Genomic DNA, 49,739 nt, shown 5'->3' on the forward strand with positions numbered 1-49,739 from the left:
CCTCCTACGCGCCCGCGGTGGCCGCCCGCCCGGAGCCGGCCGTCGCCGTGCCGTGGGGGCTGCGGGTGGCCGCGGAGGCGGGCTGGCGCTTCCTGGTCCTCGCGGGCACCGTCTGGGTCCTCATGAAGGTCATCAGCTCGGTGCAGCTGGTGGTGTTCGCGTTCATCGCCGCCCTGCTGATCACGGCGCTGCTCCAGCCGACCGTGGCGCGGCTCAAGCGCCGCGGTGTGCCCAGGGGCCCGGCCACGGCGCTGACCGCGATCCTCGGCTTCGTCATCATGGGCCTGGTCGGCTGGTTCGTGGCCTGGCAGGTCCAGACGAACATCGACGACCTGTCCAACCAGGTCCAGGACGGCATCGACGAACTGCGCAAGTGGCTGCTGCACAGCCCCTTCCACGTCACCGACAAGCAGATCAACAACATCGCCAAGCAGTTGCGCGACGCGATCGGCACCAACACGGACGCCATCACCTCGGCGGGCCTGGAAGGTGTCACCGTCATCGTCGAGGCGATGACCGGCATCCTGCTGGCGATGTTCTCGACGCTGTTCCTGCTCTACGACGGCCGGCGCATCTGGGAGTGGACCCTCAAGCTCGTCCCCGCGCAGGCCCGGCCCGGCATCGCGGGGGCGGGACCGCGCGCGTGGCGCACCCTCACGGCGTACGTGCGCGGCACGGTGATAGTCGCCCTGATCGACGCCATCTTCATCGGCCTCGGCATCTTCTTCCTCGGCGTCCCGATGGCGGTGCCGCTGGCCGTCTTCATCTTCCTGTTCGCGTTCATCCCGCTGGTGGGCGCGGTCGTCTCCGGTGCGCTCGCGGTGGTCGTCGCGCTCGTGACGCAGGGCGTGTTCACGGCCGTGATGGTGCTCGTGGTGGTGCTGGCGGTGCAGCAGATCGAGGGCCACATCCTGCAGCCGTTCATCCTCGGGCGCGCGGTGCGGGTGCACCCGCTGGCCGTGGTGCTGTCCGTCGCGGCGGGCGGGATGGTCTCCGGGATCGGGGGAGCGGTGGTGGCGGTGCCGCTGGTCGCGGTGACCAACACGGTCGTCGGCTACTTGAGGGCGTGGTCGCGCGAGGCGGCGCTTCGGCAGGCGCCCCTGCCGCGCGGCGCGACCGCCGTGGGGCTCGCACCGGTCGAACCCAGGACGAGCCCCTCCGGCGACTGAGGAACTGAAAAACCGAGGAACTGAGGAACTGAGGAGCGGGGGCCGGAAGTGTCCGGCCCCCGCCACGCGAGGAAGGGCTACGCCAGAACGTCTTCCGCGTCCAGCGTCACCGCGACGGCCTGGAGGACCGACGCGATCTTGAACGCCTCCTGCACGGTCTCGCGGTCGACGCCCGCCTTGCGGAGCACCTGCTCGTGCGAGTCGAGGCACATGCCGCAGCCGTTGATCGCGGAGACCGCGAACGACCACAGCTCGAAGTCGACCTTGTCGACGCCCGGGTTGCCGATGACGTTCATCCGCAGGCCCGCGCGCAGGTTCCCGTACTCGTCGTCCGAGAGCAGGTGGCGGGTGCGGTAGAAGACGTTGTTCATCGACATGACGGCGGCGGCCGACTTGGCGGCCTTGTACGCCTCGGGCGACAGGTTCGCCTCGGCCTCGGGCGCCAGCTCGCGCAGCACGCGCGGCGAGCGGGAGGCGATGGCGCACGCCAGGACCGTGCCCCACAGCTGCTGCCGCGTGAGCAGGCCCGCGCTCTCGGCGTTTCCGATGACCGAGCCCAGGTTGAGCTTCAGGTCCTTGGCGTAGTCCGGTATGGCGGACTTCAGCTCATCGAGGGCCATGGTCACTCACCGGCCAGCAGCGCGACCGGGTCCAGGGTGTCCTCGCCCTTGCTCCAGTTGCACGGGCACAGCTCGTCCGTCTGGAGGGCGTCGAGGACCCGCAGGACCTCCTTGGGGTTACGGCCGACGGAACCGGCGGTCACCATCGTGAACTGGATCTCGTTGTTCTGGTCGACGATGAAGACGGCGCGCTGCGCGAAGCCGTCCTCGCCCTCGATGCCGAGGTCGCGCATGAGCTCGTGCTTGGAGTCGGCGAGCATCGGGAAGGGCAGGTCGGTCAGGTCCGGGTGGTCCTTGCGCCAGGCGTGGTGCACGAACTCGGAGTCGCCGGAGAAGCCGAGGACCTGGGCGTCACGGTCGGCGAACTCCTCGTTCAGCTTGCCGAAGGCCGCGATCTCGGTGGGGCACACGAAGGTGAAGTCCTTGGGCCACGCGAAGACGATCTTCCACTTGCCCTCGTAGGTCTTGTGGTTGATCTGCTCGAACTCCTTGCCCTTCTCCAGCGAGACACAGGCAGTCAGGTCGAACTCGGGGAACTTGTCACCGACAGTGAGCACACGCTCTCCTTGCAGCGAGAAAGGTCCCTTTTGGGGTCCTTTCCATGGGTTGGACTACGCATGATCGTGGCACGGCGTGCATTGATTGTGGAAATAGCTAGACTCGGTCATGTTGATCGGAGGTGGCTATCAGTGGCCGTACAGAACGGAAGGCGCAGACAGCCCAGTCTCGCCCAGCTCAGAGCGTTCGCCGCGGTCGCCGAGCATCTGCACTTCCGTGACGCCGCGGCCGCGATCGGCATGAGCCAGCCCGCCCTGTCCGGGGCCGTGTCCGCCCTGGAGGAGGCGCTCGGCCTGACGCTCGTCGAACGCACGACGCGGAAGGTACTGCTCTCGCCGGCCGGTGAGCGGATCGCCGTACGGGCCCGGGGCGTGCTCGACGAGGTGGGCGCGCTCATGGCGGAGGCCGAGGCGGTGCGGGCGCCGTTCACCGGCGTCCTGCGGCTCGGCGTGATCCCGACGGTCGCCCCGTACGTCCTGCCCGCCGTGCTCCGCCTCGTCCACGATCGCTACCCCGACCTCGACCTCCAGGTGCACGAGGAGCAGACCTCCTCGCTGCTCGACGGGCTCGGTGCCGGGCGGCTCGATCTGCTGCTGCTCGCCGTGCCCCTCGGCGTGCCCGGCGTCACCGAACTGCCGCTGTTCGACGAGGACTTCGTCCTCGTCACCCCCCTCGACCACCGGCTCGGGGGACGCGAGGGCATCCCGCGTGAGGCGCTGCGCGACCTGAACCTGCTGCTCCTCGACGAGGGGCACTGCCTGCGGGACCAGGCGCTCGACGTGTGCCGGGAGGCGGGGCGCGGGGACGCACCGGTCACCACGACCGCCGCCGGGCTCTCCACGCTCGTACAACTCGTCGCCGGCGGGCTCGGAGTGACGCTGTTGCCGCGTACCGCGCTCGCCGTGGAGGCGAGCCGCAGCGCGCAGCTGCTCACCGGGTACTTCGAGGAGCCCGCGCCCAGCCGCACGGTCGCCCTGGCCATGCGCACCGGCGCGGCTCGCGCCGCGGAGTACCGGGAGTTGGCCTCGGCCCTGCGGACCGCTCTGCGGAGCCTGCCTGTCCGGGTCGCAACCGGTGGACTTGATGGGCTCGGTGGCTCCGATGGGCCCGACGGACCCGATGGGCTCGGTGGATCCGATGGGCCCGACGGATCCCATGGGCTCGACGGGTCCGACGGATCCGACGGACCCGATGAGCCCGAGTGGTCGAAGTGATCCGAGTGACCCCGTCACTCCGTCCGCAGGCCGTCCGGGCGCATCCAGCGGTACAGCGGAGGCAGGCTCAGCAGCGTCACCGTCGCCACGGACGCCAGGCCCACGCCCGCCAGCGGTAGCCACAGGCCCCAGTCGGTGACCGGCTTGTGGGCCATGCCCAGCATCAGCCGGCCCAGGCCCAGGCCGCCCGCCACCGCGAGGGCCAGCGCCAGGACCACCGGGAGCGCCGTCTGCCACAGGACCGACCAGGCCAGTGTGGAGCGGCGGGTGCCGTAGGCGACGAGAACCGACAACAGCCGCCTGCGCTCGCGCAGTTGCTCGATCTGGGAGACCAGCATCGCCGCCGCGATCAGCGTCAGCGTGAGGGCCGAGGCCGTGAACACGCCCGAGCGGATGCTCGTGTACTGCTGGTCGCGCTGTACGTCGCGGAAGTTCCATGTCCGCATGCCGGGCTCGATCCTGAAGGCGGTGTTACGTACCAGGTCGTAGACGTCCGGCACGCTCTCGTCGACCTGGATCTCGGCGGACGTCGTGGCGTTGTGCAGCCTCGACGGGTCGATGGCGCCCGGTGTGGCGAGGATGCCGCCGAAGTACGTGCCGTCGGGTGCGCGGCGCGAGGCGACCGTGGGCACGTCCTTCGGGAGCGTCCACAGGACCGGCTTCGCCGTGCCGCCGTACAGGTCGCGCCCGTCGTCCACGGCGAGCCGGGTGCCGGGCCGGGCGAGCTTCTGCAACCGGCCGTCCTGCTGTGCGTCGTGGGACTCGGTGACCCGGAACGCGTCACCGTTCTCGCAGGAGGACAGGTGTGCCAGCTCGCGCAGCGAGCCGCAGGAGCCGACGGTGAACGAGACGGTCGTGGCACCCCTGGGGTCGGCCTTCGCGCGCTGCGGGCGCGCCCAGCTCTCGACGGTGCCGATGACCTTCTTCACCCCCTTGGTCGCGCCGAAGTCGTCGACCATCCGCTGGGCGAGGGCCCCGCTGGGGTAGGAGGCGAGGGCGCCGAACTGGGCCCGCTTGGGGTCCGCCCCGGTGGTCTTGCGGAAGTCCGCGTCGATCCCGACGGTGAACATCTGGAGGGCGATGCCGCCCGCCACCGCGATACTGATCCCGGCGACCGCCCTGCTGGCGCCTCCGCTGTGCAACTGGAGCCTGCGTACCGCGAGTTGCCACGGCACCGGGCCACCGCGCAGCCTTCGCACCGCCGCCTCGACCAGCCACGGCAGGACCAGGACGAGGCCGAGCAGGCTGAGTAGGACACCGGCCGCGATGTGCACCAGGCCGAGGACGTCCACCGCGTCGACGGGCTCCGCCGTCAGCAGCAGCGCCACGCCCGCCGCCGGAACCGGCAGCCGCCACCACAGCCTGCGCGGCCGTGGCCGCGAGCTGCGGACGACGCCCAGCGGCTCGATGGTCACCGAACGCAGCGCGAACAGCGTGACGGCGACCGCCGAGAGCGGCACGGCGAGCAGGATCAGCGCGGCGAGCGCGGGCATCGGTGTGACATCGGCCGGAAAGCCCTGTAGGCCCCAGATCTGCACGTGGGCGAGGATCTGGCGGGCGCCGAGGAAGAACACGCCGCCGAGCGCCACGCCGAGCAGGGTGCCGAACAGTGCCTCCCCGGCCGCCGTGCGCCGCGTCATCCGGGCGTCCGCGCCGACCAGGCGCAGCGCGGCCAGGCGCCGGTCGCGCCGCTCACCGCCGAACCGTACGGCCGTGGCGATGAACACGGCGACCGGTACGAGCAGGACGACGCAGGCCAGGACGACCATGACGACGAGGACCGGGTTGAGCGGCTGGGGGCGCAGGTAGGCGCCGTAGCGGTCGGCGCGGTGTGCCCCGTGGGCCGTGTCGATGGTTGAGCTGCCCGCGTAGAGGTACAGGTCGAAGGGGCTGGTCAGGCCCGCGTCGTGCACGGTGCCGACGACCCGGTAGTCGTAACGCTCCTTGAGGAGCCGTCCCTCGGGGGAGGCCAGCAGTTTCCTCAGCGCGGGCGAGACGACCATCTCGCCGGGCCCCGGCACCTTGTCGACCCCGGGCGGCAGGGCGGGGTGTGCGCCGTCGGGGCGCAGCAGGTAGCCGCTGACCTGGTCGCTCCGGTACTGCGACGACACGTCGACGTAGAGGAAGCTGTGGTCGGAGCGGTGGACGTGTTCGCCGCTCGAACCCATGCCGAGCATGCGGGCGTGTTCGCGTGCGTTGCCCTTGTGCAGGAACGTCGGCACGGACGCGGCACCGAGCAGCACGAGGACGCCGATCCCCACGCCTATCGCGGTGAGCAGCGTGCGGGTCCACCCCTCGCGTCCGCCGGACACGGCGAACCGGACGCCGAGGCCGAGGTCGCGCAGGCGGCCGGAGAGCGGGCCGGGCAGGCTCATCGGGTGAACTCCATGTCGCGGGACCTGCCGTCGCGTACGACGACCTCGCGGTCGGACCAGGCGGCGACCCGCGCCTCGTGCGTGACCAGGACGACGGCGGCGCGCGCCTCGCGGGCGGCGTCGGTGAGCAGCTCCATGACGCGCTCGCCGTTGAGCGAGTCGAGCGCGCCGGTCGGCTCGTCGGCGAACAGCACACGCGGGTCGGTCACCAGGGAACGGGCCACCGCGACCCGTTGGCCCTGGCCGCCGGAGACCTCGCCGGGCCGCTTGCCCGCCACGTCGTCGACCTCCAGCTGTTCGAGCCGGGCGCGGGCGCGGCGCTCGGCGTCCTTGCGCTTGACGCCGTTCAGGCGCAGGGGAAGGGCCACGTTCTCCACGCAGGTCAGCTCAGGGACGAGCTGGCCGAACTGGAACACGAACCCGAACTCGCCGCGCCGCAGCGCGCTGCGCTCGGCATCGGTGAGGGAGGTCAGGTCGCGGCCGTCGTACGTGATCGTCCCCGCGTCCGGCGCGACGATCCCGGCCAGGCAGTGCAGCAGCGTCGACTTGCCCGAGCCCGAGGGGCCCATGACGGCGACGATCTCGCCCGGGTGCACGGAGAACGAGGCACCGTCGAGCGCGGGCGTGCTGCCGTACGACTTGCGCAGATCGGTGGCGGAGAGGAGGGACCCGGCGGGCGTCATGCGGGCCGCACCTCCCGGGCGAGGCGGTCGAGACGCGCGGCGGTCAGCTCCAGCCAGCGCAGGTCGGCCTCCAGGTGGAACAGGGCGTGGTCGCAGATCAGCTGGTCGGCGAGGTCGCCCTTGCGTTTGCGGTCGGTGAGCATCCGCATCATGCGCAGGTGCTCGGCGCGCTGCGCGTCGAGGATCTCGGCGGCGTCGCGGTGGGTGAGCAGGGCGAGGACGACCTTCGTGTACAGCGTCGACTGGAGGTACGGCTCCGGCTTCTCCGGCGTGGCCAGCCAGCGCTGGACGTCGGTGACACCGGCTTCGGTGATCGCGTACCGCTTGCGCTCGGGACCGCCCCCGCTCTCCACCCCGTCGACCTCGACGAGGCCGTTCTTGAGGAGGCGGGACATGGTCGAGTAGACCTGTCCGTAGTGCAGCGGCTTGTCGTGTCCGAAGGTCTCGTCGAAGGTGCGCTTGAGGTCGTAGCCGTGGCGGGGCCCGGCTTCGAGAAGCCCGAGGAGGGTGTGGCCGATGGACATGGGGGAACTATACATCGCATGTATACGTGCGGTGTATAGCGGTGGGGTACGGTCGGCGAGGAGCGTGGGCCTGCGTCGAGCCGTGACGACACCGCGTGCGAGCGGCCGGCCGCACCGGCGGTCGTTCGGCGGTCGTTCGGCGGTCGTTCGGCCGTCGTTCGGCGGCATCCGCCGATCGTTCGGCGGTCATTCGTCGGCCGGGGTGTCACCCCCCGGGTTCTTGGGTGGCCTGCCCCGCCGCGGCAGCGGCCCCGCCGCCCCGGGGAGGCGCCCGGCCTCCCCGAGGGCCCGCCGCAGCAGGAACTCGATCTGCGCGTTGGCGGAGCGCAGCTCCTCCCCGGCCCACCGCGCGAGCGCGTCGTACACGGCCGGGTCGAGCCGCAGCAGCACCTGCTTACGCGGTCGTGGGGTCACTGGTAGAGGGTCCCCGTGTTCAGGACGGGCTGCGCCGCGCGGTCGCCGCAGAGCACGACCAGCAGATTGCTCACCATGGCCGCCTTGCGCTCCTCGTCGAGCTCCACGAAGTCCTGCTCCTGGATGCGGGCGAGCGCGGCCTCGACCATGCCCACCGCGCCGTCGACGATCTGGCGGCGCGCCGCCACGACGGCACCGGCCTGCTGCCGCTGAAGCATCGCGGAGGCGATCTCCGGCGCGTACGCGAGGTGCGTGAAGCGCGACTCGATGATCTGCACGCCCGCGGCCTCCACGCGTGCGTGGAGCTCGACCGCCAGCTTCTCGGTGATCTCCTCGGCGTTGCCGCGCAGCGAGAGCGAGTCCTCGTCGTGCGCGTCGTACGGGTACTCGATGGCGATGTGCCGCACCGCCGCCTCGGTCTGCGTCGAGACGAACTCCAGGAAGTCGTCGACCTCGAACGTGGCCTGCGCCGTGTCCTCGACCTTCCAGACGAGGACCGCGGCGAGCTCGATCGGGTTGCCGTACGCGTCGTTGACCTTGAGCACGGCGGTCTCGTGGTTGCGTACGCGCGTGGAGATCTTCGTACGGGAGGTCAGCGGGTTGACCCAGCGCAGCCCGTCCGTACGGATGGTGCCCCGGTAGCGGCCGAAGAGCTGGACCACGCGGGCCTCGCCGGGCGCGACCATGTTCAGGCCGCTCATCGCGAAGATCGAACCGATCGCGACGAGGATGCCGAACACGATCAGCAGGGCCTTGCCGCCGGTCGACGAGACCGCGGTCGCGGTGGCGATGAGGCCGACGCCCACGACCAGCCCGACCAGGCCGAGCAGCAGGGCGAGTCCACCGCCGATGCTGTGCGCCGTGACCTCGCGTACGCGCGCCTTGGGCATCTGCGGAACGTCCGGCGCTGCGGTCCCGGACGTGGTGGTGGCGTCCGATGTGGTGTCCGTCTCTGACATGACAGTCCCCGTTTCTCTGAGCTGCTGGTTCGCCGCCGTCTCCGGCGGCGCTGGTCTAGCAAAGTGATATCACTTTACTCCTCGCGGCAACCTTCTGCACCCCTCGTTCGTCGGTTCCCATGGATGCAGGTGCTGATTGTCACGTCCGGAAATGCCCGGTACGGCCGGGTTTTGACTTAAGTGGCGGTGTTAGCTTCATGAGCTGATTCAGCACGGAAGACATACGTACGACGTACTCGGAGAGAAGCGGAGCGACACAGCCATGGGCCGAGCGGAAGCGAGGAAGGCGCGCAAGCGCGCGGCGCGGCCGTCGGGTATACGCCGCTTCTTCACCTGGAAGAAGCTCCTGGGCGCGTTCTTCGGATTCGTCCTGCTGTGCATGGGCGCGTTCATCGTGCTGTACATGACGATCGACGTGCCCCAGGGCAACAACGACGCCAAGCGGCAGGCCAACATCTTCAAGTACAGCGACGGTACGACCCTGGCCCGCTCCGGCAAGGTCAACCGCGAGATCGTCGGCCTGTCGGAGATCCCCAAGGGCGTGCAGCACACGTTCGTCGCCGCCGAGAACAAGACCTTCTACACCGACAAGGGCGTCGACCTGAAGGGTATCGCCCGCGGCGCCTTCAACACGCTCACCGGCAAGGGCATGCAGGGTGGTTCGACCATCACCCAGCAGTACGTGAAGAACTACTACCTCACGCAGGAACAGACCGCCTCGCGCAAGCTGAAGGAACTGGTCATCTCGCTGAAGGTGGACCAGCGGATGTCCAAGGACGACATCCTCGCCGGATACATCAACACCAGCTACTACGGCCGCGGCGCCTGGGGCATCCAGGCCGCCGCCCAGGCCTACTACGGCGTCGACGCGTCGCAGCTGACCGTGCAGCAGGGCGCCTACCTCGCGGCGCTGCTCCAGGCCCCCAACGAGTACGACTGGGCCATCGCCTCCGACACGGGCAAGAAGCTGGCCAAGGCGCGCTGGAACTACGTGCTCGACAACATGGTCAAGATGCACTGGCTCGACCCGAGTGAGCGGCAGGGCATGAAGTTCCCGACGCCGCACGCGCCGAAGGGCACCTCGGGCATCAGCGGCAAGGGCCAGGACGGCTACCTGTACTACGCGGCGAAGGCCGAGGTCGAGAAGGAACTCCACCTCACCGACGACCAGTTCGAGGCGGGCGGCTACACGGTCACCCTGAGCATCGACCGCAAGAAGCAGAAGCAGCTGGAGAGGGCGGTCAAGGACCAGCTCAACGACAAGCTGGACCCCAAGAAGCGCAAGGTGGACGCCGACGTACAGGCGGGCGCCGTCTCCGTCGACCCGAAGACGGGCCAGATCGTCGCCCTGTACGGCGGCCAGGGCCTGTCCAAGCACTACCGCAACAACGCGACGCGCACCGACTACCAGCCCGCCTCCACCTTCAAGCCGGTCATCCTCACCGCGGCCCTGGAGAACGGCGCCCAGACCCAGGACGGCAAGCCGATCACCGCGGACACGATCTACTCCGGCAAGAGCAAGCGCCCGGTCGTCTCCAACGGCCAGAAGGTCGGTTTCGCCCCGCCGAACGAGGACAACTTCAGCTACGGCCCGATCACCGTGCAGAAGGCCATGGACGACTCCGTGAACTCCGTCTTCGCGCAGATGGGCGCGGACGTCGGCATGGACCAGGTCATGGCGATGGCCAAGAAGCTCGGCATGACCGGGCCGCTCAAGCCCTACTTCGCCCAGACGCTCGGCTCGATGGGCGCGAGCCCCATGGAGATGGCCGGTGTCTACGCGACCCTCGACAACCACGGCAAGCTGGTCACCCCGCACATCGTGAAGTCGGTGACCAAGCAGGGCCAGAAGCTCGACCTGCCGTCCGCGATCGGCGGCCAGGTCATCAAGGCCGGCACCGCCGACGCCGTCACCTCGGTCCTGACCGGTGTGGTCGACGACGGTACGGCGCGCAGGTCGGTCAGCGCCAACCCCGACCGCGACGGCCGGAAGGTGGCCGGTAAGACGGGTACGTCGGACTGCAACCGGTCGGCCTGGTTCACCGGCTACACCCCGGACCTCGTCACGTCGGTCGGCCTGTTCGGCGAGGCCGCCGGGCCCCGGACACTGCACTGCTCCGGCAAGGACATCTCGATCGCCAGGGGCGGCCAGGTCTCCATGGCGGGCACGGCCGGCGGCGGCCGGGTCAACGGTGGCGCGTTCCCGGCCAGGATCTGGGCGCAGTACACCTTCAACTCGTCCAGCCCCACGGCCAAGTTCGAGCTGAACACGGACATGGGCAAGGCCGTCGCCCCGACGACCACCGCCCCGGCCACGCCGTCCCAGACGCCGTCGCAGACGCCCACGACTCCGTCGGCGCCGCCGACCAGCGAGACGCCGTCGCAGACGCCCACGACTCCGTCGGCGCCACCGAGCAGCGAGACGCCGTCGCAGACGGCGACCGGGCCGTCGACGCCGACGAGCGGGACCGCGTCGCCGCCGACGTTCCCCACGGATCCGCTGAAGCCGGGGAACGGCAAAGGGAACGGTTAACTGAGTCGGGCGGGGGCGGGACGTCGTCGCCGTAGTGGGTACGGCGGGAAATTTTCCCGCCGTACCCACATCAGGATGTCGCCCCGCACGTCACGCCGAGGCCGGGGCCCCCACCCAGGCCATCGCCGCGGCCACAAGCGCCCGTACGCCCACCGCGATGGTCGGGTCCTGGAGCGGGGCGTACTTCGGGGAGTGGTTCGTGGGGATCTCCGGCGGCAGGCCGCGCGTGGCGAGCTCCTCGGGCGTCATGTCCGCGAAGAGGGCCGGGTCGGCGCCGCCGAAGTGCCAGAAGACCGACGGGACGCCCAGGGCCGTGCCGAACAGGCCGAAGTCCTCGCTGCCGTTGATCGGCTGGGGCAGGGTGAACACGCCCTGCTCGCCCAGCGCGCCGCGCAGCGCGTCCACGACGGTCGACGTGGCGTCGGCCGTGTTCTCGGTGACCGGGAACTCGCCCAGCGACGTGAACTCCGGCTCCTTCGGCGCGCCCGACGCCGCCGCCTCGGCCCGGACGATCCGGTGCACCGCGTCGATCACCCGCTGCCGTACGACCGGGTCGACCGAGCGGATGTTGATCTTCAGCTCGGCCTCGTCGGGGATGATGTTCTCCTTCGTGCCGGCGTGGATCGAGCCCACGGTCACCACGGCCCGCTGCCCCGCGCCCACCTCGCGCGAGACGACCGTCTGGAGTCGCATCACCACGGCCGCCGCCATCACCACCGGGTCGACCGCCGACTCGGGCGACGAACCGTGCCCGCCCCGGCCGAAGAGGCGTACGCGGAAGCTGTCCGAAGCCGACATCACCGCGCCGGGGCGGGTCACCGCGACGCCCGCGGGGAACGGGCCCACGTGCTGGCCCAGGCAGACGTCGGGGCGCGGGAAGCGGTCGGCGAAGCCGTCCGCCAGCATGCCGCTCGCGCCCTCGCCGGTCTCCTCGGCGGGCTGGAACACGGCGACGACCGTGCCGCGCCACGACTGACGGTGCGTGGCCAGCAGTTCGGCCGCGCCCAGCAGGCACGTGACGTGCATGTCGTGGCCGCAGGCGTGCATGACCGCCGTGTCGTTGCCGTCGCGGTCGGTGGTGCGGACCCTGGAGGCGTACGGGAGGCCCGTCGCCTCCAGGACCGGCAGGCCGTCCATGTCGGCGCGCAGCAGCACGGTCGGCCCGTCACCCGCGCCGCCGCGCAGCACGCCCACGACCCCGGTGCCGCCGACGCCCTCGGTGACCTCGCAGCCGGGCAGCGCGCGCAGCCGGTCCGCCACCACACCGGCGGTACGCGTCTCCCGCATCGACAGCTCGGGGTGGGCGTGCAGGTCCTCGTACAAGGGGCGCAGGACGGGCAGGAGCGCGTCGATGCCGTCGAGCAGCGGGCGGAGGGCGGGGCTGCTGGTGTCGGGCGTTGTCATGCGGACTCGCTTTCTACGGGAGGCTCCGGGGAAGCCGGGGTTGTCGGGGCTGCCAAGTCTTCTACGGATTCGGGTGACGGGCCCGGCAGACGCAGCGCTTTGCGGAACGACGCCGTGTCCTGCGGGGTGCGGAGGGCGAGCGCGGCGGCCAGGACCGCGCCGACGATCAGGAAGGCGAAGGCCGCCGCGAATCCGGCCGTGTCGGCCAGCATGCCCATCACCGTCGGCGCCACCACGCCGCCGAGCTGACCGCCGAGCGTGATCAGCCCGACTGCCGCACCCGTCAGCTCGGTCGGCAGGCTGCGCAGCGGGACCGCGAAGATCGGCATGTAGGAGAGGGAGGCGACGCTGATGGCCACGGTCATCCAGCCGATGAACGCGGTCGTCGTGGTCGCGGTCGCCATCAGGGCGAGGGCGACGGAGGCGACGGCCATCGCGGGCAGGATGATCCGCCGGTGGTTGCCGTTCAGTCGGTCCGAGAGGCGGCCGCCGACGATGATGGCCACCGTCGCCGCACCCGCGGGGATCACGGCGACCGCTCCGGCCGAGGTCAGCGAGATGCCGCGCTGCTCGTTGAGGTACGACGGCACCCAGGTGTTGAGGCCCCACACGATGATGTCGTAGCCGAGGAACATGGCCGCGAACGCCCACATGGTGGGGGAGCGCAGGACCGTGCGCGCGCTCCACGCCGTCCCGGCCGGACCGCCGGACGGTCCGGGCTCGGGGGTGTCGGCGGCCCGCCGCTGCGGCAGCCACAGGCTCACCGCCGCCCACACGAAGACGCCGACGCCCGCCACGCTGAAGAACGCCGAGCGCCACCCGAAGTGCGCGATGAGCGGGGCGGCGGCGAGGGGCGCGACGACCGCGGCGACGGCGTTCGAGGACTGCACCATGCCGTTGGCGGCCATCCGCTGCCCCGGGGTGGTCCGTTCGCTGACGGCCTTCATCGAGGCGCCGGGGAAGACGCCCTCGGCCACCCCGAACAGGAACCGCACCACGAGCAGGATCGCGAACGATCCGGCGAGCCCGGTCAGCGCCGTGAAGGCGGACCACACCAGCAGCGCCAGGCAGGTGACCCGCTTGGCGCCGAACCGGTCCGCGAGCATGCCGCCGGGCACCTGGCAGGCCGCGTACGCGAGGAAGAACGCCGAGACGGCCAGGCCCTGCTGGGTCTTGCTGAGGTCGAACTCGTCGCCGATGGACGGCAGCGCGAGGTTGATGACGAGCCGGTCGATGTAGTCGATGAGCCAGGCGGCGAAGAGCAGCACGACGGTGACGCGTGCGCCCTTGTCCAGTCGTTCCCTGGCGGCCGGGGCCGAGAGCGGTGGGGCCACGGGCACTCCTTCTCGTGGGGTGCGGACGGGGGGTGGCTCTGAAGTGGGGACAGAATCCGGCCGTCGTACGAGAAGGAGTCCCAATTGCAGGAAAGCGGCGTCCGGCCAGGTCTCATGCAGGAATCCGCCACCGAGCGTGCTTGCGGTGCGGCGGGCTGGGGTGGGGGGCGGTGCGGTGCGGCGGGGTGGGCTGCGGCGGGGTGCGGTGAGGTGAGGCGAAGTGGGGCGGGAGCGAGAGGGGAGCGGGGCGGGAGCGGGGTGCCCGTCGCGGGTCGTCCGGTCACAGGGCGGCGGGCTCGCGTGTCGCATGCCCGCATGCCCGCATGCCCGCATGCCCGCATGCCCGCATGCCCGCGAGCCCGCATGCCCGCGGGCCGCATGCCCGCGAGCCCGCCGGTTCAGCGGGTCATCGGCCCGTCAGCCGTCAGCCGTCAGCCGTCAGCCGTCAGCCGAGCGTGAACCCCAGCTCTCGGCCTCTCAGCCCGCCCCCGGCCGGGCCAGCTCGAACCACACCACCTTTCCGGCGCTCAGCCGGGTGGCGCCCCAGCGTCGGGTCAGGCGGTTGACCAGGTAGAGACCGCGGCCGCCCTCGTCCGTGGCGCGGGCCTGCCGCAGGCGCGGGAGCTGGGGTACGTCGTCGCCCACCTCGCAGCGCAGCACGTCCGTGCGCAGCAGGCGCAGCGTCACCGGGCGCGAGGCGTAACGGACGGCGTTGGTGACCACCTCGCTCACGAGCAGTTCCACCGAGTCCGTCAGGTCCTCCAGGTCCCAGCGGGCCAGCGCGCTGCGGGCCAGGCGGCGGGCGCGGCTCGGTGCGGCGTCCTCCGGGTCCAGGAACCAGTACGCGACATCGCTCGGCGCGATCCCGTCGAAGCGGGCCGCGAGCAGCGCGATGTCGTCGTCCCGGTCCCCCGGACCGAGCATGTCCAGGATGTCGTCGCAGAGCGCTTCGAGCGGCGGGGGGTGATCCGGGCCCGTCAACTGGGCCGTCGCCGCAAGCCGTTCGCGCAGCTGCTCTATGCCGGTCCACACGTCGCGCAGGCGCGATTCCACCAGGCCGTCCGTGTAGAGGAGCAGGGTGGCCCCGGCCGGCGCGTCGAGCTCCACCGCCTCGAAGTCGACCCCGCCGACGCCGATCGGCGCGCCCGGCGGCACCCGTAGCACCTCGGCCCGGCCGCCGAGGTGGAGCAGGACCGGCGGCGGGTGTCCCGCGTTGGCGATGGTGATGCGGTGCGAGACCGGGTCGTAGACCGCGTAGAGGCAGGTGGCCATGCGGTCGGTGCCCAGGCGTTGGGCCTGTTCGTCGAGGTGGTGCAGGACTTCCTGCGGCGGCAGGTCGAGCCCGGCGAGCGTCTGCGCGGTCGTGCGCAGCTGGCCCATGATCGCGGCCGACGTCATGGAGTGGCCCATCACGTCCCCGACGACCAGCGCCACCCGGCTGCCCGGCAGCGGGATCGCGTCGTACCAGTCGCCGCCGACCCGCGCCGTCTCCGCCGCCGGGAGGTAGCGGGAGGCCAGGCGGACCCCGGTCGGGTTCGGCAGCGTCTCGGGCAGCATCGTGCGCTGCAACTCGTCCGCGATGTACGCCTCACGCCCGTACAGGACCGCCTTGTCGATGCCGAGCGCGCTGTGCGTGGCCAGCTGCCCGGCGACCAGCAGGTCGTCCGACTCGAACGCGGGCCGGTCCGGGCGGCGCAGGAACACCGCCGCGCCGATCACCCGGCGTCGGCCCCGCAACGGCGCCAGGATGGTGTGGCGTTGCTCCCCGGACACGGGAAGCGCGGTGCCGAGCAGTTCCGGCAGGGCGGCCAGCGCGGCGGGCGACTCCGCGAAGACGGGCCGTACGCCGCGCAGCACCTCCGCGAGCGCGCCGCCCGGCCGCACCTCGCACAACTCGGCGCTGCCCTGCGTGAGTTCCAGCTGCGGCACGCTCACCGCGGGCAGCGTGCCGACCTCGGAGTCCGGCTCCTCGGGGATGCGGTCGGTGCGGCGCAGGCGCAGCATCATCGGCCCGGTGGGCCGTTCGTCGCCGACCGGCAGAGGCTCGCGCAGATACACCAGGATCGCGTCGGCGAACGTCGGCACGGTCGCCCGGCACAGGCCCATCACGATCTCGTCGAGGTCGAGCCCGCGCGCGATCCGCCGGGTCGCCGCACCGACGAACCGCAGCCGGTCGCCGTCGCGCCGCATCGCCACCGGCTGGCCCGGCGGATGCGGCTGCCCGATGCGCCGGTCGGCGCCGTCCGGGGGGCCGACCGGGCCGACGGGGCCCGCGGGACGCACCGGCTCGGGTGACGGCGAGCGTGGCTGGGAGTGTTCGGTGTCCGCCGGGCCGGGCGGCGCCGTGGCGGAGGGGGAGGGAGCGGGCGGCTTGGCGGAGCCGCGCCGCGGCTGTTGCGGTAACCCGCCGTCGGCCATGGACCCGGACGCCTCCTGGGCGCGCCGCAGCGCCCCGCGAGGGTCGGCGGGGTGGGCCGCCGTGCCGTGGTGGCGTCCTTGGCGGCCTTCATGGGAGGTGGGGTACTCCGTCACGCGTGTCGAATCCGTCCGTACGGGGCTGCGAGCTCGGGGGTCACCGGCCGGTGCGCCGGCAGATCAGGAACAGCTGGTGCTCTGGTGGGACGTCGGTGTCGGCCGGAGCGTACGCGTACGTCTCCTCCCCGGTGATCTCGAAGCCCGCGTCGCGCACGACCTGGCGCAATTCGTCCCGCAGGAATCCCGATACCCGGATCGTGTGCCCCAGGAACGGAATCTCGGCGTCGTCCAGGTCGGCCTCGACCATGGACAGCGCCAACAAGCCATCGGGGCGAAGCAGCGAGCGCAGCAGTCGCAGTGCGGCGGGGATCGCGGCGCGCTCCAGCATCAACAGGGTGAAGAAGCAGGTGACGGCGTCGAATTGGCCGATGCCGTCCCGGCCCTGCGAGCCCTGGGCGGACAGTGTCATCAGGTCGGCCTGTCTGAACTCGGCCTCGGGCACGGACGAGCGTGCCAGCTCCAGCATGCCGCCGGACAGGTCGACACCGACGACCTGATGCCCCGCGTCGACGAGTTGACGGGCCGTCGGAACTCCGGTGCCGCAGCCCGCGTCGAGCACCCGCGACTTCGGCGGAAGCTCGGCCAGGAGCCGCTCCACGGCGGCCAGTTGACCGTCCTTGTGCGGGAACGCCTGGTCGTAGCGCCCGCCGATCGCGTCGAACGCGGCGGCCTGAGCCGATCGGTCGGCCCGGTCGGCCCCTCCCGCCCCGTACGTCCCACTGCTGCGACCCACGACTCCCGCCGCCCCTCGATGACTTCGTCGACATCGTGTCAGACCCGCCGCGCGCGCGAAGAGTTGCTGCCCGGATCGCTCTTCGCGCGACCTCTCGTGCCGCATTCCGCACTTGCGGAGGACGATCCTACGTTTCCCCCACGGGGGCGCATCAAGGGGCTCATGAGGACACGTGCGCGGGCGTACGGTCCCAGTTCTCCGGGAGGCCGGGCACCGGCCACGCCGGATCGGGCCGCCAGCGCTGCCAGCCGTCCGCGTACGGACGGCCCCAGCGCTCGATCACCTCGACCGCCCGTCGCCCCGCGGCCCGTACGGCCTCGGCCCGCTCGGCGCTCATCAGGCCCACGGCCTGGGCCTGCGCGAACTCGTCCTCGTCGTGCCAGCGCCAACTGCCGTCCGGGTGGACCGACAGATCCAGGAAGTGGTCCTCGGAGTCCACACCACCGGACCACCGTACGCGCGGCTGCTCCAGATTCACGTACCAGTTGCGGAACTTCCAGCCGGGCTCCCAGAACAGCCACACCGACCAGGGCTCGCCCGGCCGCGCCAGCTTCAGCACGCCGGTGCCCGACCACCGGTCGTGGCTCAGCGCCCGCGGCTTGGTGTACCGGGTGGCGAGCGGCTCACGGTGGACGGGGGTACCGTCGGCGAGCACCGGCCTGACACACTCGGTGCCCGGCGCCATCCACGCGGCCAGCAGCTCCGGGGTGTCCTGGACCACGGTGACCGGACGGCAGATGTGGAAGCCGTCGCCGCCGTTGGCGCGGTAGCGCCACAGGATCTGCTGACCGGGCGTCCAGCGACCGTCGAAGGTCTCCGCGGGCACCGCCGCGACTCCGTCGTCTGTCATGAGCAGATATTAGGTGCCGAAGGCATACGTCGCTGTGTGTCGGGTGTCACGAGTGTCACGGGCGTCATGGCTGTCACGGGTGCCATAGGTGTCACCACTGTCACGGGTGACATGGATGTCATGGGCGTCACGGATGCGTCATGCGCAGGACGTCCAGGGCCTCGTCCAGTTGCTCCATGGTGAGGTCGCCGCGCTCGACGTATCCGCCGTCGAGCACGACCTGACGGATCGTCCTGCGTTCCGCGAGCGACTTCTTGGCGATCTTCGCCGCCTCCTCGTACCCGATGTACTTGTTGAGCGGTGTGACCACCGACGGCGACGACTCGGCGTACTCGCGCGCGCGTTCGCGGTGAGCGGTGATGCCGTCCACGGTGCGGTCGGCGAGGAGCCGGGAGACGTTGGCGAGCAGCCTGATCGACTCGAGCACGTTCTTGGCGATGACCGGAAGCATCACGTTCAGCTCGAAGTTGCCCGCCGCACCCGCCGTGGCGACGGTCGCGTCGTTGCCGGTCACCTGCGCGGCGACCATCAGCACCGCCTCGGGAATGACCGGATTCACCTTCCCCGGCATGATCGACGAGCCGGGCTGCAGGTCGGGCAGGCTGATCTCGGCGAGGCCGGTACGGGGCCCGGAGGCGGCCCACCGCAGGTCGTTGGCGATCTTCGTGAGGCCGACCGCGATGGTGCGCAGCTGCCCGCTGGTCTCCACGATCCCGTCGCGCGCGCCCTGCGCCTCGAAGTGGTCGCGGGCCTCGGTCAGCGGCAGCCCGGTGGACCGTGCCACCTCGGCGATGACGGCTGCCGAGAAGCCGGGCGGCGTGTTGATGCCGGTGCCGACGGCGGTGCCGCCGAGCGGGAGTTCGGCGAGCCGGGGCAGCGAGGCGGTCAGCCGCTCGACGCCGTAGCGGACCTGCGCCGCGTAGCCGCCGAACTCCTGGCCGAGGGTGACGGGGGTGGCGTCCATCAGGTGCGTACGCCCCGACTTCACGACATCGGCGAACTCGGCGGACTTGCGTTCCAGGGACGTGGCGAGGTGCTCCAGGGCGGGGATCAGGTCGCGGGTGACCGCGGCGGTGGCGGCGATGTGGATGGAGGACGGGAAGACGTCGTTGGACGACTGCGAGGCGTTGACGTGGTCGTTCGGATGGACGTCGCGGCCAAGACGTTCACTCGCGAGAGTGGCGAGCACCTCGTTGGTGTTCATGTTGGAGGACGTGCCGGAGCCCGTCTGGAAGACGTCGACCGGGAACTGGTCGTCCCAGCGGCCCTCGGCCACCTCGCCTGCGGCCTGGACGATGGCGTCGGCGATGTCCTTGTCGAGCACCCCGAGTTCGGCGTTGACCTTGGCCGCGGCCGCCTTGACGCGGGCGAGCGCCTCGATGTGGGCGCGCTCAAGGCGGTTGCCGGAGACGGGGAAGTTCTCCACCGCCCGCTGCGTCTGCGCGCGCCACTTCGCGTCGGCGGGCACCCGGACCTCGCCCATGGAGTCGTGCTCGACGCGGTACGCCGGGTCGCTGCTGCCGTCGGGGCCCGCGTTCTTCTCGCTGCCGTCGTTCTTACGGTCGGTCACGTGGTCGCTCATACACATGTCAGTGCCCGGGAACGGGGTTCTGTTCCCGGGCACTGACCCGATTCGGCGACGACGTCGTGCGTCATGCGTCGCGCGTCATACGACGTACGTCATACGTCGCACCTCACACGTCGCGCGTCATGTGACTCGGCGCGGTGGCCCACGGCCGTCACCACGCGCGGGCGCGGCGGGCCGCGTCGCGCGAGTCGTCGAGCCCCGCCCACCGCAGCGGGTGGGTCGTGTGGCCGACCGCCTCGTCGATCTCCCCGTGCGCCTTGTCCATCAACTGTCCGGCGATGTCCATCAGGGCCCGTGCGCCCGCGATCTCCTCGCCGACCCGCAGCTGTTCCGGGTCGGAGGGGTAACGGTCCGCACGGCCGTGTCCACGGCACTCCGTGCCGTCACTGAGGCGCAGCAGGGCTGCGGCCCTGGTGTGCTTGCCGTCCTCTTCGAACTCACACTCGATGTGCCATCCGACAAGCGTCTTGGTCGTCATGGCGGCTCACCTCCAGCGGTCCCGTCCAGCGGTCCCACTCCCCAGAGTGCGCCGTCCGGCCGCCGAAGACCAACGCGCGGCGGCCGGCCCAGGGCCTACGCCCCGTGGCGCACCGGGATGCTCGTGAAGGTCGGTGCGGGCGCGGGGTCCTGGAAGAAGTCGTTGCCCTTGTCGTCGACGACGATGAACGCCGGGAAGTCCTCGACCTCGATCTTCCAGACCGCCTCCATGCCGAGCTCCTCGTACTCCAAGACCTCGACCTTCTTGATGCAGTCCTGCGCCAGGCGGGCGGCCGGGCCGCCGATGGAGCCGAGGTAGAAGCCGCCGTACTCGTCGCAGGCCCGCGTGACCTGCTGGGAGCGGTTGCCCTTGGCGAGCATGACCTTGGAGCCGCCCGCGGCCTGGAACTGCGCCACGTACGAGTCCATGCGCCCGGCGGTGGTCGGGCCGAACGAACCGGAGGCGTAACCCTCGGGGGTCTTGGCCGGACCGGCGTAGTACACCGGGTGGTCCTTCAGGTACTGCGGCATCTCCTCGCCCGCGTCGAGCCGCTCCTTGATCTTGGCGTGCGCGATGTCGCGGGCCACGACGAGCGTGCCGGTGAGCGAGAGGCGGGTCTTGACCGGGTGCTTGGTCAGCTCGGCGAGGATCTCGTCCATCGGCCGGGACAGGTCGATCCTGACCGCGTCGAGGTCGGGGCCCGCGCCCTGGGTGAGCTCCTCCTCGGTCGTCTCCGGCAGGAACCGCGCCGGGTCCCGCTCCAGCTGTTCGAGGAAGACGCCCTCGGCGGTGATCTTCGCGACGGCCTGGCGGTCGGCCGAGCAGGACACGGCGATGGCGACCGGGCAGGAGGCGCCGTGCCGCGGCAGCCGCACCACGCGCACGTCGTGGCAGAAGTACTTGCCGCCGAACTGGGCGCCGATCCCGATCTTCTGCGTCAGCTCGAAGACCTTCTGCTCAAGCTCCTTGTCGCGGAAGCCGTGGCCGAGTTCGGAACCCTCGGCCGGAATCTCGTCCAGGTAGTGCGCGGAGGCGTACTTGGCGGTCTTCAGCGCGTACTCGGCGGACGTGCCGCCCACGACGATGGCGAGGTGGTACGGCGGGCAGGCGGCGGTGCCCAGGGAGCGGATCTTCTCCTCCAGGAACTTCATCATGGAGCCCTCGTTGAGGACCGCCTTGGTCTCCTGGTAGAGGAACGACTTGTTGGCGCTGCCGCCGCCCTTGGCCATGAACAGGAACTTGTAGGCGCCGCCGTCGGTCGCGTACAGCTCGATCTGCGCCGGCAGGTTCGACCCGGTGTTCCTCTCCTCCCACATGGTGAGCGGAGCCATCTGCGAGTACCGCAGGTTGAGGTTCTGGTAGGCGTCGTAGATGCCCTTGCTGAGCGCCTTCTCGTCCTCACCTTCGGTGAGGACGTTCTGGCCGCGCTTGCCCATGACGATGGCGGTGCCGGTGTCCTGGCACATGGGCAGCACGCCGGCCGCGGCGATGTTGGCGTTCTTCAGCAGGTCGAGCGCGACGAACTTGTCGTTGCCGGAAGCCTCGGGGTCGTCGACGATGCGGCGCAGCTGTGCGAGGTGGGCCGGGCGCAGGTAGTGCTGGATGTCGTGGATGGCCTCCTCGGCGAGCTTGCGCAGCGCCTCCGGCTCGACCTTCAGGAACGTACGGCCGTCCGGCCCCTCGACGGTGGAGACACCCTCCGAGGTCACCAGGCGGTACGGGGTGGTGTCCTCGCCCTGGGGGAGCAGATCGGTGTACGCAAACGCAGGGTTGGGTGGGGGGGAACTACTCGGCATCTCGCCCATTCCTCACTCGACAGACAGCAGCTGGCATCCGTTGGCAGCGTCGACCAGCCTAGAACCTGAGGGTGGGGCGCCCCGTGTGAGGTAGGGCTCAGTCGGCCCGGCCGCCGTCGCAGACTGTCCCGGCTTCCCCCTAGTCGCGATCTATCGCGTTTGGGTACGCTGCTGCCGTGGACCTTCACAAGCGCCCCGAGCCGAGCACCGCCCCGACCGACCTGCGCGCGTCGGACGCCGACCGTGACCGCACCGCGGACATCCTGCGCGAGGCGCTGGCCGAGGGCCGCCTCGACGCGGAGGAGCACGCCGAGCGGATCGAGCGGGCCTACCGCGCCAAGACCGTGGGCGAGCTCGAACCGCTGGTGCGTGACCTGCCGGGCGCGCGCGAGGCGGGGCCGGCGGCCGCGCCGGGACCGGCGCGGGACCGGGCGGCGTCCGACGCCGTCGCGGCGGCGGAGGAGAACCTGGTGGCGGTCTTCAGCTCCACGTCGCGCAGGGGCCGCTGGCGGATCGGCCGCCGCACGCACGCGTACGCGGTCTTCGGCAACGTGGAGATCGACCTCAGCGAGGCGCTCTTCGAATACCCGCAGGTCCACATCAAGGCGGTCTCGGTCTTCGGCAACGTGGAGATCCACGTCCCGGAGAACATCTCGCTGCGCGGCACCGGCACGGGTGTGCTCGGCAACTTCGAGGTGGAGGCGCTGGAGGCGGACGAGTCCGAGGCGCCGGTCGTGTACGTCGAGGGCTACGCGGTCCTCGGCAACATCGAGGCGAAGCCGAAGAAGGGCCGCGTCATCCGCAGCCTGGAGCGGCAGCTGCGCAGGCACTTCGGCTGACGGCTCCCCGGCGGCCCCGGGCGCCCGCCGAACTCCTGTGTGCGGTGGGGAACTTGCGCGCTTCGGAACTCAGTGCATAGGCGCCGATACAGCGGGTAGAGCTTCGTGCATCGTCTACCGATCGTCTCCCGCTCGCGAAGCCGTCGTAAGCCGTCGTCAGGAGTAGACCGTGCTGCACCCGCCGCATCAGTCCCTGAAGGTCACCGCCGTACCGCAGCAGCGCGAGCCAGTCAGGGACAGGGATCAGGACGCCCCGTGGCACACGGAGGCGGTGTGCAGGCGCGACGAGGCCGGTCTCTTCTTCGCGCCCTCCAAGGAGCCCACGGCGGCCCGCCTGGCCCGGGAGGAGGCGGCGAAGCGGGTCTGTGCCCGCTGCCCCGTGATGGTCGAGTGCCGCGAACACGCCCTGCTGCAACCGGAACCGTACGGCGTCTGGGGCGGCCTGACGGCAGCCGAGCGCCGAGTGGTGCTGGCCCGCCGCAGGCGCCGCGAGATGGAACTGAGCCAGGCCGCGCGATCCACGGTGGCGGCTGCGGCCGGCTGACCCGTCAGGGGCGCGCGGCGCTCACCGCGGAACTGACGCACCGCGGCGCCCCGCACAGAAAAAGCAGGGCGCCGCGCCAGCACGTCCGCCGGACTACTTGGCCCGGTCGAAGTCGATCGCGCTGTAGGCCCGGAGCTTGCTCAGCCGGTGCGTCGAGTCGATCTGCCGGATCGTCCCGGACTTCGACCGCATCACGAGCGACGACGTGTGCGCCCGCTCGGAGCTGTAGCGCACGCCCGGCAGCAGCTCACCGTCGGTGATGCCGGTGGCGACGAAGAACACGTTCTCACCGGAGACCAGGTCGTCCGTGGTGAGGACACGGTCCAGATCGTGGCCGGCGTCGAGCGCCCGCTGCCGCTCGGCCTCGTCCTTGGGCCACAGCTTGCCCTGGATCGTGCCGCCCAGGCACTTGATCGCGCAGGCGCTGATGATGCCCTCGGGCGTGCCGCCGATGCCGAGCAGCAGGTCGACGCCCTTCTCCTCCTGCACGGCCAGGATGGAACCGGCGACGTCACCGTCCGAGATCAGCTTGATCCGGGCGCCCGCCTCGCGGACCTCCTTGATCAGGTTCTCGTGGCGCGGCCGGTCCAGGATGACCACGGTGACGTCCTCGGGCGAGCCGCCCTTCGCCTTGGCGACCCGCCGGATGTTGACCGCGGTCGGCGCGTTGATGTCCACGTAGTCCGCGGCCTCGGGCCCGGCGGCCAGCTTGTCCATGTAGAACACGGCGGACGGGTCGAACATGGTCCCGCGGTCCGCGGCGGCGAGCACGGCGACCGCGTTCGGCATGCCCTTGGCGGTCAGCGTCGTGCCGTCGATCGGGTCGACGGCGATGTCGCACTCGGGTCCGGTCCCGTCACCGATCCGCTCCCCGTTGAAGAGCATCGGCGCCTCGTCCTTCTCGCCCTCGCCGATGACGACGACACCGTTCATGGAGACGGTGGAGACGAGGGTGCGCATCGCGCGCACGGCGGCGCCGTCGGCACCGTTCTTGTCACCGCGGCCGACCCAGCGGCCCGCGGCCATCGCCGCGGCTTCGGTGACCCGGACGAGCTCCAGGGCGAGGTTGCGGTCGGGGGCCTCCGAAGGGACCTCGAGTTCGGACGGCAGCTGGTGATGCTCGGTCATCGAGACGCACCTTTCTGTTCCGGCAGGGCACCGGGATACGACGACGGCCGGATGAGGGTTGACGGAGCCGACTCTATCGCCCGTACGACAATCTGAGCAGACCGCCCCACGGATGAGCGCACCCATCCGGTCGTCACGCGTCTTCGTGGCCCTCCCGGCGGTGATCGTCGGCGGGCCTGCGACGATGGGGTGCGTGGCAGCAAGAAATGGCAAGAAGACAGTCGGCAGCATGGTGCTCTCGCTCGGCGTCTGCGTCCTCGCGGCCGGGGTGATCTACCTGTTCGTGCCGCACGACGACTCCAAGGGCGCCCCGGTGGCCCGCAAGGACTACAGGGTCGCGCTGCTGACGGCGCGCCGTACCGCCTCGTACCCGGTCGCCGCGCCCGAGGGGCTTCCGCGCACGTGGAAGGCGACCTCCGTGGACTACCAGGAGAAGGATCACCAGTCCTGGCACCTGGGCTTCCTCGACCCGCGGGGGCAGTACGTGGCCGTCGAGCAGTCGGCCGACAACTCCGCGGCCTTCATCTCGCAGGCCAGCCAGGGCGCCGAGGAGACCAGTCGCACGCAGCGGATCGGCGGCGAGGAGTGGCGCCGCTACAAGGGTGACAAGTACGACGCCCTGGTGCTGCGCCAGAAGGGCTCCGCCACGGTCGTGACCGGCACCGCGGACTTCGGCCAGTTGACGAAGATGGCCGAGGCGCTGCGCATGAAGCGGGGCAGCTGACGGACGAACGGCGGCGGCCGGCAGGCAAAGGGCGACCCGCGGGCGGTGAACGCCAGGCGTGGGAACGCGAGAGAGGGGCTCCCGGCGCGCGGCGGCGGGGAGCCCCTCTCGGGCTTGCGGCTCGGATCGGGCTTGTGGCTCAGACGGTCGTGACGACCTCGTCGTAGGCGAGCCGCGGAGAGCGCGGGAACCAGGCGTTCTCGCCCGGCTTGCCGATGTTGACCACCATGAGCGGGGTGTGGTCGTCGTCCAGGAACTCCTTGCGGATGCCCTCGAGGTCGGCGCCGGTCATCGGGCCCGCGGCGAGCCCGGCGGCGCGCACGCCGACGATGAAGTACGCGGCCTGCAGCGCGGCGTTGAGCCCGGCCTGGCGCTCGCGGGCCTCGCGGCCCATGCCGTCGAACATGCCCTTGGCGCCCTCGAAGTGCGGGAAGAGGGTGGGCAGTTCCTCGTGGAACTCGTTGTCCGCGGAGAGGATCGCGACCAGCGGGGCCTTTCCGGTCTTCTCCTTGTTTCCGTCGGACATCAGGTTCACCAGGCGCTGACGGGCCTCGGGGGAGCGGACCAGGGTGACGCGCAGGGGCGACTGGTTCATCGAGGTGGGGCCGTACTTGACCAGGTCGTAGATCGCCTCGATCTGCTCGTCGGTCACCGGCTCGTCGGTGAACGTGTTCGCGGTGCGGGCCTCGCGGAAGAGCAGATCCTGGGCGGTGGGGTCAAGGGCGAGAGACATCGTGTTCAACCTTCTCGGTACGGACGGAGCCTGATGCGTCCGACCATAGGCCAATAAGCTTAAACTTTCAACAAACCCTCGGGTGACCCGGTTCACGCCACCGCCGGTCTACTCCCCGTCCCCCTCCGCGTCCCTCTCCCCGTCCGTCTCGCCGTTCCTCTTCCCGTTCCCTGCCTCGCCCCCGTCGCCGTCGCCCTCCCCGGTCTGCTCCTCCGTGCTCTCCGCGGCGAGGGCCGCGTCGAGGCGGGCGCGGGCGCCGTCCAGCCAGCGGCGGCACACCTTGGCCAGTTCCTCGCCGCGCTCCCACAGCGCGAGCGATTCCTCCAGCGTCGTGCCTCCGGCCTCCAACTGCCGTACGACATCGATCAGTTCATCGCGTGCCTGCTCGTAGCCGAGCGCCTGGTCTGCCGTCTTCGTCGTCATGCTGATGCCCGTCCTCATGCTTCTTCCGCTGTTGCTCGTACGGTGAAGTCGCCTCCGGCGACCCTGGCGCGCAGTTCCTCGCCCGCCGTCACCTCGCCGGGGTCGCGCACCACGTGCCCGTCCGCCCGCTGCAGCACCGCGTAGCCGCGCTGGAGCGTCGCCGCGGGGGAGAGGGCGACCACGCGCGCGTGCGTGTGCGTCAGGTCCGACTCCGCGCGGTCCAGGAGGTGGCCCAGGGTGCGGCGGCCGCGCTCGGTGAGCGCCGCGACCTGCTGCTCACGTTCGTCGACCATGCGGTGCGGGTCCTCTATCGAGGGGCGGGCGAGCGCCGCCGCCAGGCCCCGCTCCTCGCGCTCGACCAGCGCCTCGACGGTGCGCCGGGCCCGGTCGCGCAGGTGGCGCACCCGCTCGTACTCCTCGCCGACGTCCGGCACCACCTTCTTGGCGGCGTCGGTCGGCGTGGAGGCGCGCAGATCCGCGACATGGTCGAGCAGCGGGTTGTCCGGCTCGTGGCCGATCGCGGAGACCACCGGCGTACGGCAGTCGGCCACCGCGCGGACCAGCTGCTCGTCCGAGAACGGCAGCAGATCCTCCACGCTGCCGCCGCCGCGCGCCACGATGATCACGTCGACGTCCTCGCGCGCGTCGAGCTCCTTGACCGCCTGGACGACCTGTGGCACGGCGTGCACGCCCTGCACCGGCACGTTGCGCACCTCGAAGCGGACAGCGGGCCAGCGGTGCCGCGCGTTCTCCAGGACGTCACGCTCGGCCGCCGACGCGCGGCCGCAGACCAGGCCGACGAGCTGCGGCAGGAACGGCAGCGGCTTCTTCCGGTCGACCGCGAAGAGACCCTCGGCGGCCAGCGCCTTCTTGAGCTGCTCCAGGCGGGCGAGCAGCTCGCCCACGCCGACCGGCCGGATCTCGGCGGCGCGCAGCGAGAGCTGGCCGCGCGGCGCGTACCACTCCGGCTTCGCGTGCACGACGACCCGGGCGCCCTCGCGGACCACGTCCGCCACCGCGTCGAACACCTTGCGGTAGCAGGTGACCGAGACCGAGATGTCGTACGACGGGTCGCGCAGGGTCAGGAACACGACGCCCGCGCCGGGTCTGCGGGACAGCTGCGTGATCTGCCCCTCGACCCACACGGCGCCCAGCCGGTCGATCCATCCCCCGATGAGCCGCGAGACCTCGCCGACGGGCAGCGGGGCGTCCGCGGACGTGTTGACAGCCATGCGGTGAGCGTATCCGGCGCCGCTGACAACGCGGCGACCTCGGGTTCCCGGGCCGCCGGGCAGCCTTTCAAGGAGCGCGGCGACCTACGCGGCCAACCAGCCCGTAGCCGTAGCCGTAGCCGTAGCCGCAGTCGTAGCCGTAGCCGCACCCGCCCCGCACTCGTACCCCCACGCGCACGCATATCCGCACTCGCACCCGCACCCGTATCCGCACCCGCACCCGCGCCTGGGCTCTGCCTGGATTCTGAAGACGCTGCCTAGTCGGCATGGCTGCCGTGCGGCGTGTACGGCGGCTCCGGGCGGCCGCGTTGCGCGACCAGGACGGCCAGCCCGATCGCCAGCCAGATCGCGCCGACGGCCTGCGCCGTGCCGGACGCCTCCACGATCACGGCCACCGTGATCGCCGCGCCGACCACCGGCACCAGCACGTGCCGCCACCAGCTCACCGGCCCGCCCCGGCGCCGTACCGCGAAATAGCCCACCACACTCGCGTGCAGCATCGTGAAGGCGGTCAGCGCGCCGATGTCGACGACCGAGACCAGCTTGTCCATCCCGTCGTCCCGGCTCGCCGCCCACACCGCCGCGACGAGCGTGATCGTCGCGGCCACGAGCAGCGCCACCCGTGGCACACCCGAGTCCGTACGCGACAGTGCCTTCGGCAGCCGCCGGTCGCGTGCCATCGCGAAGACGAGCCGTCCGGCCGCGGCCTGCCCGGCCAGCGCCGCGAACGCCGCACCGATCGCCTTGCTCACCGCCACCAGGTCGTGCAGCCACCCGCCGACCGAGGCGTCCACGGCGTCGTAGAACGCCGAGCCCTGCTTGGCCGGATCGGCGGCCAGCCGCGCGGAGGTCGTCGGTTCCAGGAGGGCCACCAGATAGGTCTGCGCGACGAACAGCACACCCGTCAGCGCCAGGCAGAACAGCACCGCGCGCGCCACCTTCGCCGAGCCCCCCGTCACCTCTTCGGCGAATGTCGCGATCGCGTCGAAGCCCAGGTACGACAGGACCGCGACCGACACCGCGCCCACCACCGCCGACAGCGCGAACGCGCCCTGCGTGCCGTCCCCGGACAGCGGCGACAGCCAGCCCCGCTCGGCGCCGTCCCTGGCGAGCACCACGATCGCCGAGACCACGAAGACGAGCAGCACCACGATCTCCATCGCCAGGACGAGGAAACCGACCCGGGCCGCGGCCCGCACACCCCACAGGTTGAGCAGTGTCGTGATCGCCACGGCCAGCGCCGTCCACACCCACCGCGACACCGACGGGACCAGCGAGTTCATGGCGATCCCGGAGAACAGGTACGCCACCGCGGGGATCAGCAGGTAGTCGAGCATCGCCATCCACCCGGCGACGAACCCGGCCTCGTTCCCGAGCCCCACGCGCGCGTACGCGAACACCGACCCCGCACGGGGCGCGACCTGCACCATCTGGGCGTAACTGAATGCGGTGAACCCCATGGCCACCGTGGCGACGACGTAGACGAGGGCGACCGCCCCGTGCGACTTGGCGTCCAGGGTGCCGAAGATGCCCACGGGGGCCATCGGGGCGATGAAGAGCAGCCCGTAGACGACGAGGTCCCGGAAGCCCAGACTGCGCCGCAGGGCGGCCCCCTCCAGGTCGCCAGGTCCGTTCGCGGTGTCGGCGGTGTCGGCGGACATCGTGCCTCCGTTTGTGACGTAGCCCGTGCCCAGACTCCCAGTACGGGCCCGGACGCCGCATCTCGGAGCGGGCCCGCCCGCCCTTACGATGGGAGACATGACTGCTGCTACGACTGGCTCCCGCCGCGTCCTGCTCGCCGCCCCCCGTGGCTACTGCGCCGGTGTGGACCGTGCCGTGATCGCCGTCGAGAAGGCCCTTGAGCAGTACGGGGCCCCGATCTATGTCCGCCACGAGATCGTCCACAACAAGTACGTCGTGCAGACCCTGGAACGGAAGGGCGCGATCTTCGTCGAGCGGACGGACGAGGTGCCCGAGGGCGCCATCGTCATGTTCTCCGCGCACGGCGTCGCGCCGACCGTGCACGAGGAGGCCGCGCGCGGCAGGCTCGCCACCATCGACGCGACCTGCCCGCTGGTCACCAAGGTCCACAAGGAAGCCGTCCGCTACGCCAAGGAGGACTTCGACATCCTCCTGATCGGACACGAGGGCCACGAAGAGGTCATCGGCACCTCCGGTGAGGCCCCCGACCACATCACGCTCGTCGACGGCCCCGAAGACGTCGCCAAGGTCGAGGTCCGCGACCCGGACAAGGTCGTCTGGCTCTCCCAGACCACGCTCTCGGTCGACGAGACGATGGAGACCGTCGACGCCCTGAAAGCCAAGTTCCCCGGGCTCGTCTCGCCGCCCAGCGACGACATCTGCTACGCCACGCAGAACCGTCAGCTCGCCGTGAAGCAGATGGGCGCCGAGTCCGACCTGGTCATCGTCGTCGGATCGCGCAACTCGTCGAACTCCAAGCGGCTCGTCGAGGTGGCGAAGCTGGCGGGCGCCGCGGACGCGCACCTCGTGGACTTCGCCGACGAGATCGACGAGGCATGGCTGGACGGCGTGACCACGGTCGGCGTCACCTCCGGCGCCTCCGTCCCCGACGTCCTCGTCGAGGAGGTCCTGGAGTGGCTGTCGCGGCGCGACTACGCGGACGTGGAGATCGTCAAGGCGGCCGAGGAGTCCATCACCTTCTCGCTGCCCAAGGAGCTCCGCCGCGACCTGCGCGCGGAGGCCGCGGCGCTCGTGCAGGATTCCGCCACCGAGAAGTGACTGTCGGTCCCGCGTCGTAACGTGGGGTCATGCAGATCTTCGGTGTGGACATCGGCGGATCCGGGATCAAGGGCGCCCCGGTCGACCTGATGCGCGGCGATCTCGCCCAGGAGCGGTTCAAGGTGCTGACCCCGCACCCGGCCACGCCCGAGGCGGTGGCCGAGGGCGTCAGAGAAGTCGTCGGTCATTTCACGGGGGACATCCCCGACCGGATCGGCATCACGTTTCCCGGCGTCGTCACCGGCGGCGCGATGATCCGTACGGCCGCCAATGTCGACAAGGGCTGGATCGACGTCGACGCCCGCGCCCTGCTCAGCGAGCGTCTCGACGGGCTGCCGGTCACGATCCTCAACGACGCGGACGCCGCGGGCGTCGCCGAGATGCACTTCGGCGCGGGCCGCGGCCGCAAGGGCACGGTGCTGCTGCTCACGTTCGGTACGGGCATCGGCAGCGCCCTGTTCACCGACGGCGAGCTCGTCCCGAACACGGAGCTCGGCCACCTGGAGCTGAACGGGCACGACGCGGAGAAGCACGCCTCCACCAAGGCCAAGGAGGACCACGACCTGAGCTGGGAGCACTGGACCAAGCGCGTCCAGAAGTACCTGGCCCACGTGGAGATGCTGTTCTCGCCCGAACTCTTCATCATCGGCGGCGGCGTCAGCCGCAAGGCCCACAAGTTCCTGCCGCTGATCAAGGGCATCGAGGCGGAGATCGTCCCGGCCGAGCTGGAGAACAACGCGGGCATCGTGGGCGCGGCGATGGCGGCATCGCGCGCGTAGAGCTGTTTGGTCCGGTGGTCCGGTGGTCCGGCGGTGCGGCGCCGGGGACCGGGTGGTCGCGCGCGGCGTTGGTCACGCGGGGCGGCGCCGAGGGCCGGGCGTGCGGGAGGAGGCCGCGCCGCGATGCGGCCTGGCCCCGCCGGCTCCCCTCGGCCCACGAGCACCGTCCCCGCCCCGTCGAGGCGCGGGCGCCTGCTGATCACCGGCCCGCCGCGCCGCCGCCCGCCGCGCCATCAACCGCACCTTGCGCACGGTCACGATCACACCGGCCACGAGTGTGCCGCAGTACAGCCACCCCGCGTTCAGGGACAGCGCCGTCACCAGCCCCATCACCTGCCCGCCGAAGCCGCCCGACCCCTTGGCGATGGCCAGCGCCCCCACGGCGAACGCGAGCGGCACGACGACCGGCGCCGCCACGAGGTCGGCCTTCCGTACCCACTTCGCCGTAACCGCGCTGACCAGTACGAACAGCACCCCGTACACGCCAGGGGAGCCGTCGAGGAGGAGCCGGTCGGCGAGCCCCACCCCGAGCATCGCGGCGACACAGAACAGCCCGCTGCCGAGCCCGGTCAGCCGGGGATCGGGAAAACGGCGCAGCACCTGCACGAGCGGCGGCATGGGCCGGTGCCGCCGGACCGACGCCCGGTGCACGGAGCCGGAGCCGCCCGCCTGATGGCCGGCGCGCGCACCACCCCGCCCGCCCTGAGCCTGCGGCGGAAGCGGGGCCGTGCGACGGGGCCGAATCTGAGGGGAACGCGTCCTGGGTTGCTCCACATGCACAACATAGGTCGGGTTATGTGCGGAATGGGCGGCAGGACACGCGTATCGACCGACCTTGACTCTCCTTGGCCGGGTGTTCGATACGTCGTCGGGGTGAGCGACGCCGAGGCCGTAGACTGGTGGATCGCCCAGTCCAAGGCCATCAGCGCCCACCACGTACGGGAAGTCGCAACGTGTCGCTCACGATCGGAATCGTCGGTCTGCCGAATGTCGGTAAGTCGACCCTGTTCAACGCCCTGACCAAGAACGACGTGCTCGCGGCCAACTACCCGTTCGCGACCATCGAGCCCAACGTCGGCGTGGTCGGCGTCCCGGACGCCCGTCTGACCAAGCTGGCGGAGATCTTCACCTCGCAGCGCGTCCTCCCGGCCACGGTCGACTTCGTCGACATCGCGGGCATCGTGCGCGGTGCGAGCGAGGGCGAGGGTCTGGGCAACAAGTTCCTGGCGAACATCCGCGAGTCCGACGCGATCTGCCAGGTCATCCGCGCCTTCAAGGACGAGAACGTCGTGCACGTCGACGGCAAGATCTCGCCCAAGAACGACATCGAGACGATCAACACCGAGCTGATCCTCGCGGACCTCCAGACCATCGAGAAGGTCCTGCCGCGCCTCCAGAAGGAGTCGCGCATCAAGAAGGACGTCGCCCCGAAGGTCAAGGCCGTCGAGGAGGCCAAGGAGATCCTGGAGCGCGGCGACACCCTCTTCTCGCAGGGCATCGTCCAGGGCAGCGAGCGCAACGAGCACCTTCACGACCTGCACCTGCTGACGACGAAGCCGTTCCTCTACGTCTTCAACGTCGACGAGGACGAGCTGACCGACGACACCTTCAAGGACGAGCAGCGCGCCCTGGTCGCCCCGGCCGAGGCGATCTTCCTCAACGCCAAGCTGGAGGCCGACCTCGCCGAACTCGACGAGGCCGACGCCATGGAACTGCTTGAGTCGGTGGGCGCCGAGGAACCGGGGCTCGCCACCCTGGCCCGCGTCGGCTTCGACACCCTCGGCCTGCAGACCTACCTCACGGCGGGCCCCAAGGAGGCCCGAGCCTGGACCATCAAGAAGGGCGCCACGGCCCCCGAGGCAGCCGGTGTCATCCACACCGACTTCCAGAAGGGCTTCATCAAGGCCGAGGTCATCTCCTTCACCGACCTGGTCGAGACGGGCTCGGTCGCGGACGCGCGGGCGGCGGGCAAGGCGCGTATGGAGGGCAAGGACTACGTGATGCAGGACGGGGATGTGGTGGAGTTCCGCTTCAACGTGTAGCGGGTGACATGCCAGCACGACGCTGATCTGTCAAATGTGCAGGTCATAAGGGGTCCATCTCTCCAGAGGTGGACCCCTAGTCTTGTCCCGTGCTGGATGGGTGCTGGGTTAGCTGATTGACCATCAGTTATTTCCCCTCTCGGGTAACGCCGAGAGTGGTACGTTATCAGGTACCACTTGATGGGAGTGTTGGGCCATGTCTATAACCGCGAGCGAAGCCCGCAAGGAACTGTTTCCGTTGATCAAGAAGGTCAACGAGAACCACGAGGCCATCGAGATCGTCTCCAAGCGCGGCAACGCCGTGCTTGTCTCGGCCGAAGACTACGCCGCGCTGCGCGAGGGCTCCTACCTGCTGCGGTCGCCGGTGAACGCCCGGCGGCTGCTCAAGGCGTACGAGAATGCCCTGTCACGTATCAACGTGTCGGAGCGTGAGCTGATCGATCCCGAGTCGGCGGACGCAGACGCAGGTGCCGCGTGAGGCTTGTCTTCGAGGACCAGGGCTGGGAGGACTACACGTCCTGGCTCAAGAACGACCGCAAGATGCTTGTCCGGATCAACAGGCTTATTGAGGATGTCAGGCGTGACCCCTTCACAGGCATCGGCAAGCCAGAGCCGCTGAAGTATCACCTGCCTGGGGCCTGGTCGCGACGGATCGACGACGAGCACCGTCTCGTCTATCTGGTGATGGACGAGGAGATCGTCGTCCTCGCCGCCCGATATCACTACTGATCGGTGAGTGTTCGGCATGCTGGGGCGCCTCTTCCGCGCTGGGAAGACTTGCTTGAAACCTGGTTCTCGAAGGTGCGATCTCTGCGTGCGACGTTCCGCTTCGCTGTAGCTGAGCCCGTTCCAACTTCCATGTGACTAAATAGGGAGTCGCTGAATGGCTGATGTCACCTTCCTGAGCCAGGCCGAACCAGTTGATGAGTACGGTCGCGCTCTCTACGCGGTATCGCGATCAATTCTTAGGGCCCATTTCGATGAATTGTCGCAAGCGGACCTCGAAGACCTCAATTGCGATCGGGTGGATGTCACGTTTCGACAGCTCGCGAAGCTCGCTCGCCTCCACCGTGACAAGGGATCGCGCGGAGATGGGTTTGAGTGGGCAGTTCACGAGGCGATTGTCGGCGGCGAACCGCGCGTTGTCGATCTGGTCAGCGAAGCGCTCAGGAAGGTGAGCCCCAGGGGATTCGCTGACTTGGACAGGCCGACGTCTCTGATGTTCGGGCACGAACGTGCACGCCATCTCGGATTCACTGAGGCTGTTGTTAATAACGCGAGTGGTGATGCAGTGTTGCTGCCTGACGGGTCAGGTCGGCCGTTCGCATTTGGATCCTGGGTGCCGATCGCTGCCCGCGGTGTCGCCGCCGAACCTCAGTTGCGGAAACGGATCAAGAAAGTGTGGAAGACCGATCTGTTTCTGAGTAGTGCGGAGAAGGTGCGGTTTGCCGCCGCGACTATCAAGAGTAATTGGCATCAGCTCGAAGACGGTAACGGGCTCCGGGTGGCGATTGTTCCGCAGGCCCTGGACCTTTCGGCGGGATATCAGAGGTGGAACAGTCTCCACCTTATTGCACTGCCAGACCCGGACGGCTTCATGGGCTTGTTCAACGATGCGTATGAGGCAGTTGCTGAAGCGATTCTGACAGTTGGCAGGCATGATCGTGCACCCTATTACTACAAGCCGAGTGCGAAGGCGCAGAAGATTCAGGCGCAACTTGAGAAGTACGGGAAGGTGAAGGTGGTCGACATACTTGATGCCCTGAATGAAGCGGCGCAGCAGAATCTAATCGCTGTTGACCGAAAGCTCATGTCGGTGGAAGCGCCTACATGGCTCAATATCAATGAAAAGCGAACGCAGGTCATCGCGCCTAGGCCGGCGTTCGAGAAGCTCGACTGATCTCGGGGCGAGAAAACACTGTCCGGGCTGATGGCCTCGAAGTTGATTCTCAACCTCCCATGGCGCGAGGGATCTCCCGCAGCTGCGTGCTGTAGCGTCTGCCTCATGATGCCCTCGATCAGGTGGCGGTGGGCAGCTCCCTCGCCGCGGTCCCGGTAGTGGGTGCTGGATGTACCATCAGGCCCAGGACCTCGCGGTTGCCGTCCTCGGTGATGCCGGTGGCGACCACGACCGCCCGCGAGACGATCTGGTGGTTCACCCGCGCCTTGCCGTACGTCGCGTCCAGATAGACGTAGGGGAAGCGGACATGATCCAGCGGGCGGGTGCGGAACGCGGTCAGCGGCTCGTCCAGTGCCTGGCAGATCCGCGAGACCTCCGACTTGGAGATGCCGCTGTCCCCCGCCGAGTGCTTTGACCAGGTCATCGACGCTGCGGGCGGACACGCCGTGCACGTACGCCTCCATGATGACGGCGTAGAGAGCCTGGTCGATGCGGCGGCGCCGCTCCAGCAGGCTGGGGAAGAAGCTGCCGGTGCGGACCTTGGGGATCTCCAGGTCCAGGTCGCCGACGAGCGTGGTGAGCACCTTCTCGCGGTGACCGTTGCGGATGTTGGTCCGCGTCGGCGTGTGCTCGTTCCACTCGGCGCCGACATGAGCCGTCGCTTCGGCCTCGATCAGCTCTTGGGATCCGCTCGGCGATGACGCGGATGAGCTCGATTGCGTCCGTCGCGCGTAGTGACTCAAGGAGCCGTATCAGTTCAGACTGGGACAGGGTCATCGCTCACTCCTCATGGTTGAACTGGGCGTTCACCAAGGAGAGTTACGCGATGGCCCGCCACTTGTTCAGGGAGCGGTATTCACCCGTGGAAGTGCGCCCCGGGATCGGCTTCGGCCTACGCCGCCGATCTCGCGGCATCGATGGGGCTCGTTTGCTATGACCCGCAGGCTCGGCTGCTGCGGCCATGACCGCCTTCGGACCGAGGGCGGGTGCAGTCCGGCACGACCTTCCTGTGCGCAGGTAGCGTGACTGGCATGTCTGAGGAGTTGCCCGGTTTTCCCTACCACCCCGACCCCTTGGCGACCGGGGCGGTCGTTGAGTCCAGCACGACGTGCCTCTGCTGCAGGAGGGCGCGGGGGTTCATCTACACGGGCCCGGTGTACGCGGTCGAGGAACTTTCCAACCTGCTGTGCCCGTGGTGCATCGCGGATGGCAGCGCCGCTTCGAAGTACGACGCGCACTTCATCGGTGACCCGGCCGGGGACGATGTCCCGCTTGAGGTCGTGATGTCCGTCGACGCGTGTACGCCGGGCTTCCCCTCCTGGCAGGACCCGCAGTGGTTCTTCCACTGCGGTGATGGTGCGGCGTTCCTGGGGGCGGTCGGGATGGCCGAGCTGGCCATGTTCCCGGATGCCCTGCAGGCGCTGCGCAGCGAGGTTGGCGCGTGGGGGTGGTCTGCTGAGGCGGTGGAGAGCTATCTGGGTGCTCTGGACAAGGACAGTCAGCCCACGGGCTACCTCTTCATGTGCCGCACATGCGGCCGATACATGGCGTACACGGACTTCACGTAGCCGCAGTCAGGCGGCTGCTACGGCCGAGTCCAGCCGTTGGCGAACTCGCACTGGAGGTCCGTCCAGCGGCGCTGCTCGGCGGGGGCGTAGCCGGGGTAGCCGAGGCGCCCCACGCCCGTGACCCACTCGTCCCAGAGGCCGTCGGGCTCCGTGAAGCGGTCGGCGTGGCGGGTACCGAGGAGGGCGTCGAGGCGGAGGAGGGCGCCCAGGGCGGCGGGCTGGTCGTAGTGGAGGTCGGTGCAGGGGAGGTAGCGGTCGAGGTAGGCGGTGAGGATCTCAGCGTCGGCGTGTGTGCCGAAGCGAGCCAAGGCGAAGCAGTAGGCGCCGCCGGAATAGCAGACCTCGCTGGCCAGGAGCAGGTCGCCGATGCGTGCTCGGAACTGTTCGCGGCGGTCGACGCCGATCAGCCAGCCGGCGGTGAGACGCGAGCGCCATTCGAACCCGAGGAGGGCTTCCAGTTCCTCGTCGTTGATCGCGGCGGCGTCAGCGATCAGATGCCGGGTAAAGCGTGTGGTGTGCCACCACCGGGGGCCCAGGAACCGCCCGCCGTTCAGTACGAGATAGCGCGGGAGGCCCCCGTACGTCCTCGTCACGTAGCTCTCGACCACATGGCCGTAGCCGACTTCCTCGGGGTGCTGGAACGGCATCGGTCACCTCTCCGGGTACAGGTCGGTACGGTCGATCCAGGTGGGGGCGACGAAGATGGTGTCGCCGACGGGGGCTTCGGAGGCTTCCAGCAGGGACCAGGAGCGGGACTCCTCGACCAGGTGCTCCCAGGGCGCAGTCCAGTCGAGTTCCCAGCCCAGGGCGGGGCCGGAGACGCCGGATGTGCCGTCGGCGTCCACGCGCCAGAACTGGGAGTAGAGGATCACCTGGGCGTGGTCGGCCAGGTCGTTGATGATCTCGGTGACGTGGGCTGAAGGCCAGCCTGGGGCGTTGTCCGCAGTGGTGGGTCGCAGGCGTGCGGTGAGCGGCGGGACGACGGGGCTGCGTGCGCCGAGTTCGGTCAGGGCCCAGCGGATGCCGACGGGCTCGGTCCAGTCCGGTGGGGTCGCCCGTTCCAGGCTGGCGCGATAGGCGCGGCGCAGAGGCTCGACCGCACCGTCGATCTCCAGGCTCGCCAGGGCCATGGCCGCCCATTCGCGGACGGTCGGGTTGTCGCTGTCCAGCAGGCCGATGAGAGCGGGGCCGCAACGGGGATCGCCCGCCTCCTCGAAGACCTCGACGGCGGTCAGCTGACCGAAGCCGCCGAGGGAACGCAGTCCGTCGATGACGGCGGGGATGGCATCGGCGCCGATCCAGATCAGCTCCGCGCGGGCGTCGTAGGACTCGTCGGCATTGCCGTCGAGTTGCTGGACGAGTGTCTCGATGTGGGAGGTCATGACGCGGAGTGGTCCCGGCGCCAAAAAGTGGGGAGCCACCAGCAGAGCACCGAGCGGTCGTCGGGCCACGGGGCGCGGTCCGCGGCCGCCCAGTCCTCGAAGGAGTCCCGTGTCTGATCGATGGGGCGCCAGGCGGGGTCGAGGGGCTCGTCGTCGGCTGGAGGGCGGACGTACCGCCGGCCAAGTTTGTCGCAGGCGCCGAAGTCCTGGTAGTTCCGCTGGGCCTCGATCAGGGGGACCTTGTTCGCACCGCCGGGCATGGTCGGCCAGCGGAACTGGACCCCGTCGTCCTCCCAGAAGCAGACGGGGCAGATCTCGTACGAGCCGGGCATCGCGCCCAGCACGCGGTGCCCGCAGCACGGGCAGGGGTAGGAGTCGCTCACCTGCGCAGTGTCCTTGCCGGCCCCGCCGGTGTGCCAGGGATTTCGCCGCCTCGGAGCCCCCGGTCAGTCCGCAGCCAGTCCGCAGGACACCCGTAAACGGCCGTCGGGAGCCAACGTATGCCAACGAGGAAATCCCTGGTCAGAGCCCTGGAGGGCACTCCACCGCAGGTCAGGATCAGGCTTCAGACATTCCGCTTCAACGTGTAATACGCCCGGCGAAAGGCCGTCTGACCTGCGACGGAGCGAGTCGGGCGGCCTTTGCGGTCCGCGCGCCCCGCCGAGGTCGTCAACCGGCGGACCCCGCTCAGCCGAACCGGCGGACGCAAGCGGCTCGCAGCCGCGCGCCGTCAGTGGGACGTCGTCGTCCATGTCCGCCTCGCGACACTCTCCGGTCTCACCGGCGACCATGAACCCGAAGAACGCTGTAGGCGCCGATGGCCCCAGTCGGATGCGGGCGGGGCATTGGGCGGGGTTCAAGGGCAAGGCTTCATGGTGGCGTCGTCGAGGTCGGGAAACTCTCGTGCGGCCTGCGCGGCGGTTCGGAGCGAATCGCTCCGGGACGGCGGTGAGGTCGCGATTGACCTGTGGAGCCAGTCAGGCTCGGGCTCATACGGGGCGGCTGCTTCCCACGGGCCGCATACACGGAAGTCGTCACCGTTCAGGCGGCCCACATGTGGTGCCGTCCCAAGGCTCGGTGTTCGGGGGTGATACCGCCGTGCGGGGCGAGGGCGTCGGGAGGTCCAGCGTCGCTCCGGCCGGGCGGGTCTCGGCGGCCCGGGGCGAGCCGGTCGAGCGTGTCCTCGACGTCGTCGGCGTCCTGCCACCGGTCGCCCGGCCCACCCGCTGTGCCGTCTGCACTCGCCTCGTCCACGGGTTGTTGTCTACGGGTGGTACTTCTCGGCGATGGTCTCGGCCTTGCCCAGCGTGGAGTCCAAAGTGACCCGGACGGTCACCGCGCTGGTCTTCGCGGCCTTCTCCAACTGGCCGACGGTGCACTTCGAGGTGCCATAGCCCTTGCTGTCCATGGTCACCTTGCCGTAGGTGTCGGAGCAGATCGCGGCCGCGCCGAGGATCCTGGTGGCGTTGGAGACCATGAACGCCTGCTTGGTGCCGCCGTTGTCGGGAGTGACGATCAGCTTGCCGGGCGCCAGATAGCTCAGCTTGCCGACGAGCGTGCGCTGGTGGCCGTCGGAGCCGCGGCTCGGGCCGGAGGTGTCGACCGGCGGGCAGGTGCCGGTCTTCTCGCCGATGCTGTTGATCTCGGCGTTGGACCGCGGGTCACCCGCGTAGTTCCTCTGGTCGGTGCACTTCACTCCGGACGTCGTGGCAGCGCCCGGACGGGAAGCATGGGAAGAACCCCGGTGGCTCGCGGCGGACTTGGTGGTGGCGGGCCGGCCGGCGGCGTGTGCGGGGCCGGCGGTGGCGGAGCCGCCGGCAGTGGCGCTGGCCGTGGCCGTGGCCGATGGACCGGTGGCGGAAGAGGCATCCGAAGACGTCGCGTCTCCGGGCCCGCAGGCGGTCAGCGCGAGCCCCGCGGCGACCAGCACGGCCGCCGACGCTCCCCAACGGGCATTCCTGATACGCATGATGTCTCTCTTCCACTCTCGACGCTGTCCCCACCGGAGCAGGTGGCGGTGCGGCCAGCCCGGCCCCTTGCGAGGCGGCCCCCCGGCTGACATGTCGACCCTCGCACGGGCCGACCGCCCACGTCGTCGGCTGTTACAGCCGCGTAGCACAACGCCATACGCGTCCCGACAATCGGCACAAGAGCATCGCCCGGATGTGGGAACGGACCCTGCGACGCGTCCGTCCAGGGCGCGTTGATGCCGGACCGACGCCTCACGTACGCGGACACACCGGGGGTCAGGACCCGCGTCCGGCTGAGTTGAGCAGGTCACGTGCGCAGGGGAGAGAGACAGAGAAGCCCGGCGGGGTTCGCCGGGGAAGACGGTCGGCGCCCCAGTGGCCCGGCTGATCACCTGGGACAGTGGGGCGGCCGACCTTCAGGTCATCCGTACCGCGCGGCGCGTCTGCGTCTGTCGACGCGGACCGGGCCACCTCGTCGGCGGGCAAGTGGCGCGGTGAGACGTGACGTACAGGGACGCGCGTGCGGGTCCACGGCGGTCTCAGACACTCACCGAGGCCGGGCTGAGCGTGGTGGTGGTGCGTCGGGTGGCGGCGGAAACGGCTGCCATCGCGGCGCAGTTGAGGATCAGAGCGATGACGCCCACGTTCAGGTCCTTGACCGCTTGGGGCAGGCCGGGCAGCAGGCTGCCCACGCTCGTGCCGGTGAGCGTCACCACGATGACCGCCGCGACTCCGACGATCATGCCGGCCGCGGCCCCCTGCTTGGTCACCAGCTGACGTGGTGCCAGGCTCGCCAGCAGGGCGGGGAAGAGCTGGGTCACGAGGGCGTACCCCATCAGGAGCAGGGAGACCAGCGAACTGCCGCCGTTGAGGGCGAAGTACAGCGAGATCAAAGCGATCACCGGCACCAGCCTCTTGGCGAGGCGGGCGGTGTCCGCGTCGCTGCTCGCGGGGCGGGCGAGCTGGTACACGTTCTTGGCCAGGCACGTGGCCGAACTCATCAGAAGCAGCGAGCCTGGTACGAGCGCCGTGAGCAGTCCGGCGCCGCCGACGACACCGACGAACCAGGGCGGGAACGACGCGGTGGTGATCCGCAGCAGCGACAGGTCGGTGTCCGAGCCCGTGAGCCCCGGCACGACGAGGATCGCGGCGAAGCCGACGAAGAAGACGAACAGCAGAACGAGCTGGTACAGCGGCATGAAGATGGCGTTGCGGCGGAACACCCGCTCGTTCTGGGCGCTGTAGGAGGCGCCGAACGTGTGCGGCCACATGTAGAAGCCGAGCGCCGACAGCAGCACGGTGGAGGCGAACCATGCCGGGCTCATCCCGCTGGAGTGCAGGGTGAGGAAGTGCGGCTGGGCCGCGTCGACCTGGTGGAACATCGCGCCGATGCCGCCGAAGTAGTGCAGCGGCAGGTATATGCCGAGGATCAGGACGACGGCCAGGATGGCGATGTCCTTCAGCAGCGCGGTCCAGGCCGATCCGTGGATGCCGGAGACGGTCACGTAGAGCGTCAGCGCGACCGTGCCGATGACGATGGCCCAGTGCGGGGAGACGTGTCCGTACGAGGAGACCGAGACGATGATGCCCAGTCCCTTCAACTGAAGGACGAGGTACGGCACCATCGCGACGACACCCACGAGCGCGACCAGTCCGCCGAGCAGCGGGCTTTGGAACTTCGAGACGAAGAAGTCGGACTGGGAGACCAGCCGGTGTTCCTTGGCGTATCGCCAGATCGGCGGCAGCAGCCAGTAGGAGATGACGTAGGCCAGTGAGGCGTAGCAGAGGATGTAGAACGCGGGCGCGCCCTTGCCGTACGCCCAGCCGGAGGCGCCGAGGAACGTGAACGTCGTGTAGATCTCGCCCGCGAGCAGCAGAAACACGAAGATCGTGCCGAAGCCCCGGCCGCCGACCGACCACTGTTCGAGGTCCATGTCCTTGCCTCGTCGGGCGCGGAGCCCCAGCCCCATCGAGGCGGCGAGGAAGACGAAGATGATGGCGAGCGCGGTCATGACGTGTGCTCCTCGGGCTGTGCGGACTCGGGGAGGGTGCTGCGATTGGCCGGGTCGAGCCGGTAGATGACGGCCATGGTCACCGAGATGAGCACGACCCAGATGACCAGCCAGAAGAGGATGAAAGGCATGCCCAGGACGTAGGGCGTCACGCGGTTGGCGAAGAAAATGCCAACCAGTATCCCGACAAACGGGGCGACACCGAGCAAGTGGACGGACTTCACGGTAGGGGAACCTCCTGCGGCGGCCCGTGTGGCCGCCAGGGAAAGGTGTTCCGCCGTCTGCGGCGAGGTGTGGTGACGGGGCCGGTCGGGCGGGAGCGGGTGGGGTGCCTCCGCCGGGGGTCGGATCAGCGACCCTCGGCGGAGCGGCAAGCGGAGCGTCCTTTGTAACTTCCGTGTAGCGAAATATTGTTTTCGCTTAGGGGAATATATAGATTCACGCCGCGGTCGAGGTCAAGAGATTCGCGCGAACCCGCATAAATTCGACATTTTGTTGAATGTCGACCGCTCCAATGCCGTCCCCGCCCGTGATGCTCCGGGCGGTCGGCCCCGACCCGGCAGGCGGTGCCAGAGCCTGCCGGTCTACGGGTATGTGTATGTCAGTCGTGGCTGAAGTGGATCCTCGGCAGTACGCGGCGCAGCCAGGCGGGGGTGTGCCAGGCGGCCCTGCCGGTGAGGCGGAGCAGTACCGGCAGCAGGACCAGCCGGACCAGCGCGGCGTCGAGCAGGACCGCGACGCCGAGCACGATGCCCATCTCCTTCGGCGGCAGCGGCCCCGACAGGGCGAAGGTGAAGAAGACGGCCACCATGACGGCCGCCGCGGCGAAGACGACGCGGCCCGAGTGGCCGAGTGCGGCGACCGCGGCGGTGCGCGGGCTGCCGGTCCGCTCGTAGTGCTCCTTGGCCGTGGAGAGCAGGAACACCGTGTAGTCCATGGCGATCGCGAAGATCATCGCGAAGAAGAAGACCGGAGCCCAGCCGTCCAGGAAGCCCTGCGGGGTGAAGCCGAGCAGTCCCGCGCCGTGGCCGTCCTGGAAGACGAGCCGGGCGGCGCCGAAGGCCGCGGCGGTGGCGAGCAGGTTGGTGACCGTACCGATGAGCGCCACCAGCGGCGCCTGCAGGGCGATCAGGAGCAGCAGGAAGCCCAGGGCGAGGACGACTCCCATGACGAGCGGCGTCTTGGCGTCCAGTGTGCTCTGCAGATCCAGGTTCTCGACGGCCGCGCCGCCCACGAGCGCGCCGTCGGGCAGGTCGTGGCGGAGCGTGTCCACGGTTCGCGCGAGCGACGGGTCCGACGGGTCCACCGCGGGCACGGCCTGAAAGAGCGTCAGGGCGCTGCCGTCCTGGGCCCGCTGCCCCGGCAGCACGCCCGCGATCGCCTTGTCGGCCTTCAGTACCTGCTCGGCCCGCGCCGCGACACCGCTCGGCGTGACGATCTGCAGCGTGCCGGGCGCGCCGTCACCGAACGCCTTCTGCACGGTCTCGTACCCGACGCGCGAGGAGTCGTGGGGCGGGACGACGGTGATCGACGGCATCGCGGTACGCAGCCCGAGCACCGGCGCGGCGAGCGCGACGAGGACGAGCAGCGCGGGCAGGCCGTGGCGGACCGGGTGCCGCCACAGCCGTTCGCCCCAGGCGGTGAAGCGCGGCGAGGGCCCTTCGCCCGTGGCGGTCGCGCGGGCGAAGGGGAGCGAGGCCGCGTTGACCCTGGCGCCCAGGCGGCCGAGGACGGCGGGCAGCAGGGTGAGCGTGGCGGCGAGGACGAAGACGACGGCCAGCATGATGCCGAGCGCCATCGAGCGGAAGGCCGGGGCCGGTACGAGCATCACCGCCGACAGGCTGACCAGGACGGTCAGTCCGGACAGCGCGACGGCCTTGCCCGCGGTGTCCATCGTCTCGGCGACGGCCCGCACGGGCGCGCCGTGCCGGGCGAGCGCGGCGCGGAACCGTACGACGAGGAAGAGCGCGTAGTCGATACCCAGGGCGAGCGCGAACATCATCGCGAAGTTCATCGCCCAGATGGATGTCGGTGTGAGGTGGTCGAGGAGCACGAGCGCGCCCGCCGACGCCGCGAGTCCCGCGATGGTCAGCAGCAGCGGAAGCCCGGCGGCCACCAGGGAGCCGAAGGCCAGGACGAGGATGGCCATGGTCACCGGCCACGACACCATCTCCGACTTCATCATCGAGTCGTGGTTGGCGGTGTTGAAGTCGCTCCACATCACCGACGAACCGGTCGCCGTGACCTGGATGCCGTGGCCCGACAGGTCCGCCAGGGGCTTCTTCAGGTCGTCGGCCGCCCTGACCATGTCGTTCGTGTCGGCGGCCGCCCCCGCCAGGAGGACGGCGGTCTTCCCGTCGCGGCTGATGGTCGCGCCCGGTTGTGGCGGGACGACCTGGGAGACGCGGGGGTCACCCTCCAGCAGGGCGGTCGCCTTGCCGATCACCTTCTGGGCGGCGGCGTCGGACACCGGCTTGTCGGAGGCGACGACGACCTGGAGGGCGGAGGAGGCGTTGCCCCCGAAGTGCTCACGGGCCAGTTCGCGCACCGTGACGGACTGCGAGCCGCTCGCCTGCCACCCGGCCCCGGCCAGCGCCGACGTCACCTGAGGGGCGAAGGCCCCGAGGCCCGCCACCACGGCCAGCCACAGCACCAGGACGAGGCGGAGGTGGGTGGTGGCCCCTACGCCGAGGCGTCCGAGGCGCCCCGGCGGCTTGGGCGGCTTCGTCGGCCCCTGTGGGCCGCGGGCGTCCGCCGTGGTCGCTGTCGTGGACGGGGTGGTGGTCATCTCGGCTGTCTTCCTCTCGGCACACAGATACCCCCGGGGGTAAGTTCCCGTGTAGCGTACGGGTTACCCCCGGGGGTATGCAAAGAGGGTGTGCGGGCCCTTGGCTCGGCGGTCCCTGGCCCGGCGGCCCACCGGTCCGTTGGCCCACCGGGCCGTTGGCCCCCTGGTCCGGTCCGTTGGCCCCCCGGTCCGGCGGGCCGCGCCCGGGAGGACGAGGGGCGCGCGTCACCCCTGTGCCGCGAGCCCCGACTTCAGGCCCGCCCCGCACAGCGGCACCACCGCGCTGCGGCCTGCCAGGGTCGCGCCCAGGGGGCCGCTCTCGCGGGTCGCCGCCCAGCAGGCCACGCCGGTCGACTCGACGTACAGGCCCTGCGAGGCGAGGTCGAGCTGGGCATGGCGGATCTGGTCCTCCGTCACCGTGTGGAAGGCACCGCCGGACTCGCGGACCGCGCGCAGGATCTGGCGGGCCCGGGGTGGGGCCGGGATCGCGATGCCCTCGGCGAGGGTGGGGGCCACCGCCACCGGTTCGGTCACGTCGTCCGCGCCCTGCTGCCACGCCCGCGCCAGCGGCGCGACCGCCGCCGCCTGGACGGCGTGCAGGGCGGGGCGGCGGTCGATGAGGCCGGCCGAGTGCAGCTCGGCGACGGCGAGGGCGGCGCCGAGCAGGAGCGTGCCGTTGCCGACGGGCACGACGATGACATCGGGCAGGCGTCCGCCCAGGTCCTCCCAGAGCTCGTGGACGTACGTCTTGGTGCCGTGCAGGAAGTACGGGTTGAAGACGTGACTGGCGTAGAAGACGCCGTCGCCGTCCGCCGCGGCGCGGGCGGCGCGGGCCGCCGCTTCCCGGCCGCCCGTGACCGGCTCCACGCGCGCGCCGTGCGCCCTGATCTGTTCGAGCTTCTTGGGTGACGTGCCGTCGGGGACGTACACCGCGCACGGCAGCCCCGCGCGGGCGCAGTACGCGGCGACGGACGTGCCCGCGTTGCCGCTGCTGTCGGCGACGACGAGGTCGGGGCGCAGGTGGGCGGCGAGCGCGGTGAGCAGGACGGCGCCGCGGTCCTTGAACGACAGCGTCGGCATGAGGAAGTCCAGTTTGGCCGAGACGTCGCCGGTGAGCGGGACGAGCGGGGTGCGGCCCTCGCCGAGGGTGAAGTCCGGCCTGGGCAGCGGCAGGCACTCGGCGTACCGCCACAGTGAACCGGGCCGGTTCGTCAGGGACTTGAGCGGGGCCGGGGTGGGGTGGTGATCGAGGTCGAGCGGGCCGCGGCAGGCGGGGCAGCACCAGGTGAGGGAGGCGGAGGGGATGCGGGTGCCGTCGGTCGGGCAGTAGCGATCGGGGAGGGCGCTCATGGGGGAGAGGGTAGGCGGGGTGCGGCCGGTGCGGCCGGTGCGCCGGGGGTCGACGTGGCTCGTACGCACGGTCGATGTCTGGGTTGATGTGTGAATCCCGCACTACCTGGAGAAACTCACCCGGTAAAGCCCTTGGCGGCCGTCAGTCATCACATCGAGTGATTCTTTGGCCTTTGCTTGCACGGCTCAACTCACGGTTGTCACGCTGTTGCTGTCTGTCGATCAGGCAGTGTTCAGCCCGCAGTTGTTCGGTCTTGGTCCGTGGTTGTCCGGTGGGGGGAATTCGGTGGGAGTTGTCAGTGGCATTCGGTGAGCAGCCGGCGTACCTGCGCGTCGCGGGTGATCTCCGCAAGAAGATCGTCGATGGTTCGCTCCCGCCGCACACCCGCCTGCCTTCCCAGGCGAGAATCCGCGAGGAGTACGGCGTCTCGGACACGGTCGCCCTCGAAGCCCGCAAAGTGCTCATGGCGGAGGGACTCGTCGAGGGGCGCTCGGGCTCGGGGACGTATGTGCGCGAGCGGCCCGTGCCGCGCAAGGTGGCCAGGTCGGGATACCGGGCGGACGGCGGATCCACGCCGTTCCGCCAGGAGCAGGCCGACCCGGCGGCCCGCGGCACCTGGGAGTCCCGCAGCGAGCAGGAGGCAGCGGACGCCGCCGTCGCCGAGCGGCTCGGCCTGCGCCCCGGCGACCGCGTGATGTGCACCAAGTACGTGTACCGGGACGCGGGCGAGACGATGATGCTGGCCACGTCGTGGGAACCGCTGGCAGTCACGGGGCGCACGCCCGTGATGCTGCCGGAGGAGGGGCCGCTCGGCGGCTGCGGCGTCGTCGAACGCATGGCGGCGATCGACGTGGTGGTGGACAACGTGACGGAGGAAGTGGCCGCCCGCCCGGGTCTCGCCGAGGAGTTGAGCGCCCTCGGCGGCGTGCCGGGGCATGTCGTCATCGTCATCCACCGCACGTTCTTCGCCTCCGGTCGCCCGGTCGAGACGGCCGACGTCGTCGTCCCGGCGGACCGGTACCGGATCGCGTACCACCTGCCGGTGAAGTGACGGGCACGGGCGCCGATAGCCGGACAGGGCGTCCGCGTCGCGTGACGACGAGTTAACCGGGGGAGGCGCCCCGTAACAGCGGGGCAATCCCGCGCCGCCCGGAATTGTCATGCACGGCTCCTACCTTCCTGCTGCGTACTTGGTATACCGCAGCCGGACGAACGGGAGCCGATCTTGACCGAGCCCGCCCTGACCAGCACCCACCCGGCGGCTCCGGCGCCGTCCGGACCGCCCGAACAACCCGCGCCCTCCGCGCCCTCCGCGTCTTCCGCGCCCTCCGCGTCTTCCGGGGCTTCCGCACCCTCCGCGCCCTCGGCGCCTTCCGTCCCCTCCGCGCCCTCCGGTGCGTCCGGGCCCGACGCGCCCAAGCGCAGTTACGCCAGGCTGGCCGCCGACGAGTCGCGCGAGGACTTCTCCCTGCGCTACGCCCCGCACTCCTACCGGCGCTGGTCGCCGACGATGGTCGCCTCCACCGCGCTCGGCGGCATCGCCTACCTCGCCGACTTCGCGATCGGCGCGTCCATCGTCTTCACGTACGGATTCACCAGCGGGCTCGCCTCGATCCTCTGCGCGGCGACAATCATCTTCATCACCGGCGTCCCGATCGCCCGAGCCTGCGCCACGTACGGCCTGGACATGGACCTGATCACACGCGGCGCCGGGTTCGGTTACTTCGGCTCCACCCTCACGTCCCTCATCTACGCCTCCTTCACCTTCATCTTCTTCGCGCTCGAAGGCTCGATCATGGCGCAGGCGATGCACGAGGTGGCCGGACTGCCGCTGCCCGTCGGCTACTTGCTGACCACACTCGTCGTCATCCCGATCGTCTTCCGCGGGATGGGCGCACTCGCCAAGGTGCAGGCGTGGACCCAGCCGCTCTGGCTCATCGGGCTCGTCCTGCCCTTCGTCGTCCTCGCCTTCCACTCGCCGGGCTCGTTCTCGGCGTTCACCCATTTCGGCGGCACCGAGGGCGCGGGCAGCGGCTTCTCCTGGACCGGATTCGGGCTCGGCACCGGCGTCGCGCTCTCACTCATCGCGCAGATCGGTGAACAGGCCGACTACCTGCGCTTCATGCCGGCCCGCACGGAGTCCCACCGCGGGCGATGGAATCTGGCCGTTCTCGCGGCCGGGCCCGGATGGGTGATCATCGGCGCCGCCAAGCAGCTCGGCGGGGCGCTGCTCGCCTTCGTCGCGCTGGGGGCCGTCGGCAGGACCCACGCGCTCGAACCCATCGCGCCGCAGGTCGAGGCGCTCAAGCCGTGGCTCGGCTCGGCGGCGCTGCCGGCCGCCGCGCTCTTCGTCGTCGTGTCGCAGATCAAGATCAACGTGACCAACGCGTACAGCGGTTCGCTCTCCTGGTCGAACTTCTTCTCCCGCGTCACCCACCGCCACCCGGGCCGCGTCTGGTACATCTTCCTCAACCTCGCCATCGCGCTGACGCTGATGGAGATGAACATGTTCGCCGCGTTGAACAGACTGCTCGGCTTCTACTCGAACGTGGGCATCGCCTGGATCGCGGCGGTCGCCGCCGACCTGGTCATCAACAAGCGGATGGGCTGGAGCCCGAAGTACATCGAGTTCAAGCGCGCGTACCTGTATGCCGTGAACCCGGCCGGGTTCGGCTCGATGGTGATCGCGTCGACCGTCTCGATCATGGCGTTCTTCGGCCTCTTCGGAGAGTACGCCGAGGCGTTCTCCACGTTCATCGCCGCAGGTCTGGCCCTGGTGCTCTGCCCGCTGATCGCCTGGGCGACGAAGGGCAGGTACTACCTGGCGCGGCCGAATCCGGTGAACGGTCCGGATGCCGCCGTCGAGGACGTCACCGCCACCCACACGTGCCGCGTCTGCGAGACGGCGTACGAGCTGCCGGACATCGCCGACTGCCCGGTCCACTCCGGACCCGTCTGCTCGCTCTGCTGCTCCCTCGACTCCGGTTGCGGCGACGCGTGCACCAGGAGGCCGACGGGGGAGCCGGTGCTCATGCCGATGCCGACGCTGCGCACGGACTGACCGGCCTCAGCACCACGAGGGGGGCGCGTCCGGGCGGACGCGCCCCCCTCGCCACGTCCGCCGATGGCTTGTTGCGTACCTCTTTGTGTAAACCCGTATCCGCTCCGTAAATGTCTGGCGTAGGCTCGGGCATATGCGGGGTGAGGTTTCCTCGGGGGACGGGGAAGCGGAACGGGACGGGGAAGCGGAGGGGCGCGATGACCGACAGCACGACCACACTTCCGTGGCTCGTCGTACGCGAGGACGGGAACGGGAACCGCTACCGCGTGGGGAGGTACGCGACCAGGGCGGAGGCGCAGCGCCTCGCCGACAGCCTCGACGACCGCAACGCCGAGCGGCTCTACTGCGTCGAGCGTCTTGAGCAGCCGAGCGGCAGGGAGCGCAACGGGACGGTACGCAACGGGTCGGCGCGCAACGGCACGGCGCGCAACGGCACGGTGCGCGGCACGTGACCGCGCGCTCCGGCACGTGACCGCGCGCTCCGGTGCGTCACACGCGCCGAGTGCGCCGCAGGACCCGTACCGCGGGCCACGCGAACAGCGCGTCGACGCCCCACATGAACAGGCTGGTGACGATCCACTCACCCGTGCTCGTCTCGGAGTCGGTGGCGCCGCCGATGCAGTACAGCAGCGCGATCAGGCCCCACACCACGGTGAGCAGACCGAAGACGACGAGCAGCGCCGTCTGACCGCCGGTCCGCCGGGTCGGCGCCGTCGCCCCCGCCGCGCGCACGCCC

At 70.2% G+C, this 49,739-nt stretch carries 45 protein-coding genes and 3 pseudogenes; 16 read left to right on the forward strand and 32 right to left on the reverse strand.

Going from position 1 to position 49,739, the window contains the following annotated elements:
• Positions 1-1,169: AI-2E family transporter (locus OFY01_RS20145; protein ID WP_266601868.1), on the forward strand; the 1,169-nt coding region annotated here is incomplete at its 5' end.
• Between the two features lie 77 nt (positions 1,170-1,246).
• Here the strand turns inward: OFY01_RS20145 and OFY01_RS20150 are convergent.
• Together OFY01_RS20150 and OFY01_RS20155 are read right to left on the reverse strand one after the other, a co-directional pair.
• Positions 1,247-1,789: an alkyl hydroperoxide reductase gene (locus OFY01_RS20150; protein ID WP_266601870.1), complete on the reverse strand. Its 543-nt coding sequence runs from the start codon at positions 1,787-1,789 to the stop codon at positions 1,247-1,249.
• 2 nt (positions 1,790-1,791) lie between these two features.
• Entirely contained in the window at positions 1,792-2,346 is a 555-nt protein-coding gene (locus OFY01_RS20155; RefSeq protein ID WP_030800852.1) for a peroxiredoxin, read from the reverse strand.
• A 132-nt stretch (positions 2,347-2,478) separates the two neighbouring features.
• Between OFY01_RS20155 and OFY01_RS20160 the strand changes: the two genes are divergently transcribed.
• The gene (locus tag OFY01_RS20160) at positions 2,479-3,561 is read left to right on the forward strand and encodes a hydrogen peroxide-inducible genes activator (RefSeq protein ID WP_266601874.1); all 1,083 of its coding nucleotides are present in this window, start codon (positions 2,479-2,481) and stop codon (positions 3,559-3,561) included.
• A gap of 14 nt (positions 3,562-3,575) precedes the next feature.
• On the opposite strand, the gene OFY01_RS20165 is transcribed toward OFY01_RS20160, so the two are convergent.
• From OFY01_RS20165 to OFY01_RS20185, 5 genes are all read right to left on the reverse strand, one after another.
• Positions 3,576-5,936, reverse strand: a complete 2,361-nt coding sequence (locus tag OFY01_RS20165) for an FtsX-like permease family protein (protein WP_266601876.1) — start codon at positions 5,934-5,936, stop codon at positions 3,576-3,578.
• A complete protein-coding gene (locus OFY01_RS20170; RefSeq protein ID WP_266601878.1) occupies positions 5,933-6,619 on the reverse strand; it encodes an ABC transporter ATP-binding protein in 687 nt (228 codons plus the stop codon). Before OFY01_RS20170 ends, OFY01_RS20165 begins: the two co-directional genes overlap by 4 nt.
• On the reverse strand, positions 6,616-7,143 hold the full coding sequence (locus tag OFY01_RS20175; RefSeq protein ID WP_266601880.1) for a PadR family transcriptional regulator: 528 nt from the start codon (positions 7,141-7,143) through the stop codon (positions 6,616-6,618). The genes OFY01_RS20170 and OFY01_RS20175 overlap by 4 nt, the downstream gene beginning before the upstream one ends.
• Before the next feature lie 186 nt (positions 7,144-7,329).
• Positions 7,330-7,608, reverse strand: a complete 279-nt coding sequence (locus OFY01_RS20180) for a hypothetical protein (RefSeq protein ID WP_407700385.1) — start codon at positions 7,606-7,608, stop codon at positions 7,330-7,332.
• Positions 7,554-8,516, reverse strand: coding sequence for an SPFH domain-containing protein (locus OFY01_RS20185; RefSeq protein ID WP_266601884.1), 963 nt, complete (start codon positions 8,514-8,516; stop codon positions 7,554-7,556). The genes OFY01_RS20180 and OFY01_RS20185 overlap by 55 nt, the downstream gene beginning before the upstream one ends.
• 262 nt (positions 8,517-8,778) lie before the next feature.
• Between OFY01_RS20185 and OFY01_RS20190 the strand changes: the two genes are divergently transcribed.
• Positions 8,779-11,049, forward strand: a complete 2,271-nt coding sequence (locus tag OFY01_RS20190; RefSeq protein ID WP_266601886.1) for a transglycosylase domain-containing protein — start codon at positions 8,779-8,781, stop codon at positions 11,047-11,049.
• A gap of 90 nt (positions 11,050-11,139) precedes the next feature.
• Here OFY01_RS20190 and OFY01_RS20195 read toward each other — a convergent pair whose 3' ends face one another.
• The 8 genes from OFY01_RS20195 to OFY01_RS20230 all read right to left on the reverse strand — a co-directional run bounded on the left by OFY01_RS20195 (position 11,140) and on the right by OFY01_RS20230 (position 21,767).
• Positions 11,140-12,453: an amidohydrolase gene (locus OFY01_RS20195; protein WP_266601888.1), complete on the reverse strand. Its 1,314-nt coding sequence runs from the start codon at positions 12,451-12,453 to the stop codon at positions 11,140-11,142.
• Positions 12,450-13,787: an MFS transporter gene (locus OFY01_RS20200; protein ID WP_266601890.1), complete on the reverse strand. Its 1,338-nt coding sequence runs from the start codon at positions 13,785-13,787 to the stop codon at positions 12,450-12,452. Before OFY01_RS20200 ends, OFY01_RS20195 begins: the two co-directional genes overlap by 4 nt.
• A 477-nt stretch (positions 13,788-14,264) precedes the next feature.
• A complete protein-coding gene (locus OFY01_RS20205) occupies positions 14,265-16,319 on the reverse strand; it encodes an ATP-binding SpoIIE family protein phosphatase (RefSeq protein WP_407700384.1) in 2,055 nt (684 codons plus the stop codon).
• Positions 16,320-16,359: 40 nt separating this feature from the next.
• On the reverse strand, positions 16,360-17,055 hold the full coding sequence (locus OFY01_RS20210) for a class I SAM-dependent DNA methyltransferase (RefSeq protein WP_266601892.1): 696 nt from the start codon (positions 17,053-17,055) through the stop codon (positions 16,360-16,362).
• 160 nt (positions 17,056-17,215) lie between these two features.
• Positions 17,216-17,905: a cytidylyl-2-hydroxypropylphosphonate hydrolase gene (gene fomD, locus OFY01_RS20215; protein ID WP_266601894.1), complete on the reverse strand. Its 690-nt coding sequence runs from the start codon at positions 17,903-17,905 to the stop codon at positions 17,216-17,218.
• Positions 17,906-18,032: 127 nt separating this feature from the next.
• On the reverse strand, positions 18,033-19,487 hold the full coding sequence (locus OFY01_RS20220; protein WP_266601896.1) for a class II fumarate hydratase: 1,455 nt from the start codon (positions 19,485-19,487) through the stop codon (positions 18,033-18,035).
• 157 nt (positions 19,488-19,644) lie between these two features.
• Entirely contained in the window at positions 19,645-19,971 is a 327-nt protein-coding gene (locus OFY01_RS20225; protein WP_266601898.1) for a DUF1876 domain-containing protein, read from the reverse strand.
• 95 nt (positions 19,972-20,066) lie between these two features.
• Positions 20,067-21,767 (reverse strand): fumarate hydratase, encoded by a 1,701-nt coding sequence (locus tag OFY01_RS20230; protein WP_266601900.1) that lies wholly within the window; start codon positions 21,765-21,767, stop codon positions 20,067-20,069.
• A 176-nt stretch (positions 21,768-21,943) separates the two neighbouring features.
• Here OFY01_RS20230 and OFY01_RS20235 point away from each other — a divergent pair, with 176 nt between their 5' ends.
• The gene (locus tag OFY01_RS20235) at positions 21,944-22,606 is read left to right on the forward strand and encodes a DUF1707 SHOCT-like domain-containing protein (protein ID WP_266601902.1); all 663 of its coding nucleotides are present in this window, start codon (positions 21,944-21,946) and stop codon (positions 22,604-22,606) included.
• A 169-nt stretch (positions 22,607-22,775) separates the two neighbouring features.
• Positions 22,776-23,150, forward strand: coding sequence for a WhiB family transcriptional regulator (locus OFY01_RS20240; protein WP_266601904.1), 375 nt, complete (start codon positions 22,776-22,778; stop codon positions 23,148-23,150).
• 93 nt (positions 23,151-23,243) lie between these two features.
• On the opposite strand, the gene glpX is transcribed toward OFY01_RS20240, so the two are convergent.
• On the reverse strand, positions 23,244-24,278 hold the full coding sequence (gene glpX, locus OFY01_RS20245) for a class II fructose-bisphosphatase (protein WP_266601906.1): 1,035 nt from the start codon (positions 24,276-24,278) through the stop codon (positions 23,244-23,246).
• A 193-nt stretch (positions 24,279-24,471) separates the two neighbouring features.
• Here glpX and OFY01_RS20250 point away from each other — a divergent pair, with 193 nt between their 5' ends.
• A complete protein-coding gene (locus OFY01_RS20250; protein ID WP_266601908.1) occupies positions 24,472-25,002 on the forward strand; it encodes a DUF4245 domain-containing protein in 531 nt (176 codons plus the stop codon).
• A gap of 139 nt (positions 25,003-25,141) precedes the next feature.
• On the opposite strand, the gene OFY01_RS20255 is transcribed toward OFY01_RS20250, so the two are convergent.
• The 4 genes and pseudogenes from OFY01_RS20255 to OFY01_RS20270 form a co-directional block, all read right to left on the reverse strand.
• Positions 25,142-25,735, reverse strand: coding sequence for a malonic semialdehyde reductase (locus OFY01_RS20255; protein WP_266601910.1), 594 nt, complete (start codon positions 25,733-25,735; stop codon positions 25,142-25,144).
• 195 nt (positions 25,736-25,930) lie between these two features.
• A pseudogene (locus tag OFY01_RS20260) lies at positions 25,931-26,158 on the reverse strand (exodeoxyribonuclease VII small subunit); the annotation flags it as partial.
• 14 nt (positions 26,159-26,172) lie between these two features.
• On the reverse strand, positions 26,173-27,390 hold the full coding sequence (xseA, locus tag OFY01_RS20265) for an exodeoxyribonuclease VII large subunit (protein ID WP_266601914.1): 1,218 nt from the start codon (positions 27,388-27,390) through the stop codon (positions 26,173-26,175).
• Positions 27,391-27,647: 257 nt separating this feature from the next.
• Entirely contained in the window at positions 27,648-29,051 is a 1,404-nt protein-coding gene (locus OFY01_RS20270) for an APC family permease (protein ID WP_266601916.1), read from the reverse strand.
• Between the two features lie 88 nt (positions 29,052-29,139).
• Between OFY01_RS20270 and OFY01_RS20275 the strand changes: the two genes are divergently transcribed.
• Both OFY01_RS20275 and ppgK read left to right on the forward strand, forming a co-directional pair.
• Positions 29,140-30,150 carry a 4-hydroxy-3-methylbut-2-enyl diphosphate reductase gene (locus OFY01_RS20275; RefSeq protein ID WP_266601918.1) on the forward strand — a complete coding sequence of 337 codons (1,011 nt, stop codon included), beginning with the start codon at positions 29,140-29,142 and terminating at the stop codon, positions 30,148-30,150.
• Between the two features lie 29 nt (positions 30,151-30,179).
• On the forward strand, positions 30,180-30,929 hold the full coding sequence (gene ppgK, locus OFY01_RS20280) for a polyphosphate--glucose phosphotransferase (protein WP_266601920.1): 750 nt from the start codon (positions 30,180-30,182) through the stop codon (positions 30,927-30,929).
• A gap of 72 nt (positions 30,930-31,001) precedes the next feature.
• On the opposite strand, the gene OFY01_RS20285 is transcribed toward ppgK, so the two are convergent.
• A complete protein-coding gene (locus OFY01_RS20285) occupies positions 31,002-31,547 on the reverse strand; it encodes a DUF6542 domain-containing protein (RefSeq protein ID WP_266601922.1) in 546 nt (181 codons plus the stop codon).
• 335 nt (positions 31,548-31,882) lie between these two features.
• Here OFY01_RS20285 and ychF point away from each other — a divergent pair, with 335 nt between their 5' ends.
• From ychF to OFY01_RS20305, 4 genes are all read left to right on the forward strand, one after another.
• Positions 31,883-32,971: a redox-regulated ATPase YchF gene (gene ychF, locus OFY01_RS20290; protein ID WP_266601924.1), complete on the forward strand. Its 1,089-nt coding sequence runs from the start codon at positions 31,883-31,885 to the stop codon at positions 32,969-32,971.
• A 196-nt stretch (positions 32,972-33,167) separates the two neighbouring features.
• Positions 33,168-33,449 (forward strand): type II toxin-antitoxin system Phd/YefM family antitoxin, encoded by a 282-nt coding sequence (locus tag OFY01_RS20295; RefSeq protein ID WP_266601926.1) that lies wholly within the window; start codon positions 33,168-33,170, stop codon positions 33,447-33,449.
• Positions 33,446-33,700, forward strand: coding sequence for a Txe/YoeB family addiction module toxin (locus OFY01_RS20300; protein ID WP_266601928.1), 255 nt, complete (start codon positions 33,446-33,448; stop codon positions 33,698-33,700). Before OFY01_RS20295 ends, OFY01_RS20300 begins: the two co-directional genes overlap by 4 nt.
• Positions 33,701-33,854: 154 nt before the next feature.
• Positions 33,855-34,871: a hypothetical protein gene (locus OFY01_RS20305; protein WP_266601930.1), complete on the forward strand. Its 1,017-nt coding sequence runs from the start codon at positions 33,855-33,857 to the stop codon at positions 34,869-34,871.
• 172 nt (positions 34,872-35,043) lie between these two features.
• Here the strand turns inward: OFY01_RS20305 and OFY01_RS20310 are convergent.
• Positions 35,044-35,648 (reverse strand): annotated as a pseudogene (locus OFY01_RS20310) (IS256 family transposase); the annotation flags it as partial.
• A gap of 254 nt (positions 35,649-35,902) precedes the next feature.
• Here OFY01_RS20310 and OFY01_RS20315 point away from each other — a divergent pair.
• Positions 35,903-36,439, forward strand: a complete 537-nt coding sequence (locus tag OFY01_RS20315; RefSeq protein WP_266601932.1) for a CbrC family protein — start codon at positions 35,903-35,905, stop codon at positions 36,437-36,439.
• A gap of 17 nt (positions 36,440-36,456) precedes the next feature.
• On the opposite strand, the gene OFY01_RS20320 is transcribed toward OFY01_RS20315, so the two are convergent.
• The 9 genes from OFY01_RS20320 to OFY01_RS20360 all read right to left on the reverse strand — a co-directional run bounded on the left by OFY01_RS20320 (position 36,457) and on the right by OFY01_RS20360 (position 45,941).
• Entirely contained in the window at positions 36,457-37,086 is a 630-nt protein-coding gene (locus tag OFY01_RS20320; RefSeq protein ID WP_266601934.1) for a DUF6000 family protein, read from the reverse strand.
• 3 nt (positions 37,087-37,089) lie between these two features.
• On the reverse strand, positions 37,090-37,821 hold the full coding sequence (locus tag OFY01_RS20325; RefSeq protein WP_266601936.1) for a HEAT repeat domain-containing protein: 732 nt from the start codon (positions 37,819-37,821) through the stop codon (positions 37,090-37,092).
• Entirely contained in the window at positions 37,818-38,204 is a 387-nt protein-coding gene (locus tag OFY01_RS20330; protein WP_266601938.1) for a CPCC family cysteine-rich protein, read from the reverse strand. Before OFY01_RS20330 ends, OFY01_RS20325 begins: the two co-directional genes overlap by 4 nt.
• A gap of 658 nt (positions 38,205-38,862) precedes the next feature.
• Positions 38,863-39,075 carry a hypothetical protein gene (locus OFY01_RS20335; protein WP_266601940.1) on the reverse strand — a complete coding sequence of 71 codons (213 nt, stop codon included), beginning with the start codon at positions 39,073-39,075 and terminating at the stop codon, positions 38,863-38,865.
• Positions 39,076-39,085: 10 nt separating this feature from the next.
• Complete coding sequence (locus tag OFY01_RS20340) at positions 39,086-39,517, reverse strand: hypothetical protein (RefSeq protein WP_266601941.1); 432 nt, start codon at positions 39,515-39,517, stop codon at positions 39,086-39,088.
• 813 nt (positions 39,518-40,330) lie between these two features.
• Positions 40,331-41,803: a sodium:solute symporter family protein gene (locus OFY01_RS20345; protein WP_266601942.1), complete on the reverse strand. Its 1,473-nt coding sequence runs from the start codon at positions 41,801-41,803 to the stop codon at positions 40,331-40,333.
• On the reverse strand, positions 41,800-42,027 hold the full coding sequence (locus tag OFY01_RS20350) for a DUF3311 domain-containing protein (protein ID WP_266601943.1): 228 nt from the start codon (positions 42,025-42,027) through the stop codon (positions 41,800-41,802). Before OFY01_RS20350 ends, OFY01_RS20345 begins: the two co-directional genes overlap by 4 nt.
• 377 nt (positions 42,028-42,404) lie before the next feature.
• Positions 42,405-44,591, reverse strand: coding sequence for an MMPL family transporter (locus OFY01_RS20355; protein ID WP_266601944.1), 2,187 nt, complete (start codon positions 44,589-44,591; stop codon positions 42,405-42,407).
• Between the two features lie 225 nt (positions 44,592-44,816).
• The gene (locus tag OFY01_RS20360) at positions 44,817-45,941 is read right to left on the reverse strand and encodes a threonine synthase (RefSeq protein WP_266601945.1); all 1,125 of its coding nucleotides are present in this window, start codon (positions 45,939-45,941) and stop codon (positions 44,817-44,819) included.
• Positions 45,942-46,240: 299 nt separating this feature from the next.
• Between OFY01_RS20360 and OFY01_RS20365 the strand changes: the two genes are divergently transcribed.
• The 3 genes from OFY01_RS20365 (at position 46,241) to OFY01_RS20375 (ending at position 49,455) form a co-directional block, all read left to right on the forward strand.
• On the forward strand, positions 46,241-46,993 hold the full coding sequence (locus OFY01_RS20365; protein ID WP_266601946.1) for a GntR family transcriptional regulator: 753 nt from the start codon (positions 46,241-46,243) through the stop codon (positions 46,991-46,993).
• 174 nt (positions 46,994-47,167) lie between these two features.
• A complete protein-coding gene (locus tag OFY01_RS20370) occupies positions 47,168-49,003 on the forward strand; it encodes a purine-cytosine permease family protein (RefSeq protein ID WP_456115289.1) in 1,836 nt (611 codons plus the stop codon).
• A 197-nt stretch (positions 49,004-49,200) separates the two neighbouring features.
• A complete protein-coding gene (locus OFY01_RS20375) occupies positions 49,201-49,455 on the forward strand; it encodes an SPOR domain-containing protein (protein ID WP_266601948.1) in 255 nt (84 codons plus the stop codon).
• Between the two features lie 37 nt (positions 49,456-49,492).
• Here the strand turns inward: OFY01_RS20375 and OFY01_RS20380 are convergent.
• Positions 49,493-49,739 (reverse strand): annotated as a pseudogene (locus tag OFY01_RS20380) (insulinase family protein); the annotation flags it as partial.

Source organism: Streptomyces beihaiensis (genome assembly GCF_026274175.1).
Classification (GTDB): Bacteria; Actinomycetota; Actinomycetes; order Streptomycetales; family Streptomycetaceae; genus Streptomyces; species Streptomyces beihaiensis.

Coding starts and splice junctions, on each gene's coding strand:
- OFY01_RS20150 (WP_266601870.1), bottom strand. CDS start 1,789: ATGGCCCTCGATGAGCTGAAGTCCGCCATACCGGACTACGCCAAGGAC.
- OFY01_RS20165 (WP_266601876.1), bottom strand. CDS start 5,936: ATGAGCCTGCCCGGCCCGCTCTCCGGCCGCCTGCGCGACCTCGGCCTC.
- OFY01_RS20170 (WP_266601878.1), bottom strand. CDS start 6,619: ATGACGCCCGCCGGGTCCCTCCTCTCCGCCACCGATCTGCGCAAGTCG.
- OFY01_RS20175 (WP_266601880.1), bottom strand. CDS start 7,143: ATGTCCATCGGCCACACCCTCCTCGGGCTTCTCGAAGCCGGGCCCCGC.
- OFY01_RS20185 (WP_266601884.1), bottom strand. CDS start 8,516: ATGTCAGAGACGGACACCACATCGGACGCCACCACCACGTCCGGGACC.
- OFY01_RS20190 (WP_266601886.1), top strand. CDS start 8,779: ATGGGCCGAGCGGAAGCGAGGAAGGCGCGCAAGCGCGCGGCGCGGCCG.
- OFY01_RS20195 (WP_266601888.1), bottom strand. CDS start 12,453: ATGACAACGCCCGACACCAGCAGCCCCGCCCTCCGCCCGCTGCTCGAC.
- fomD (WP_266601894.1), bottom strand. CDS start 17,905: ATGACAGACGACGGAGTCGCGGCGGTGCCCGCGGAGACCTTCGACGGT.
- OFY01_RS20220 (WP_266601896.1), bottom strand. CDS start 19,487: ATGAGCGACCACGTGACCGACCGTAAGAACGACGGCAGCGAGAAGAAC.
- OFY01_RS20225 (WP_266601898.1), bottom strand. CDS start 19,971: ATGACGACCAAGACGCTTGTCGGATGGCACATCGAGTGTGAGTTCGAA.
- OFY01_RS20230 (WP_266601900.1), bottom strand. CDS start 21,767: ATGCCGAGTAGTTCCCCCCCACCCAACCCTGCGTTTGCGTACACCGAT.
- glpX (WP_266601906.1), bottom strand. CDS start 24,278: ATGACCGAGCATCACCAGCTGCCGTCCGAACTCGAGGTCCCTTCGGAG.
- OFY01_RS20255 (WP_266601910.1), bottom strand. CDS start 25,735: ATGTCTCTCGCCCTTGACCCCACCGCCCAGGATCTGCTCTTCCGCGAG.
- xseA (WP_266601914.1), bottom strand. CDS start 27,390: ATGGCTGTCAACACGTCCGCGGACGCCCCGCTGCCCGTCGGCGAGGTC.
- OFY01_RS20270 (WP_266601916.1), bottom strand. CDS start 29,051: ATGTCCGCCGACACCGCCGACACCGCGAACGGACCTGGCGACCTGGAG.
- OFY01_RS20275 (WP_266601918.1), top strand. CDS start 29,140: ATGGGAGACATGACTGCTGCTACGACTGGCTCCCGCCGCGTCCTGCTC.
- ppgK (WP_266601920.1), top strand. CDS start 30,180: ATGCAGATCTTCGGTGTGGACATCGGCGGATCCGGGATCAAGGGCGCC.
- OFY01_RS20285 (WP_266601922.1), bottom strand. CDS start 31,547: ATGCCGCCGCTCGTGCAGGTGCTGCGCCGTTTTCCCGATCCCCGGCTG.
- OFY01_RS20295 (WP_266601926.1), top strand. CDS start 33,168: ATGTCTATAACCGCGAGCGAAGCCCGCAAGGAACTGTTTCCGTTGATC.
- OFY01_RS20305 (WP_266601930.1), top strand. CDS start 33,855: ATGGCTGATGTCACCTTCCTGAGCCAGGCCGAACCAGTTGATGAGTAC.
- OFY01_RS20315 (WP_266601932.1), top strand. CDS start 35,903: ATGTCTGAGGAGTTGCCCGGTTTTCCCTACCACCCCGACCCCTTGGCG.
- OFY01_RS20320 (WP_266601934.1), bottom strand. CDS start 37,086: ATGCCGTTCCAGCACCCCGAGGAAGTCGGCTACGGCCATGTGGTCGAG.
- OFY01_RS20325 (WP_266601936.1), bottom strand. CDS start 37,821: ATGACCTCCCACATCGAGACACTCGTCCAGCAACTCGACGGCAATGCC.
- OFY01_RS20345 (WP_266601942.1), bottom strand. CDS start 41,803: ATGACCGCGCTCGCCATCATCTTCGTCTTCCTCGCCGCCTCGATGGGG.
- OFY01_RS20355 (WP_266601944.1), bottom strand. CDS start 44,591: ATGACCACCACCCCGTCCACGACAGCGACCACGGCGGACGCCCGCGGC.
- OFY01_RS20360 (WP_266601945.1), bottom strand. CDS start 45,941: ATGAGCGCCCTCCCCGATCGCTACTGCCCGACCGACGGCACCCGCATC.
- OFY01_RS20375 (WP_266601948.1), top strand. CDS start 49,201: ATGACCGACAGCACGACCACACTTCCGTGGCTCGTCGTACGCGAGGAC.